General features: G+C 72.2%; 59 protein-coding genes and 1 riboswitch (2 of these 60 only partly in view). Of the genes, 30 read left to right on the plus strand and 29 right to left on the minus strand.

What is annotated here, in order from left to right:
- Both PSD17_RS25460 and PSD17_RS25465 read right to left on the minus strand, forming a co-directional pair.
- Positions 1-186: the beginning of a VOC family protein gene (locus tag PSD17_RS25460; RefSeq protein WP_339124874.1), read on the minus strand. 348 nt of this gene lie to the left of the window's left edge; the window shows 186 of its 534 coding nt (coding positions 1-186); its start codon is at positions 184-186; the stop codon falls past the left edge of the window.
- Positions 187-190: 4 nt separating this feature from the next.
- Complete coding sequence (locus PSD17_RS25465) at positions 191-1,537, minus strand: Rieske 2Fe-2S domain-containing protein (protein WP_013673588.1); 1,347 nt, start codon at positions 1,535-1,537, stop codon at positions 191-193.
- 219 nt (positions 1,538-1,756) lie between these two features.
- Between PSD17_RS25465 and PSD17_RS25470 the strand changes: the two genes are divergently transcribed.
- Complete coding sequence (locus PSD17_RS25470; protein ID WP_013673589.1) at positions 1,757-2,692, plus strand: LysR family transcriptional regulator; 936 nt, start codon at positions 1,757-1,759, stop codon at positions 2,690-2,692.
- A gap of 36 nt (positions 2,693-2,728) precedes the next feature.
- Here PSD17_RS25470 and PSD17_RS25475 read toward each other — a convergent pair whose 3' ends face one another.
- A complete protein-coding gene (locus tag PSD17_RS25475; protein ID WP_339124876.1) occupies positions 2,729-4,057 on the minus strand; it encodes a TetR/AcrR family transcriptional regulator in 1,329 nt (442 codons plus the stop codon).
- Between the two features lie 344 nt (positions 4,058-4,401).
- Here PSD17_RS25475 and PSD17_RS25480 point away from each other — a divergent pair, with 344 nt between their 5' ends.
- From PSD17_RS25480 to PSD17_RS25525, 10 genes are all read left to right on the plus strand, one after another.
- The gene (locus tag PSD17_RS25480) at positions 4,402-5,379 is read left to right on the plus strand and encodes an ABC transporter permease (protein ID WP_339124877.1); all 978 of its coding nucleotides are present in this window, start codon (positions 4,402-4,404) and stop codon (positions 5,377-5,379) included.
- 51 nt (positions 5,380-5,430) lie between these two features.
- Entirely contained in the window at positions 5,431-6,684 is a 1,254-nt protein-coding gene (locus PSD17_RS25485; protein WP_339124878.1) for a substrate-binding domain-containing protein, read from the plus strand.
- A gap of 12 nt (positions 6,685-6,696) precedes the next feature.
- Positions 6,697-9,315, plus strand: coding sequence for an ATP-binding cassette domain-containing protein (locus PSD17_RS25490; RefSeq protein ID WP_339124879.1), 2,619 nt, complete (start codon positions 6,697-6,699; stop codon positions 9,313-9,315).
- Positions 9,316-9,512: 197 nt separating this feature from the next.
- A complete protein-coding gene (locus PSD17_RS25495; protein WP_339124880.1) occupies positions 9,513-10,337 on the plus strand; it encodes an enoyl-CoA hydratase-related protein in 825 nt (274 codons plus the stop codon).
- Between the two features lie 43 nt (positions 10,338-10,380).
- Positions 10,381-11,199 carry an SDR family NAD(P)-dependent oxidoreductase gene (locus PSD17_RS25500; protein WP_339124881.1) on the plus strand — a complete coding sequence of 273 codons (819 nt, stop codon included), beginning with the start codon at positions 10,381-10,383 and terminating at the stop codon, positions 11,197-11,199.
- Between the two features lie 25 nt (positions 11,200-11,224).
- Positions 11,225-13,255, plus strand: coding sequence for a hydantoinase/oxoprolinase family protein (locus tag PSD17_RS25505; protein ID WP_339124882.1), 2,031 nt, complete (start codon positions 11,225-11,227; stop codon positions 13,253-13,255).
- A gap of 1 nt (position 13,256) precedes the next feature.
- On the plus strand, positions 13,257-15,140 hold the full coding sequence (locus PSD17_RS25510; protein WP_339124883.1) for a hydantoinase B/oxoprolinase family protein: 1,884 nt from the start codon (positions 13,257-13,259) through the stop codon (positions 15,138-15,140).
- Positions 15,140-15,343, plus strand: a complete 204-nt coding sequence (locus tag PSD17_RS25515) for a hypothetical protein (RefSeq protein ID WP_339124884.1) — start codon at positions 15,140-15,142, stop codon at positions 15,341-15,343. Before PSD17_RS25510 ends, PSD17_RS25515 begins: the two co-directional genes overlap by 1 nt.
- Positions 15,344-15,478: 135 nt before the next feature.
- Complete coding sequence (locus tag PSD17_RS25520) at positions 15,479-16,996, plus strand: AMP-binding protein (RefSeq protein ID WP_339124885.1); 1,518 nt, start codon at positions 15,479-15,481, stop codon at positions 16,994-16,996.
- Complete coding sequence (locus tag PSD17_RS25525) at positions 16,993-17,769, plus strand: enoyl-CoA hydratase-related protein (protein WP_339124887.1); 777 nt, start codon at positions 16,993-16,995, stop codon at positions 17,767-17,769. Before PSD17_RS25520 ends, PSD17_RS25525 begins: the two co-directional genes overlap by 4 nt.
- 78 nt (positions 17,770-17,847) lie before the next feature.
- Here the strand turns inward: PSD17_RS25525 and PSD17_RS25530 are convergent, their stop codons facing one another.
- The 3 genes from PSD17_RS25530 to PSD17_RS25540 form a co-directional block, all read right to left on the minus strand.
- Complete coding sequence (locus PSD17_RS25530) at positions 17,848-19,485, minus strand: ABC transporter substrate-binding protein (RefSeq protein WP_339124888.1); 1,638 nt, start codon at positions 19,483-19,485, stop codon at positions 17,848-17,850.
- Positions 19,486-19,846: 361 nt separating this feature from the next.
- Positions 19,847-20,725 (minus strand): phosphoribulokinase, encoded by an 879-nt coding sequence (locus tag PSD17_RS25535; protein ID WP_103382920.1) that lies wholly within the window; start codon positions 20,723-20,725, stop codon positions 19,847-19,849.
- Positions 20,726-20,738: 13 nt separating this feature from the next.
- Positions 20,739-21,812: a class 1 fructose-bisphosphatase gene (locus tag PSD17_RS25540; protein ID WP_339124890.1), complete on the minus strand. Its 1,074-nt coding sequence runs from the start codon at positions 21,810-21,812 to the stop codon at positions 20,739-20,741.
- A 234-nt stretch (positions 21,813-22,046) separates the two neighbouring features.
- Here PSD17_RS25540 and PSD17_RS25545 point away from each other — a divergent pair, with 234 nt between their 5' ends.
- Complete coding sequence (locus PSD17_RS25545) at positions 22,047-23,303, plus strand: amidase (RefSeq protein ID WP_339124891.1); 1,257 nt, start codon at positions 22,047-22,049, stop codon at positions 23,301-23,303.
- Positions 23,304-23,380: 77 nt separating this feature from the next.
- Here the strand turns inward: PSD17_RS25545 and PSD17_RS25550 are convergent, their stop codons facing one another.
- The 4 genes from PSD17_RS25550 to PSD17_RS25565 all read right to left on the minus strand — a co-directional run bounded on the left by PSD17_RS25550 (position 23,381) and on the right by PSD17_RS25565 (position 25,781).
- Entirely contained in the window at positions 23,381-24,028 is a 648-nt protein-coding gene (locus PSD17_RS25550) for an acetate uptake transporter family protein (protein WP_013673594.1), read from the minus strand.
- Positions 24,029-24,218: 190 nt separating this feature from the next.
- The gene (locus PSD17_RS25555; protein ID WP_013673595.1) at positions 24,219-24,644 is read right to left on the minus strand and encodes a Fur family transcriptional regulator; all 426 of its coding nucleotides are present in this window, start codon (positions 24,642-24,644) and stop codon (positions 24,219-24,221) included.
- A complete protein-coding gene (locus tag PSD17_RS25560; protein ID WP_013673596.1) occupies positions 24,617-25,057 on the minus strand; it encodes a Dps family protein in 441 nt (146 codons plus the stop codon). Before PSD17_RS25560 ends, PSD17_RS25555 begins: the two co-directional genes overlap by 28 nt.
- Before the next feature lie 109 nt (positions 25,058-25,166).
- Positions 25,167-25,781, minus strand: coding sequence for a TetR/AcrR family transcriptional regulator (locus PSD17_RS25565; RefSeq protein WP_013673597.1), 615 nt, complete (start codon positions 25,779-25,781; stop codon positions 25,167-25,169).
- A gap of 73 nt (positions 25,782-25,854) precedes the next feature.
- Here PSD17_RS25565 and PSD17_RS25570 point away from each other — a divergent pair, with 73 nt between their 5' ends.
- Positions 25,855-27,102, plus strand: a complete 1,248-nt coding sequence (locus PSD17_RS25570) for an MFS transporter (RefSeq protein ID WP_339124892.1) — start codon at positions 25,855-25,857, stop codon at positions 27,100-27,102.
- 22 nt (positions 27,103-27,124) lie between these two features.
- Entirely contained in the window at positions 27,125-27,388 is a 264-nt protein-coding gene (locus PSD17_RS25575; RefSeq protein ID WP_233899338.1) for a DUF167 domain-containing protein, read from the plus strand.
- Positions 27,389-27,406: 18 nt separating this feature from the next.
- On the opposite strand, the gene PSD17_RS25580 is transcribed toward PSD17_RS25575, so the two are convergent.
- From PSD17_RS25580 to PSD17_RS25590, 3 genes are all read right to left on the minus strand, one after another.
- The gene (locus tag PSD17_RS25580) at positions 27,407-28,201 is read right to left on the minus strand and encodes an isocitrate lyase/PEP mutase family protein (RefSeq protein WP_339124893.1); all 795 of its coding nucleotides are present in this window, start codon (positions 28,199-28,201) and stop codon (positions 27,407-27,409) included.
- Positions 28,202-28,335: 134 nt separating this feature from the next.
- A complete protein-coding gene (locus PSD17_RS25585) occupies positions 28,336-28,869 on the minus strand; it encodes a hypothetical protein (RefSeq protein WP_339124894.1) in 534 nt (177 codons plus the stop codon).
- A 245-nt stretch (positions 28,870-29,114) separates the two neighbouring features.
- Positions 29,115-29,654, minus strand: coding sequence for a hypothetical protein (locus PSD17_RS25590; RefSeq protein ID WP_132975286.1), 540 nt, complete (start codon positions 29,652-29,654; stop codon positions 29,115-29,117).
- A 300-nt stretch (positions 29,655-29,954) separates the two neighbouring features.
- Between PSD17_RS25590 and PSD17_RS25595 the strand changes: the two genes are divergently transcribed.
- From PSD17_RS25595 to PSD17_RS25605, 3 genes are read left to right on the plus strand one after another with little or no spacing between them, the layout of a single operon-like run.
- Positions 29,955-30,815 carry a heavy metal-binding domain-containing protein gene (locus PSD17_RS25595; protein ID WP_339124896.1) on the plus strand — a complete coding sequence of 287 codons (861 nt, stop codon included), beginning with the start codon at positions 29,955-29,957 and terminating at the stop codon, positions 30,813-30,815.
- 41 nt (positions 30,816-30,856) lie between these two features.
- The gene (locus PSD17_RS25600; protein ID WP_013673604.1) at positions 30,857-31,690 is read left to right on the plus strand and encodes a heavy metal-binding domain-containing protein; all 834 of its coding nucleotides are present in this window, start codon (positions 30,857-30,859) and stop codon (positions 31,688-31,690) included.
- Positions 31,691-31,701: 11 nt separating this feature from the next.
- A complete protein-coding gene (locus PSD17_RS25605) occupies positions 31,702-32,139 on the plus strand; it encodes a hypothetical protein (protein ID WP_339124898.1) in 438 nt (145 codons plus the stop codon).
- Positions 32,140-32,151: 12 nt separating this feature from the next.
- Here PSD17_RS25605 and PSD17_RS25610 read toward each other — a convergent pair whose 3' ends face one another.
- On the minus strand, positions 32,152-33,117 hold the full coding sequence (locus tag PSD17_RS25610) for an AraC family transcriptional regulator (protein WP_103382416.1): 966 nt from the start codon (positions 33,115-33,117) through the stop codon (positions 32,152-32,154).
- Positions 33,118-33,510: 393 nt separating this feature from the next.
- On the opposite strand from PSD17_RS25610, the gene PSD17_RS25615 reads away from it, so the two are divergent.
- From PSD17_RS25615 to PSD17_RS25670, 12 genes are all read left to right on the plus strand, one after another.
- A complete protein-coding gene (locus PSD17_RS25615) occupies positions 33,511-34,533 on the plus strand; it encodes a DJ-1/PfpI family protein (protein WP_339124900.1) in 1,023 nt (340 codons plus the stop codon).
- Position 34,534: 1 nt separating this feature from the next.
- On the plus strand, positions 34,535-34,966 hold the full coding sequence (locus PSD17_RS25620) for an ester cyclase (RefSeq protein ID WP_339124902.1): 432 nt from the start codon (positions 34,535-34,537) through the stop codon (positions 34,964-34,966).
- A gap of 12 nt (positions 34,967-34,978) precedes the next feature.
- Positions 34,979-35,479, plus strand: a complete 501-nt coding sequence (locus tag PSD17_RS25625) for a nuclear transport factor 2 family protein (RefSeq protein ID WP_339124904.1) — start codon at positions 34,979-34,981, stop codon at positions 35,477-35,479.
- A 16-nt stretch (positions 35,480-35,495) separates the two neighbouring features.
- Positions 35,496-37,022, plus strand: a complete 1,527-nt coding sequence (locus PSD17_RS25630) for a toluene monooxygenase (protein ID WP_103382412.1) — start codon at positions 35,496-35,498, stop codon at positions 37,020-37,022.
- Complete coding sequence (locus PSD17_RS25635) at positions 37,019-37,300, plus strand: toluene-4-monooxygenase system B family protein (RefSeq protein ID WP_103382411.1); 282 nt, start codon at positions 37,019-37,021, stop codon at positions 37,298-37,300. Before PSD17_RS25630 ends, PSD17_RS25635 begins: the two co-directional genes overlap by 4 nt.
- 14 nt (positions 37,301-37,314) lie before the next feature.
- Positions 37,315-37,632, plus strand: a complete 318-nt coding sequence (locus PSD17_RS25640; RefSeq protein WP_103382410.1) for an MmoB/DmpM family protein — start codon at positions 37,315-37,317, stop codon at positions 37,630-37,632.
- On the plus strand, positions 37,629-38,636 hold the full coding sequence (locus tag PSD17_RS25645) for a toluene hydroxylase (protein ID WP_013673613.1): 1,008 nt from the start codon (positions 37,629-37,631) through the stop codon (positions 38,634-38,636). Before PSD17_RS25640 ends, PSD17_RS25645 begins: the two co-directional genes overlap by 4 nt.
- Positions 38,637-38,725: 89 nt before the next feature.
- Entirely contained in the window at positions 38,726-39,073 is a 348-nt protein-coding gene (locus PSD17_RS25650; protein WP_339124910.1) for a Rieske 2Fe-2S domain-containing protein, read from the plus strand.
- A 27-nt stretch (positions 39,074-39,100) separates the two neighbouring features.
- Positions 39,101-40,309 (plus strand): NAD(P)/FAD-dependent oxidoreductase, encoded by a 1,209-nt coding sequence (locus PSD17_RS25655; protein ID WP_339124912.1) that lies wholly within the window; start codon positions 39,101-39,103, stop codon positions 40,307-40,309.
- The gene (locus PSD17_RS25660; protein ID WP_041759381.1) at positions 40,309-40,683 is read left to right on the plus strand and encodes a large ribosomal subunit protein uL22; all 375 of its coding nucleotides are present in this window, start codon (positions 40,309-40,311) and stop codon (positions 40,681-40,683) included. Before PSD17_RS25655 ends, PSD17_RS25660 begins: the two co-directional genes overlap by 1 nt.
- Positions 40,684-40,713: 30 nt before the next feature.
- The gene (locus PSD17_RS25665) at positions 40,714-41,043 is read left to right on the plus strand and encodes a metal-sulfur cluster assembly factor (protein ID WP_339124914.1); all 330 of its coding nucleotides are present in this window, start codon (positions 40,714-40,716) and stop codon (positions 41,041-41,043) included.
- An 11-nt stretch (positions 41,044-41,054) separates the two neighbouring features.
- Positions 41,055-41,351: a putative quinol monooxygenase gene (locus tag PSD17_RS25670; protein WP_013673618.1), complete on the plus strand. Its 297-nt coding sequence runs from the start codon at positions 41,055-41,057 to the stop codon at positions 41,349-41,351.
- 9 nt (positions 41,352-41,360) lie between these two features.
- Here the strand turns inward: PSD17_RS25670 and PSD17_RS25675 are convergent, their stop codons facing one another.
- The 4 genes from PSD17_RS25675 to PSD17_RS25690 all read right to left on the minus strand — a co-directional run bounded on the left by PSD17_RS25675 (position 41,361) and on the right by PSD17_RS25690 (position 45,081).
- Positions 41,361-41,597: a helix-turn-helix domain-containing protein gene (locus PSD17_RS25675; RefSeq protein WP_041759382.1), complete on the minus strand. Its 237-nt coding sequence runs from the start codon at positions 41,595-41,597 to the stop codon at positions 41,361-41,363.
- On the minus strand, positions 41,598-42,077 hold the full coding sequence (locus PSD17_RS25680; protein ID WP_013673620.1) for a DUF2975 domain-containing protein: 480 nt from the start codon (positions 42,075-42,077) through the stop codon (positions 41,598-41,600).
- A 54-nt stretch (positions 42,078-42,131) separates the two neighbouring features.
- Entirely contained in the window at positions 42,132-43,283 is a 1,152-nt protein-coding gene (locus PSD17_RS25685; RefSeq protein WP_339124919.1) for a 5-aminoimidazole-4-carboxamide ribonucleotide transformylase, read from the minus strand.
- Positions 43,284-43,313: 30 nt separating this feature from the next.
- Positions 43,314-43,401: riboswitch (ZMP/ZTP riboswitch) on the minus strand.
- A 12-nt stretch (positions 43,402-43,413) separates the two neighbouring features.
- Positions 43,414-45,081, minus strand: coding sequence for an FAD-binding dehydrogenase (locus PSD17_RS25690; RefSeq protein WP_339124921.1), 1,668 nt, complete (start codon positions 45,079-45,081; stop codon positions 43,414-43,416).
- Between the two features lie 193 nt (positions 45,082-45,274).
- Here PSD17_RS25690 and PSD17_RS25695 point away from each other — a divergent pair, with 193 nt between their 5' ends.
- Complete coding sequence (locus PSD17_RS25695) at positions 45,275-47,011, plus strand: thiamine pyrophosphate-binding protein (protein ID WP_339124922.1); 1,737 nt, start codon at positions 45,275-45,277, stop codon at positions 47,009-47,011.
- Positions 47,012-47,119: 108 nt separating this feature from the next.
- Here the strand turns inward: PSD17_RS25695 and PSD17_RS25700 are convergent, their stop codons facing one another.
- The 11 genes from PSD17_RS25700 to PSD17_RS25750 form a co-directional block, all read right to left on the minus strand.
- Positions 47,120-47,536 (minus strand): nitrile hydratase accessory protein, encoded by a 417-nt coding sequence (locus PSD17_RS25700; RefSeq protein WP_339124924.1) that lies wholly within the window; start codon positions 47,534-47,536, stop codon positions 47,120-47,122.
- Positions 47,533-48,162, minus strand: a complete 630-nt coding sequence (nthA, locus tag PSD17_RS25705; RefSeq protein WP_013673625.1) for a nitrile hydratase subunit alpha — start codon at positions 48,160-48,162, stop codon at positions 47,533-47,535. Before nthA ends, PSD17_RS25700 begins: the two co-directional genes overlap by 4 nt.
- Positions 48,159-48,863 (minus strand): nitrile hydratase subunit beta, encoded by a 705-nt coding sequence (gene nthB / locus PSD17_RS25710; RefSeq protein ID WP_339124926.1) that lies wholly within the window; start codon positions 48,861-48,863, stop codon positions 48,159-48,161. The genes nthA and nthB overlap by 4 nt, the downstream gene beginning before the upstream one ends.
- Positions 48,860-50,407, minus strand: coding sequence for an amidase (locus PSD17_RS25715; RefSeq protein ID WP_103382402.1), 1,548 nt, complete (start codon positions 50,405-50,407; stop codon positions 48,860-48,862). Before PSD17_RS25715 ends, nthB begins: the two co-directional genes overlap by 4 nt.
- Positions 50,408-50,529: 122 nt before the next feature.
- Positions 50,530-50,919 carry a DUF6401 family natural product biosynthesis protein gene (locus PSD17_RS25720; RefSeq protein WP_013673628.1) on the minus strand — a complete coding sequence of 130 codons (390 nt, stop codon included), beginning with the start codon at positions 50,917-50,919 and terminating at the stop codon, positions 50,530-50,532.
- A gap of 185 nt (positions 50,920-51,104) precedes the next feature.
- Entirely contained in the window at positions 51,105-52,364 is a 1,260-nt protein-coding gene (locus PSD17_RS25725) for a VOC family protein (RefSeq protein ID WP_339124930.1), read from the minus strand.
- The gene (locus PSD17_RS25730) at positions 52,361-52,903 is read right to left on the minus strand and encodes an RNA polymerase sigma factor (protein WP_103382401.1); all 543 of its coding nucleotides are present in this window, start codon (positions 52,901-52,903) and stop codon (positions 52,361-52,363) included. Before PSD17_RS25730 ends, PSD17_RS25725 begins: the two co-directional genes overlap by 4 nt.
- A gap of 57 nt (positions 52,904-52,960) precedes the next feature.
- Positions 52,961-54,013, minus strand: coding sequence for an alpha/beta hydrolase (locus tag PSD17_RS25735; protein ID WP_339124931.1), 1,053 nt, complete (start codon positions 54,011-54,013; stop codon positions 52,961-52,963).
- A gap of 165 nt (positions 54,014-54,178) precedes the next feature.
- Positions 54,179-54,862 carry an SDR family NAD(P)-dependent oxidoreductase gene (locus PSD17_RS25740; protein ID WP_339124932.1) on the minus strand — a complete coding sequence of 228 codons (684 nt, stop codon included), beginning with the start codon at positions 54,860-54,862 and terminating at the stop codon, positions 54,179-54,181.
- Positions 54,859-55,701 carry an SDR family NAD(P)-dependent oxidoreductase gene (locus tag PSD17_RS25745; protein ID WP_013673633.1) on the minus strand — a complete coding sequence of 281 codons (843 nt, stop codon included), beginning with the start codon at positions 55,699-55,701 and terminating at the stop codon, positions 54,859-54,861. The genes PSD17_RS25740 and PSD17_RS25745 overlap by 4 nt, the downstream gene beginning before the upstream one ends.
- Before the next feature lie 28 nt (positions 55,702-55,729).
- A protein-coding gene (locus tag PSD17_RS25750; RefSeq protein WP_013673634.1) for a (2Fe-2S)-binding protein crosses the window boundary here: on the minus strand, positions 55,730-56,178 show its 3' portion. Its footprint extends 55 nt past the window's final position; only the last 449 of its 504 coding nucleotides appear in the window; the start codon falls outside the window, past its right edge — the gene reads right to left on this strand; its stop codon occupies positions 55,730-55,732.

Below are 56,178 nucleotides of genomic sequence, written 5' to 3' on the forward strand. Positions count from 1 at the left end.
CGCGCCGTCGCCGATGGCGAACAACCCGATGTCGTGGTCGTTCGTCGAGTCGGGGGCCTGCATGAAGGCCGCCCGGCCGGGTCGTTCCATGACGACCCGGAAGCCGAGCAGATCCCGGTAGAACGCCACGCTGCGGTCCACGTCCCGGACGTAGAGGACGGCGTGGTTGAGCCGGCTGATTCCCACGCCGTCAGTCGCCCGCGACCGGGAGGTGTCGCAGCGAGTCGAGCGCCTCACGGACGGCCGGGTCGTCGTCGGTGCCGAGGTAGCGCCAGTCCTCGCCCTCCTCGAGGATCTTGTCGGCCGCACGGATCGTCGTGAAGTCGTGTCCGGGACCGGCCAGCGCGGGTGGCGGCGTGCCGTCGGCCTCGAGCGCCCTCGCCGCGCCGAGCAGGATGCGGCGCATCCGGATGACGGCCTTGTCGAGCTGGCCGAGCTGCTCGCTGCTGCGGTCGTAGATCTTGCCCATCGACTCGGTGACCATCAGGTCCTGGCTGACGAAGTCGGCCACGCCGCTGAAGGTCTCGGTGCGCTGGACGTCGCGGTCGAGCTTGTAGTCGTTGTCGGCGGTGTACTCGCGCGGGGTGATGCCCCCGACCCGGCGGGTGAACGGCGTCTCGAACGGGCTGAAGTCGTGCAGCGGCGCGCCGCCGTGGCCCTGCGGGTTCGCCTGGACCTGGGCGTCGAAGTTGTAGCGCCAGCAGCTGTGGTCGTCGATCGGGACGACCATGAGGTGGCGGGTGTTGTACGGGATCGCGGCGATGATCGTCGAGTACGGCGCGATGTACTCCGTGATGCGCACGTTGGTGTGGCCGTTGGGCGTGGTCCGCAGGCCTCCGTAGCGGAAGCCGTACCAGGTGTTCTCGACCTCGATGCGCGGCGCCTGGTCGTGGGTCCAGAACTTCCACGTCGCCTTGTTCGACGGGTAGCCCGGCTTGTCGGTGCCGTCGTCGGAGAACTCACCCGCGGCGAAGAACCCGTGCAGCCAGGAGATGTGGGCGGTGTCGAGGTTGCCCTCCATCGTCTGGATCCAGTTGCAGTCCGCGTAGAGCTTGGTGGCCAGCGTCTTCTCGGCCGGTAGCGTCTCGGTGCCGAAGTCGCGGAACGGGGTCATGGTGTCGGCCGGGCCCATGTAGGTCCACACGATCCCGCCCGACTCGTGGACCGGGTAGGCCTTCGCGCGCACGCGGTCCTTGAACGAGCTCTCCGGCGGCTCGCTGGGCATGTCGACGCAACGGCCGTCCGCGTCGAACTTCCAGCCGTGGTACGGGCAGCGCAGCCCGCACTCCTCGTTGCGGCCGAAGAACAGCGAGGCACCACGGTGCGGGCAGTTCTCCTGGATGAGGCCGACCTTGCCGGTGGTGTCCCGGAACGCCACCAGCTTCTCGCCGAGCAGCGTCACCCGCAGCGGTGGGCAGTCGGGCTCCGGCAGTTCCTCGCTGAGCGCGGCGGGGGTCCAGTAGCGGCGCAGCACCTCGCCCATCGGGGTCCCCGGCCCGACCCGGCACAGGGTCTCGTTGTCCGCGTGCGACAGCATCGTCGGCCCTCCTCGTCACGAACCCGGGCACAGCCGTGCTCCGGGCACGACGGTGTTGGTCCCGGAGTGGGTGATCACTGATGAACGGCGGGAGAGTCCGCCGGATCACGTGATCGACGTTATCCGAGCGGTTCACGGCACGGAAACAACGTCTTCGTCTAGCCCGCCATAAGCACGGCGAATACCGTCGGCCCGTTCGCGCCGTGGTGTGATGGGCCGGTGACGTCCTCGTCGTCGAGGCTCGCGCGCCTCGATCTCAACCTGCTGGTGGTACTGCGCGAGCTGCTGCGCGAGCGCAACGTGACCCGGGCCGCGGCGCGCGTCGGGGTCTCGCAGCCGGCGGCGAGCGCGGCGCTGGGCCGCCTGCGCCGGCACTTCGACGACGAGCTGCTCGTCCGCCGCGGCGCGGGCTACGAGCTGTCCGCGCTGGCCCACCAGCTCGTCGACCAGGTCGAGACGGTGTGCGACGGCATCGACCGGCTGCTGTCGACGGGCGCCGACTTCGATCCGGCGACGTCGCACCACGAGTTCACGATCGTCATGTCCGACTACGCGATCGCCGTGATGGGGGAGCGGCTCGCCGCCGAGGCGCACGCCAGGGCACCGCACGTGCGGCTCAACGTCGTGCTCGTCCGCGAGGCGCTGGCGGCCGGTATCGACCGCACGATCCGGGCCGTCGACGCCGTCGTGTCCTCGGCGACAGGACGGTTCCGGCAGCCGGAGATCCGCTCGACGCTGCTGTTCCGCGACCGCTGGGTGGTGGTCGTCGGCCGCGACACCGTCGTCGGCGACCCGCTCACCCTGCACGACCTGCGCGACGCCACCTGGGTCGTGCCGTACCACCGGGACTCGGAGTTCCCGTCCGTGGTGCCGGTGAGCGGACAGCTCGCCGCCCTCGGACTGCGCCCGACGGTGACGGTGCGCGTCGACAGCTACGTGGCGGTGCCGTTCCTGGTGGCATCGTCCGGGCACGTCGCGCTGATGCAGGAGACGATGGCCCGGACCATGCAGGAGCGGCTCGGTCTGCGGATCCTCGATCCGCCCGCCCCGTTGGAGCCGTTCGTCGAGCGACTGTGGTGGCACGAGCGGCTGACGACCGACCCGGCCCATCGCTGGTTCCGCCGGATCGTCGAACGCGCCGCCCGCGCCCTCTGAAGGCTCGTAGGCGACTTCTCTGCGACGGGTTCGGTGTCACGGCGCGATTCCGAGCGTCGCCCGGACCACCGTCCTGAGTTCCTGCTCGAAGGACTCATTCGCCTGTAGCCTGCGATTACGCACACAGTCGTCGATCACCGTTCTGGCGACGTTCACCAATACCGCGGCGCGCTGCGCATCCAGCTCCGGACGGGCCGCCACGAGCCATCGCTGCCATTCCGCCAGGTGCTCCGACTGCGTCCGCTGCAGTCGCTCCCGGGCGTCCTGCGGCAGGAAGAGCCGCTCGGTCAGGGACAGCGCGACGAGGTCCGGGAACTGGGCCGCGAGACCCACGTAGCCGTCGACCAGGCCGTCGATCACCTTCTCGGACCGCGGTTCCTGCTCGAGGGTGCGCAGGGTCTCGAGGGCGCGCCACTCGCTCAGCCGGGTGATGGCCGCCACCAGGATCTCGGCCTTGTTGTCGAAGTACCGGTAGAGGGCCGGCCCGACGACGCCGATCTCGCCCCCGATGTCGTCGATGCTGACGCCGGCATACCCGTGCCGGCGGAAGGCGCTCGCCGCGGCCGCGATCAGCTGCTCCCGCCGGGACCCGGGAGTCCGCCGGACCGCCCCGGCGCGCGGGTGGGGGGAGCGCTCGGCGGGCTCGGCCACGACGACCCGGTGCGCGGCGCCTACCAGCTCCTCGACGAGCTGCGCACGCGGCATCGTCGACTCGAAGTACGCCGCGCTGCTGCTGATGCTGCCGATGGTCCACGCGCGGAGCAGCGCGGTGTCGTCGTCGAGATCGGACCGCTCCGGCGCGATGAACAGCGGGATGTACTGGTTCGCGAGCATCTTGGTGCGTTCGCGGACCAGGGTGAAGTCCTCGCCCGTGAGGTGCCGCGCCTCGCGCTGCCACAGCACCGACAGCCGCCGGTTGTCGAGGCTGACCTCGACCAACGCCCTGAGCCGTTCCGGGACGGGCGTTGTGGCGGAGTCCGTCGACAGCCGCTCGACCACCTGGATGACGGGCATCTGCTCGCCCAGCACGACGTGCGCCAGTAGCGCCTGCTTGTTCTCGTAATGCCGGTAGATGGCGCGCGGGGTGATCCCCGCGGATTCCGCGATGTCCTCCATCTTCACGGACTGATATCCGCGCTCGGCGAAGAGCTCGCTGGCGATGGCGGCGATCTGGGAACCACGATCGCGCGGTCGTCGGGCGGGCGAGTCACCTCGTGCGGCGGCGGATCTCACGGATTCTCGCCCACGAGCATCGAATTCTCCTCGACGCGGTCGGGATCGCGCGTGGTGCGCGCAATCGTATCGAAGCGTGCGCGGCCGCCGCCCTCGGCACTTCGCCTCCGGCCCGACTCGCCGATGCGGCACGCGCTGTCCGCGAAGATACCACGTCGGTGGTGGCCGCTGTGACCGCCCGACGACCTGGACGGAGACAGTGAGCGGTGGACGACATGGAGAATGGGCGGTTCAGAGATGAGTACGGATTACCTCAACAGACCTGATCGCTGTAACAGTGCGGGTCAAAGGCTTGTCTACCGACGTCGGAAGGATCTGGAGCGTTAGGATCTCTTGACCTCGTCGCGCCTGGTGTGTCAGTGTCTGGCGCTGCAGGCGGGCCCATTGCCCGTTAGTGGCCAAGTACATGTGGCTGAGGCGAAGGTGCCGGAGGTGTCGTGAACCGCTCTCGCCGAATCACGCCGGACGGAACGGCCGTGCGTCACGTCATCCGGCCGACCGCGACGCACGTCGTCACGGGTGCGGTGGTGCTGCTGGTGGTCGTCTCCCAGCTCGCCGTCACCGGGGGCTTCTTCTCGCAGGGGTCGCTCTCGACCCTGACCCCCCTGATCGGCATCCTGACGCTCGTCGCCGTGGGCCAGGCCTTCGTGATCAGCACGGGCGGCGTCGACCTCAGCCTGCCCGGGACGATGACGTGGGTCGGCGCGATCGTTCTCGAGCACTCCGGCGGTGCCGACGAGGGGCTGCCCGGGGCCCTGCTCCTCTGCGTCGGCGTGTGCGTCCTGGTCGGCCTCGTGAACGGGGTGCTGGTCGAGGGGCTGGGCCTGAACTCGCTGGTGGTCACGCTGGCGGTCGGCCAGCTCGTGCTCGGGTGCGCCCAGCTCTACCGGGGCGCGGTGTCACCGGTGCAGAAGGTGCCGGGCAGCCTCGCCGCGTGGGCGACCGCCGGCGTCGGCGGGATCAGTGCCATCCTGCTGGCCTCGGTCGCGCTGGCCGTGCTCACGACGTTCTTCCTGCATCGTGTCGTCGCCGGCCGCCGCCTCGTCGCCGCCGGCACCGCCGAGCGGGCGGCATCGCTGACGGGCATCCGGGCGCCGCTATACCGGTCCGCCGCCTATGTGATCGCCGCGCTCGTGTACGGCGTCGGCGGGGTCCTGGCGGCCGGTCGGACGGGCACCCCGGACCTGACGCTGGGTGAGCCGTACCTGTTGACCAGCGTGGTCGCGGTCGTGCTCGGCGGGGCCGCGCTGGCCGGCGGACGCGTGAGCCCCATGGCCACGCTGATGGGCGCCGTCTTCATCACGGTGCTGGATTTCGACCTGCGGGTGCTGGGCCTGTCCGCGGGCGCCCGACTCATCGCCCAGGGTGCCGTACTGGTGCTCGGGCTGGCCATGGTCAACGTCGTCCGCCACCGGGCGGAGCTCGGCCGCGCGCTGCGCCGGCTCGCCGCCTGATCGCGGGCCCTGCCCGAAGTCGCAGTTGCCGAAGGAGGACGGATGTCATTCATGAGAAGGTCCGCCGAACATGGGCGAGGGCTCGGCCGCTCGTTCGCGATCCGCGCCGCTGCGGCGGTCCTCGTCGCGGTCACCGCCGGATGCGGGGCCGCGCACCCCGGCAGCCCGACGGGGCCGGTGCCCGCGGATGCCGGGTCCGCGGGCGAGGTCGCCGTGTCGGAGGCCGACCTGCAGAAGACCGTGGACCAGGCACTGAGCACGGGCGACGTGGCAGCGTCGACGCTGCCGCCGCTGATGCGGGACGCGCTCGCACGGGCGAGCCACCCGCTCACGAGTGCCCAGATCGACAAGGCGTACGAGTGCTGGAAGGCGACGTCCTGCACGCTCGGTGACGGGCCGCTCACCCTCGCGCAGGCCGATCCGTTCGGCGGCAACACCTGGCGCCAGTTCACGAAGATGAACGTGATCCTGCAGGCGCTCACCCATCCCGAGATCGGCAGGTACGTCTACACCGATGCGAACCTCGATCTGGCGACGTACCAGGCCAACCTGCGGACGCTGACCGCGCAGGGTGCCGACGTGATCGTCACCATCAACGAGTTCGGCCCGGCCGCCTACGCGGCGCTCACCGCGGCCCAGCGGCAGGGCGTCGTCGTCACGACCTATCTGGGAGCGATGGACGACGCCCCGCCCACCGCATACACGACGCGCGTGCAGTACGACCTCTGCGCAACCGGGCGGGCGATGGCGGAGACCGCGCGCAAGGCCACCGCGACGCCGGGTCCGGTCGCCTACTTCGACGGCCTGGCCGGTAATCCGCAGGACGCGAAGGTGAAGAGCTGCGTCGCGGACACGGGCGCGGAGACCTCGTTCACCGAGGCGACCGACTACACGGCGGCCGGCACGCAGCGGGCCGCGTCCGCGCTGATCGCCTCCGGTAAGCCGGCGACGGCGATCCTCTACAGCTACGCGAACACGGTGCCGAGCATCGTGAACGCCTACCGGGAAGCCGGCAAGGAGGTCCCGGCGATCATCAGCCTGACCCAGAGCAACGCGGCCGTCTGCCAGCGGGCGGAGCACCCCTACCCGCTGTACCTCACGAACTCGGCCAACTGGGCCGCGCGGATCTCGGTCGACGCGGGCGTCCGGGCCGCCGGCGGGGCGAAGGTGGCGGACTCGGTCGTCTTCCCGTTGCCGTTCTTCGAGGTCACCGACAGCGACTGCGACACGAGCAAGCCGGCGGAGTACCCGGGTCCCGCGCTGGTGCCCGACGCGCTCACCGCGAAGATGCTCGCGGCCAGGTAGGGGACCGACGACATGGCGGAGCGAACAGTCCCCCTCGGCGGCACCCGGCCGGGCCCGGCCACCGTGCCGGCGGGGTCCGCGCTGCGGGTGAGCGACCTGGCGAAGCGATACGGTCCCGTCACCGCGCTGGAGTCGGTGAGCCTCGAGCTGGCCCCCGGCGAGGTCCATGCCCTCGTCGGGGAGAACGGATCGGGCAAGTCGACGCTGGTCGGCATCGTCAGCGGCGTCGTCGCGCCCGACGCCGGCAGCGTCGAGATCAGCGGCACCGCCTGCCGCCGGCACACGCCCTGGGAGTCGCAGCGCCACGGCGCGCTCACGGTGTTCCAGGACGGGTCGGTGATCCCCGAGCTCACCGTGGCGCAGAACCTGTTCCTGGGCACGCCGCCGGCAGGCAGGCCACCGTACCGGCGCGTGACCGGATGGGCGGGCGAGCGGCTGGCGGCGTTCGGTCTCGGGCACCTCGCGCCGGAGCGCCCGGCCTCCGGGCTCTCCGCCGCCGACCGCCAGCTCTTCGACATCTGCCGCGCGCTGATGGCGCGGCCGGCCGTGCTGCTGCTCGACGAGGCCACGTCCGCGCTCGACGCGGCGGGGGTCGACGTCGCGCTCGACCTGATGCGCGACGCCGCCGCCGACGGGTGTGCGGTCCTGCTGGTCACCCACCGCCTCTCGGAGGTCTTCCGCGTCGCGGACCGGATCTCGGTGCTGCGCGACGGGCGGTTCCGCGGCACCTACGAACCGGCGGCCGTCGACCAGGCGGCGCTGGTGGAGCTGATGGCCGGCCGCAGTGTCGACATCGAATTCCCCGCGCGGTCGGGACAGGTCGGCGGGGTCGTCCTCGACGCCACCGGGCTGAGCGGGCCCGGGTACGGCCCGATCGACCTGCGGCTGCGCCGCGGCGAGATCGTCGGGATCGCCGGTGCGGCCGGCAACGGCCAGCTGCAGCTGCTCGAGGGTCTCGCCGCGCTCGGCGCGACCGCAGGCGGTCTCGCCGTCGACGGCAGTCCCGTGCCGACGGGTCGCGCCGCCTGGTCGGCGGGCGTGGCCTACCTGTCCTCCGACCGCCGCGCCGCGTCGCTGCACCAGAACCTGCCGATCCGCGAGAACCTCGTCCTCGGTGTGCTGGGTCGGATTTCCCGGGCCGGGATCGTCACCCGGCGCCGCGAGGATCGGCAGGTACGGGAGAGCGTCGAACGGTTCGGCGTCCGCCTCGGGTCGCCGGAGGACCCGATGTCGTCGCTGTCGGGCGGTAACCAGCAGAAGGTCGCCATCGCCAAGGTGCTCGAGACCCGGCCCCGGGTGCTGCTCGTCGACGAGCCGACCCAGGGCGTCGACGTCCGCTCCCGCCTGGACATCTACCGGATGCTGCGCAGGGGTGCCGACGACGGGCTCGCGGTGGCGGTCGTCTCCTCGGACGCCGCGGAGCTGGCCGGGCTCTGTGACCGCGTGCTCGTCCTGTCCCGGGGCCGGGTCGTCGCGGAGCTCGACGGCGAGCACGCGTCGGAGACTCGGATCGTGCACGCGTTCACCGCGCACACGGCCGGTCCGGACCGCTCCGTCACCGCACCGGAGCCGGCGGGGCCCGCGCCGCGCGGGACGACAGTGCGCGCGGCGCTGCGCCGGCACCCGGACGCGGTGCGACTCGGGCTGCTGGCGACGGTCCTGCTCGTCCTCGGCGCCTGGGCGCAGAGCCAGGAGAGCACCTTCCTCACCACGGCCGGCATCTACAACGTGCTCCTGCTGGCGGCGCCGCTCGCCGCCGTCGCGACCGCCCAGTTCGTCGTCATGTACATCGGCGGGATCGACATCTCGGTCGTCGGCACGATGAGCGTGACGGTCTGCGTCCTCTCCTTCGTGGCGCAGAGCACCTCGGCGGGCGGACCGCTCCTCGCGCTGGCGACCGGGATCGGTGTCGGCGTGCTCGTCGGGATCGGCAACTCGGTGCTGATCGAGCGGCTGCGTGTACCGCCGGTGATCGCGACGATCGCGACGCTGGGCCTGCTGCAGGGGGTCGCCCTGACCCTGCGACCGACGCCGGACGGCGTCATCGACGCCGGGCTGACCGACGTGCTGACGATGCCCCTCTGGGTCTTCCCGCTGCCGCTGCTGGCGCTGTGCCTGTCGGTGCTCGTCGCGGACCGGCTGCTGCGCTCGACCGGGACGGGGCTGCGGCTGCGGACGGTCGGGCTCGACGCCCGGTTCGCCTACCGGCTCGGGGTCCGGGCCCCACGGTTGCGCCGGCTCGGCTACGTGCTCTGTGCCGTGCTCGCCGGGCTGGCCGGTGTGGTCCTCGCGGGCCAGGTCGGGGTCGGCGACCCCACGGTGGGCGACTCGTACGTGCTGCTCGCGATCGCCGCGCCGATCATCGGTGGCGCGAGCCTGCTCGGCGGTCGCGGCACGTTCCTCGGTTGCGTGCTCGGCTCGGTGCTGCTCGCGCTCGGCCTGACGCTGCCGACCACCCTCGGCCTCGGTGAAGGCTGGAACGTGATCCTCACCGGTGGGCTGACGCTGTTCGCGCTCGCCGTCCACGGCCGCCGGATCCGGGCCCGGTCCGGCCGGCGCCCGCGCGGCGCCGCCCGCCGTGGCGTGCCTGGCGGAAGCGGAGAGGCAGGTGGCGGCGGCGGACTCAGGTAGGAACAGGAGTTAGTGGTGATTGACAAGAAAGCAATAGCAGTCGTAAAGTCCCGGTGCCGACGGGTGCAGAGCGCATCACATGCTCGCTCTCATCATGAGTTGTCATGGACATTGCCCTGGACGTCCACCTCATCCGCCGGCGGTCCCTGCCGGCCGGTCCTCTTCGGACTCGGGCTGCGAGACAGGAGTACATCGAAATGAGCGAGGCCACCTCCCTGCGGGCGACGGGCGACGGGCTCGAACCCGACACCCGGGAGTTCCGCCACCTCGAGGTCGACGACCGGGGGGCCATCGCGGTCGTGTCCTTCGCCCGGCCACCGGTGAACGCGGTGGACACCGAGATGTGCCTGGAGATCCGGGCGCTGTTCAGCCGCGTCGACGAGTTCCTCCCGCAGGTGCGCGTCCTGGTCCTCCGCGGCAAGGGCTCGCACTTCTGCGCCGGGCACGACTTCAGGGAGTTCGCGAGCCTCACCCCGCAGAACTCCCCGGGCCGGCAGAAGCTCGTGCGGGAGACGTTCGCGGCCGTCTACGACTGCCCGGTGCCGGTCATCGCCGCGGTGCACGGCGTCGCGGTGGGCACCGGGGTCGCGCTGGCGGCGTGCTGCGACACCATCGTCTGCGGCGAGAGTGCGCGCCTGGGCGTGCCCGAGGTCGGGGTCGGCGTCATGGGGGGTGCGCGGCACATGCGGCGCCTGGTCCCCGAGCACCTGATGCGCACGCTGTACTTCACCGCCGGACACGCCTCCGCCGCTGAGCTCCTCCCGTACGGCGGCATCCATGCGGTGGTGCCGGACGAGCAGCTGCTGGACACCACACTCGAGCTCGCCGAGCGGATGGCGGTCCACAGCCGGGCCGTGCTGAGGCACGCCAAGGAGTCCCTGAACACGATCGAGTTCATGGACCTCAAGAGCGGCTACGAGGCCGAGCAACGGGTCACCACCCGGCTCACCGCGCACCCCGACTCGCAGGAGGCGCGCACCGCCGCGTTCGAACGGCGCACGCCCGAGTACTCACATTCCTGAGCGCGACGGCGGTCGACGTCGCCACGCACCCGAAGGGGAACCCATGGCTGTCATCTCGACGGCACATCCCAACCACAACCCGGATCCGGTCACGATCCGAGGCCGCAGGCTCGCCGGAAAGACGATCTTCATCACGGGCGCCTCGGCGGGCATCGGCGAGGCCGCGGCGCGTCGGTTCGCGGCCGAGGGCGCGAGCGTCGCGGTCGGGGCGCGGCGCACGGATCGGCTCGAACGGCTCGTCGACGAGCTGACCGCCGAGGGCGGCGAGGCGCTCGCGGTCGGCCTCGACGTCACCGACGAGGCCTCGGTCGCCCGGGCCGTGCAGACCACCGTCGACCGGTTCGGCCGGCTCGACGGAGCGCTCAACAACGCAGCCCTCTCGGGGGCGGGCAACCCGATCGTCGAGACCGACAGCGCCTACGTGCGCCAGGTCTTCGACGTGAACCTGATGGGCGTCTACTTCAGCCTGAAGTACGAGATCCCTGCGATGCTCGCGTCCGGTGGCGGCTCGATCGTGAACGTCAGCTCGGTCGGCGGGATCATCGGGATGCCGAACATCTCCGAGTACATCACCTCGAAATGGGGTGTCATCGGGATGACGAAGAGCGTCGCCCTCGAGTACGGCGGCGCCGGCGTCCGCGTCAACGCGATCGCGCCGGGCAGCACCAAGACCGACATGTACGACTCCTGGCTGCCCACCCCGGAGGCGCAGGCCGCGGTCGCCGCCTACTCGCCCATGAACCAGATCGCCCTGCCCGACGACATGGCGCGGGTCGCCCTGTTCCTGCTCTCCGAGGAGAGCCGGTGGACCAACGGCACGGTGATCGCCGCCGACGGTGGCCAGCACGTCGGTTGTTTCTGACACCGCCAATCGAGAGGAGAGAGCAGTGCCCCTGCGCATCGGCATCGACACCGGCGGCACCTTCACCGACCTGGTGGTCGCCGACGGCGACCGCGTGCACGCCGCCGTCAAATCGCTCACCACCCACGGGGACCTGCCGCGCGGAACACTGAACGCGCTGGCCAAGGCCGGGGTCGACGGCGGAGAGGTGGAGCGCGTCGTCCACGGCACCACGGTCGCACTGAACGCGATCCTGACCCGGCGCGGCGCCGAGGTCGGCCTCGTCACCACCATGGGTTATCGAGATCTTCTCGACATGGGACGCGCGTGGCGGCCCTGGGAGGACGCCCTCATCGACCCACGATGGCGGCGCCCGCACGAGCTGCGGCCGATCATCGAGCGGCATCGGCGTCGGACGGTGCCCGAGCGGGTCCGCGCCGACGGCGAGACCGTCGTCGCGCTCGACGAGGACCACCTCCTCGCGGAGGTCGAGAAGCTGGTCGCGGACGGCTGCGAGAGCATCGCGATCTGCTTCATGCACTCCTACAAGCACCCCGGGCACGAGCAGCGTGCGGCAGCGCTCGTCCGCGAGCGCTTCCCGCAGCTGAGCGTCAGCACGTCGGCGGACATCGCGCCGTTCCCCCGCGAGTACAGCCGGTTCTGCACCTGCGTGCTCAACGCCTACGCGCAGCCGCTCATGGACACGTACACGGCCGAGCTGGAGGCGCGCCTGAAGGAGTCCGGGTACACCGCGCCACTGATGTTCATGACGAACGACGGTGGCCTGATCGCGCCGGAGCAGGCCACCGCGCGGCCGGTCACGACGCTCAACAGCGGACCCGTCGGCGGGGTCATGGGCGCCGAGATGTACGCGCGCCGACTGGGGATCCCCAACCTCGTCGGCTTCGACATGGGTGGTACGAGCACCGACGTCGCGGTGGTCGCCGACGGTCGGGCGTCGACGGAACGCGAGCTGGAGCTCGAGCACGACCTGATCGCGGGCATCCCGGTGCTGGAGATCCACAGCATCGGCGCGGGCGGCGGCAGCATCGCGTCGCTCGACGCGGCCGGCGGACTCAACGTCGGACCCGAGAGCGCCGGCAGCAACCCCGGCCCCGCATGCTACGGACACGGCGGCACGCTGCCGACCGTCACGGACGCGTTCCTGCTGCTCGGCATGCTGGATCCGAAGGTGGCGCTCGGCGGCGAGATCCCACCCGACGTCGACGCCGCCGAGCGCGCCTACGCCGCGCTCGGCGACCAGCTGGGTACCACGGCGGGCGACCTGGCCAAGGCCGTCACCGAGGTCGCGATCCACAACATGGCCGAGGCCGTGCGGCAGCTCACCGTCTACCGCGGCTCCGACCCCCGGGAGTTCGCGCTGCTCGCCTACGGCGCGGCCGGACCGTTGGTGGCGACCCAGGTCGCCCGGACCCTGCACATGCCGCGCGTCGTCATCCCCGCGCTCGCAGGCGTCTTCTCGGCGTTCGGCCTGCTCGGGGCGAAGGTCTTCGAGGAGGAGGTGATCCCCGTCATGCAGACCGCCACCGACGAGCTCGCGGCCGAGGTGTTCGGGCGGCTGCGGGAGGCCGGTGCGCGGCTGGGCACGTCCGCCGGGCTCGCGGACGTCCACCTCGAGTTCCGCCTCGACGGGATGTACGCCGGGCAGCGGAGCGAACTGGAAGCGCTCGTCGACCCGACGCACGCGGACCCGCTCGCGCACATCCGGGAGATGTTCGACGCGGCGCACCGCAGGCAGTTCGGCTACACCCTTCCGGCGGACGTCTTCATCTCGACCGTGCGCGTCCGGGCCGTCGAGGCGGCGGCACACGAGGTGCTCCCGACCGAGCTCTCGGCCAGGGAGGAGGGACGGCCGAAGGGCGCCCGCGACATCGTCATCGGCGGCGACCCCCACGAGGCGGTGCCCGTGTACGAGGTGGCCGCGCTGGCCCCCGGCCAGCGGATCGCCGGCCCGGCGGTCGTCGAGGCGTCCAGCTACACCGCAGTCATCGGCGACGGCGACGTCGCCGAGATCAACTCCGTCGGCGACATCCTGGTCGACGTTCGGGAGGCCTGACATGACCGTCCAGCAGGAGAGCACGCGCACGACCGCGGCGCTCAGCGCCCAGGAGGTGCAGGCCCGCTACGGCATCGACCTGACGGCCGCCGAGGTGCTGCGGCACGCGCTGCGCTACATCGCGCTGCAGATGCAGCAGAAGGTCAACGCCGCCGCGCTGAGCCCGCTGCTCAGCGAGATGAACGACTTCGGCATCGGGCTGCTGGCGCCGCGCGACGAGGCCCGCGACCTGGACTTCGACGCGATCGCGATGTCGACGGGTGCGCCGGCGCACTTCGTCATCAACCAGTACTACGCGCGCACGGCGATCGAGCACTGGGGCGCGGAGAACTTCGAGCCCGGCGACGTCGTGATCTACAACGACCCGTACCGCGGCGGCAGCCACGTCAACGACATCGGTGCCGTCATGCCGATCTTCCACGACGGCCGGCTGCTGGGGTTCGCGGCCAGCATCACCCACTGGCTCGACATCGGCGGCCCGATCCCGACCGGCTTCGGGCCGGGTCTGCAGCGCGACGTCTTCGCCGAGGGCATCCGGCTGTCGCCACGGCTGCTGTACAAGCGGGGTGAGCTGGTCGAGGAGACCGTCGAGCTGTTCACGGTGCAGACCCGCATCCCGGAGATGAGCGCGAACGACCTGCAGGTGATCAAGGCCGCGCTGCAGGTCGGGGTGGACATGGTCGGGCACTACGTCGAGCGCTACGGGGTCGACGCCTACCTCGGTGCCGTCGAGTACACCCTCGACTACTCGGAGCGGGCGGTCCGCCAGGCGCTGCTCGAGATCCCCGACGGCACGTACGAGGCCGAGGACCACCTCGACAACGACTCCGCGGGCGAGCCGATGCTGCTGAAGTGCACGGTCCGCAAGTACGGGTCCGAAATCGAGATCGACTTCTCCGGCTCGGCGCGCGAGGACTGGAACGGGTACGCCTGCCAGTGGTCGGACACCGTCTCGGCCGCTCACCTGGGCCTGCAGGCGATCTTCCTCGACTCGGTGCCGCCGAACGCCGGGGCGTACAGGCCGGTGCACGTCGTGGCGCCGCCCGGGTCCTGCTTCCACGCGCTCCCACCGATGTCCACCAACTCCGGGCACCTGTTCTTCCTCGTCAAGAGCACGACGCTGGTGAAGATGGCGCTGTCGAAGGCGCACCCGAGGTTCGCCGTCGGCGAGAACTACGACGACATCTGCATCATCAGCTTCTCCGGCGTCGACAACCGGTCGGCGACGCCGAGCCCGTTCGTCTTCATCCGCTTCCCGCTGGGTCCCTTCGGCGGGCACGCGCTCGGGGACGGCTGCTCGTACATGCCGATCGAGGAGGGCAACGCCGTCGAGACCTCGATCGAGTTCGAGGAGGAGGCCTTCCCGCTGCTGTTCCTCGAACGGGAGTTCGTCACCGACACCGCCGGAGCGGGAAAGCACCGGGGCGGACCGGCCACACGGGTCCTGCTCGCGCCGCTCGTCGACGCCGAGAGCACCTACCAGCTCGAACAGTGCCGGTTCCCGACCAAGGGCGAGTTCGGCGGCGGTGGCGGCAGCATGGCGAGCATCCGGCTCCACGAGGGCGGGCTCGCTCGCTGGTCGAGGGGCGAGGAGCTCGCCGAGCCGCAGGTCGTCGCCGGGTTCGCCGACCCGGCCGACGGGTCACCCGCCGACCCGGACGACGAGCGCGCCGAGTTCCGCATCAGCAAGCTCGCCGGTGTCCGGTTCGCCGCGGGCGACGTCGTGGCGTTCCAGGTCGCCGGCGCCGGCGGGTACGGCCCGGCCGACCAGCGCGACCCGGAGGCCGTGCGCCGCGACGTCCGCAACGAGATCGTCTCCGCGGCGGCGGCGAACCGGCTCTACGGCGTGGACCTCGGCGGACCGACCAGCGAGGGAGAGGCCTGATGTTCCCCCAGCCCACCGAACCGACAGTGGCCGAACCGTTGGAGGCCGTCGACTCCGACTGCCCGACGTGTGGTGCGGCCGCTGTCTTCGCCTACCGGGTCGTCGACTACCGCGGCTGGCTGCGGGTGACGAAGTGCCGCAGTTGCCTGCACGTCCTCGACAGTCGCCGGATCCGGCCGCCGTCCCGATCCGGGGTCGCCTGATGGCCGTGAGATCGACACCGTCGCGGGCCGAGGCCGAGCGCTACCGGAGGGCCGGCCTGTGGACCGACGAGCTGATCGACGGGTTCGTCGCCGTGCGGGCGGCGGACCCGGGCGACGGCCGCCCTGCCCGCCGTCGTGGACGGCCCCCGCACCGTCACCTACGGGGAGCTCGAGCAGCAGGTGCGTGCCGTCGCCGCGGCGCTGCACGGGATGGGCGTCGGCAGGGGCGACGTCGTCTCCTGGCAGCTGCCGAACTGGTGGGAGGCCGTGCCCCTGCACCACGCGATCCTGCGGCTGGGAGCGGTCAGCAACCCCGTCGTCCCGATCCACCGGCGGCGTGAGGTCGAGTTCGTGCTCCGTCAGGCGGAGACCAAGGTCTTCGTGCACCCGGGGGAGTTCCGCGGCTTCGACCACCAGCAGATGGTGGCCGAGCTGGCGCCCACGCTGCCCGCGCTGGCGCACACCGTCGTCGTGCGGGGCACGGCCGGGACCGGTCCCGCGTTCGAGGACCTGCTGCGCCCCGCCGGTGCGCCCGAGGTCGAGCGGGCGGCAACCGACCCGGCCGTCCTGATGTACACCTCGGGCACCACGTCGGACCCCAAGGGCGTCGTCCATCCGCACGCGACGCTGGTGCGGGAGAACCGCGGGTGCATCGCGAGCTGGGGCCTGACCGCGGCGGACCGGATCTTCATGCCGTCGCCGCTCACCCATGTCACGGGCCTGCTCTACGGGGTGCAGCTGCCGGCGATGCTCGGCTGCCCGGTCGTCCTGCAGGACGTCTGGGAGTCGACGGAGGCATTGCGGCTGATCGAGCGGCACCGCTGCACCTTCACGACGGCGGCAACGCCGTTCGTCCACGGCCTGACGCACAGCGCGGAGCTCCACCGGCGCGACGTCTCGTCGCTGCGGTGGGTCAACATCGGCGGCGGGGACGTGCCACCCGGCCTGGTGCGCGAGGCCGAGGCCCGTCTCGGCGCGACCGTCGCGCGCGGCTACGGATCGACCGAGTACCCCACCGCGACGCAGGGCTGGACCGACGACCCGCTCGACCGGCGCGCCGAGACCGACGGCCGGCCCGTGGAGGGCACCGAACTGAGGATCGTCGACGACCACGGGGCCGAGCTGCCGCCGGGGGAGCGCGGCGAGCTGCTCGTGCGCGGACCCGAGCGGTTCACCGGCTACCTGGTACCGCCGGCGGGGGAGGCGGTCTTCGACGCCGACGGCTGGTTCGCCACCGGCGACCTGGCCCGCATCGACGCCGCCGGGCAGCTGACCATAGAGGGCCGCAAGAAGGACATCGTCCTGCGCGGCGGCGAGAACATCAGCGTCAAGGAGGTGGAGGACCAGCTCTACGCGCACCCGAAGATCGCCGAGGTCGCGATCGTGGCCATGCCGGACCCGGTCATGATCGAGCGGGCGTGCGCCTTCGTCGTCCCCGCGGGCGACGAACCGCCGACGCTGCCCGAGCTCACCGAGTACCTCCTCGAGCACGGCTTCGCCGTCCAGAAGGTGCCCGAGCGGCTCGAGCAGGTCGCGCAGTTGCCCAAGAACCTCGCCGGAAAGGTCCAGAAGTTCGTGCTGCGGGAGCGCATCGCGACGCTGCTCGCGACCGAGCGGCAGAACGCCGCACCGGACGCGGCAGGCGTGCGATGACGGCCTCCGACACGGTCCTGGCGCAGCGCCACGGCGGCGTGCTGCTGCTGACCCTCAACCGGCCCTCGCGGCTCAACGCCTGGAACGCCGAGCTCGAGAGGCGGTATCTGGAGCTGCTGGCCGGCGCCGAGGCGGACCCGGATGTGCGCGCGATCGTCCTCACCGGCGCCGGGCGCGGCTTCTGCGCCGGCGCGGACCTCGACGAGCTGAGGGGCGTCGACACGCTGGACCCGGCGGACCTCGACGGGCGCCGCCTGGTGCTGCCGACACTGCGCACGCCGTTGATCGCGGCGATCAACGGCGCGGCCGCCGGGCTCGGGCTCGTGGTCGCACTGTCGGCCGACGTCCGGTTCTGCGTGCCGGAGGCGAAGCTGACCACCGCGTTCGCGCGGCGCGGGCTCATCGCGGAGTACGGGGTCGCCTGGGTGCTGCCGAGGCTCGTCGGCACCAGCCGTGCACTGGACCTGTTGCTGTCCGGTCGCGTGGTGCGCGGCGAGGAGGCGGCCCGGATCGGCCTCGTCGACCACCTGGCGACGCCCGCGACGCTGGTCGACGCCGCCCTCGCCTACGCCGCCGACCTGGCCGAGAACTGCTCGCCCACCTCGATGGCGATCATGAAGGACCAGGTGCGGGCGGCCCTCGACGAGCCGTTCGACGTGTCGCTCGACCGCTCCGACGTGCTGATGCGGGAGGCCTTCCGGCGCACCGACGTGAAGGAGGGGGTGGCCGCCCACCTCGAGAAGCGGGCCCCGCGGTTCGCGCCGCTCCCGTAGCCCCCGGGGGGAAGCGCGATGGGCGGGCCGCCGGGTGCGGCGGCCCGCCCATCTCACGGGGACTACGACTCACGGGGACTAGGACTTCCAGGTACCGCCCCAGAACAGCTCACTGGACAGGTACCGCGACACGCCCTTGACGTTCGGGCGCGCGATGGCGGCCTTGGCCGCCTGGGACAGCCAGACCACCGGCAGGTCCTGGGTGATCAGCTCCTGCGCCTTCTTGTACGCGGCGATCTGGGTGGCCGGGTCGGTCGAGGCGGCCGCCTCGTCGAGGGCCGCGTCGACCTGCGGGTTCGAGTACTTCCCGTAGTTGTTGATGCCGCCCGTGTGGAACTGGTTGGTCATGAACGGGAACGGGTTCTCGTAGGGCCCGCTGATCCAGGTCGCCGTGCCGAACTGGGTGCCTTGGATGATCGGGCCGATGAACGTCGAGATGTCGTCGAACTGCAGCTTGACGTTCACGCCGATGGCCGCCCACTGCGCCTGCAGGAACTGGCCGAGCTGGTGGTCGTCGGGGGAGTTGCCCGTGTTGTAGGTGAAGTCGGGATTCCCGCCGCCGGCCTTGTAGGCGTCGATCAGCTGCTTCGCCTTCGCCGGGTCGTACTTCGGGTAGGCGTCCGCGGCGGCCTGGCTGAAGTACTGCGAGTCCGGGGCGAACGGGGTGGTCGTCAGCAGGCCGACGTTGTTGTACTGCGTCGCGTTGAGCGCCTTCGGGTCGATCGCCATGACCAGCGCCTGGCGCACGCTCTTGTCGTCGAAGGGCTTCTTGGTCAGGTTGTAGTAGAGGTACTGGCCGTCGCCGCCCGGGCCGTAGTAGGTCACCAGGTCCTTGTTCATCGACGCCTGGCGCAGCTCGCTGAAGAAGCCGCCGATGTCGAGGTCGACGTCACCGTTCTGGACCGACGCGTAGCGCGCGTCCGTGTCGGAGATGGGCCGGAACTGGATGGCGTCGAGGTAGGGCTTGCCCTTGTCCCAGTAGTTGTCGAACTTCTTGACGTCGATCTTGTTGTTCGGGATCCAGTCGACGAACTGGAACGGACCGGCGCCGACGGGGTTGCGGCCGTAGTCGGCGCCCTCCTTCTGCACGGCCGTCGGCGAGGCGATGCTGCCGAGGTTGCCGGAGCTGAAGGGCAGCGCGAACGACGTCGGGAACGTCGCCGTCGGCCGCTTCAGCACGAAGGTGATCGTCAGCGGGTCGGTCGCGGTCATCGTCTGGATCGGCTCGGTGTAGAGCTTGCCGAGCGCGGCCGGGGTGTCCATCTGCCGCTTGACGTTGAAGATCACGGCGTCGGCGTTGAACGGCGTGCCGTCCTGGAAGGTGACGCCGGGCCGGAGCTTCATGACCCAGGTCTTGCCCCCGTCGGGGGTGTCCATCGACTGCGCGAGGTAGGGCTGGGGGTTGCCCTTGCTGTCCATCTTCAGCAGCGAGTCGTAGACCGCCGACGCCATCAGGTTCGAGCCGATCACGGGGTCGAACGACCGGGCCTCGGTGTACATGCCGACGATCAGCGTGCCGCCGGGCTTGGGGGTGCCCTCCTCGGCCGGGTCCCCGCCGAACGGTTTCGACGAGTCCAGATGGTCCGGGTTGGCGGCCGCCGACGTGGCGCCCCCGTTGGACCCGCAGGCCGTCCCGACGAGCACGATCGCGGCCAGTGCCGCGATCGCCGCGGCTATCCGCTTGTGTCGGGAGCCCCGTTCGGAGCCTGTTCGCATGGCTCGATCCACCTCTCTCGAAACTGCCCATACGGCGGTGTGCTGGACAGACCCCGGCGGCCGCGGACGGCGCGTCGGGGTCACGACAGAGGCAGATTCACGGCGTGCGGAGGCGCCCGACGTGCCCGTGCCGGGGAATACTGCAGCGGTGCCGGCGTGCCGCCAGAGGGGGTGACGGCGCGTGGTCCCCGGAACCGCGCGGGGAAGCATAGCGGGTTGACAAGATTGTTAACAATAATGGACGCAAAAAGTCCGGGGTCGGGATCCCGGGTCACCGGCACAGGGGCCGCAGACGCCGACCGCCCCGCCCGGGAGCCGGGCGGGGCGATCGTGACGTGACGACGCGCGCAGGAGTGTCGGGTCAGCTCGCGAGTTGGGTGCGGCGCTCCATGAGCCGCCAGACCATCGGGGTGAAGATCAGCTGCATGGCGAGGTCGAACTTCCCCCCGGGGCAGACGATCGTGTTCGCCCGGGACATGAACGAGTCGTGCAGCATCGACAGCAGGTAGGAGAAGTCGATCCCGCGCGGGTCGGCGAAGCGGATGATCAGCATCGACTCGTCTGCCGTCGGGATCGTGCGGGCGATGAACGGGTTCGACGTGTCGACCATGGGGACCCGCTGGAAGTTCACGTGCGTGCGCGAGAACTGCGGGCAGATGTGGTTCACGTAGTCCGGCATCCGGCGCAGGATCGTGTCGGTGACGGCCTCGGTGGAGTAGCCACGCTGGGTCTTGTCCCGGTGCAGCTTCTGGATCCACTCGAGGTTGATCACCGGCACGACGCCGATCAGCAGGTCCGGGTGCTGTGCGACGTCGACCTTGTCGGTGACGACCGCGCCGTGCAGTCCCTCGTAGAAGAGCAGGTCGGAGTCGCCGGGCAGGTCCGTCCACGGCGTGAAGGTGCCCGGCGGCTGGTCGAACGGCGCCGCCTCCTCCTCGTCGTGCAGGTACTTGCGGACCTTTCCGCGCCCGGTCTCGCCGTAGGTGCGGAACAGCTCCTCCAGCTCCTCGAAGAGGTTCGACTCGGGGCCGAAGTGGCTGAAGCTGTGGTCGCCGCGGGCGTGCGCGTCCGCCATGCGGACCTTCATCTCCGCCCGGTCGAACCGGTGGAAGCTGTCGCCCTCGACCGCGGCCGCGTTGATGTGCTCCCGCCGGAAGATCTGCTGGAAGGCCCGCATGACCGAGGTCGTGCCGGCGCCCGAGGCACCGGTGACCGCGATGATCGGATGCTTGGTCGACATGCCCGTCTCCGTCTCAGTTCGCGGCGCGGAACAGCCCGCGCGTGCCGTACAGCGGGGTGTCGACCCCGCTGTCGACGTTCTCGACGTGGTACTTCGCGATGCGCTCGACCTCCTCGACGGCGCCGAAGACGAGCGGGATGCGCTGGTGCAGGGCGGTCGGGCTGACGTCGAGGATGCGTTCGCGGCCCGTGTGGGCCGCGCCGCCCGCCTGCTCGACGACGAACGCGACGGGGTTGGCCTCGTAGAGCAGCCGCAGCCGGCCGGGCCTGGCCGGGTCCTTGGCGTCGCGCGGGTAGAGGAAGACGCCGCCGCGGGTGAGGATCCGGTGCGTCTCGGCCACCAGCGAGGCCACCCACCGCATGTTGAAGTCCTTGCCGCGGGGCCCGGACCTGCCCGCCAGGCACTCGTCGACGTAGCGGCGCACCGCGGGCTCCCAGAACCGCCGGTTCGACGCGTTGATCGCGAACTCCTGCGTCGTCTCCGGGATGCGGATGGCCTCGCGGGTGAGGATGAACTCGCCGAGCCGGGGGTCGAGGGTGAACCCGTGCGTGCCGCGGCCGGTCGTCAGCACGAGCATCGTCGACGGGCCGTAGATGGCGTAGCCCGCCGCGACCTGCGTGCTGCCCGGCTGCAGGAACGCCTCCGGTCCGGGCGTCTCGCCCGTGCCCTCGGGCGCCCGCAGGATCGAGAAGATGCTCCCGACCGAGACGTTGACGTCGATGTTCGACGAGCCGTCCAACGGGTCGAAGACCAGCAGGTACTTGCCCCGCGGGTACTCCGCGGGGATCCCGTAGGGGTCGTCGAGCTCCTCGGAGGCCATGCCGGCGACCTGGCCGCCCCACTCGGTGGCGCGCAGGAAGATGTCGTTGGCCAGCACGTCGAGCTTCTGCTGCGTCTCGCCCTGGACGTTCAGGGTGCCCTCGGCGCCGAGCACGCCCTCCAGCGCGCCGTGCGCCACCCGGCCCGCGATGGCCTTGCAGGCGATCGCGACATCGAGGATCAGCGAGTTGAGGTCACCGACGGCGCCGGGGTGTCGGCGCCGCTCGGCGTCGAGGAACCGGGCGAGCGTAGTGCGGTCGGCGAGCATGGCGTTTCTCCCCGCAGCCGGGCGAACAGGACGTCAGGGCCCGGCCGGGGGCACCCGCGCCCCGGCCGGGTCCGCGTTCCGAGCGTGCCGTGCGCCGTGCCACGGCCCATCCCCCCGCCAGGTGGCCGCCCGGGGGGTGAATGTCGCACTGAGGCGAGACCGGCGCCGGGCGGTCGGCGCGTGCGGGCCCGTGCGCAACGGACCCGCACGCGCGCGGGCGTAGGGTCGGCAGCCGTGACCGCCTCGCTGACCCAGACGGCCCGTGACCTCGCAAGCGGATCGACGACCGCGACCCGGCTGGTCGAGGAGGCACTCGAACGGCTCGCCGCCACCGAACCGGACGTCCACGCGTGGGTGACGGTCGCCGCCGACACCGCTCGCGAGCAGGCCCGGGCCCTCGACGCCGGACCGCACCGGGGCCCGCTGCACGGGGTGCCGTTCGGGGTGAAGGACATCATCGACGTCGCGGGCCTGCCGACGGAGTGCGGCTCGCCGCTGCGCGCAGGTGCGGTCGCGGCGGCCGACGCCTGGGTCGTGCAGCGGCTGCGGGCGGCCGGTGCCGTCGTCCTCGGCAAGACCGTGACGACGGAGTTCGCCTACTTCGAGCCCGGACCGACGCGCAACCCGCGCGACCTCTCGCGCACGCCGGGCGGCTCGTCGAGCGGGTCGGCGGCGGCCGTCGCGGCGGGCGTCGTCCCGCTCGCGCTGGGCACGCAGACGGCGGGGTCGGTGATCCGGCCCGCCGCGTTCTGCGGCGTCGCGTCGTACGTGCCCCCGGTCGGGGCGCTGTCCTACGCGGGCGTGCACCCCATGTGCCCGTCGCTGGACACCGTCGGTTTCTTCGCACCGGCCGTCGCCGACCTCGCGCTCGTGCGGACGGCGGTCGACGGGCGGGCCGACGTCCCCGTCGCCCGGACCGACGCCCCGACGCTGCTGCTCCTGCGCGGCGACGAGCTGGGTCCGGTCGAGCCGGAGATGGCGGCGGCGCTGGAGTCGGCCGCGACCGCGCTGACGGCCGCGGGTGCGCGCCTCACCGAGCTCACGACGCCGCTCTCCCCGCTCATCGACGACCACCTGACGGTCATGGAGCACGAGGCGGCCATCTCGATGCGCGAGGACCTCACCGCGCATCCCGACGAGCTGAGCGACATCCTGCGCACGATGCTGGAGAAGGGAACGACGGTCGGCGGCGCCGCGCACGACGCCGCGCTCGCCCGGGCGGCCGCGCAGCGCGACCTGCTGCTGGGGCTGCTCGGCGACGCCGACGCGATCCTGCTGCCGGCTGCGCCAGGACCGGCCCCGGTGGGCCTCGGCGCGACCGGGAACCCCGCGATGTCACGGCCGTTCCAGCTCATGAACATGCCCGCCGTCGCTGTGCCGGGGCTCGCGACGACGGGCGGGTTGCCGCTGGGTGTCCAGCTCGTCGGGCATCCTCGGCGGGAGGACGACCTGCTGGCGACGGCGGCGTGGGTGGAGACCCGGCTCGGCTGAGCCCGGCCCGCCCTCCGAGGACGGTGGTCACGGGTGCGGGCCCCGGATCACGGGACCCGCACCCGGGCACGGGGGTGTTACTTGACGACGGGCGCGCCCATGGGGAGCGCGCGTCCGCCCAGTTCCTGGTTCATGGCGTCGTAGAAGATGTAGACGCCGATCAGGCAGAAGACGAACACGGCGATGCCGCCGCCGGTGAGCATCGCGGTGGAGCCGCCGAGCACGCCGGCGAGCACGAGCGCGACCGCGATGTCGACGACGACGAACAGCAGGGTGAAGGCGAGCGGCAGACGCATCGTCGCGAGCGTGACGACGACGAGCACCACCAGCCACGAGATCAGGAACGTGGCCTGGACGGCCTGGACCTGGGTCGCGGCGGCCGTGGCGTCGGAGGAGACCCCGAACCAGCCGTTGACCAGGCCCATCACCAGGAAGCCGAAGCTCATCCAGAAGACGCCGAACATCCCGAAGATGCCGGCGACGGCGCTCTGACCGATCCGGGCGGCCCACAGACCCGAGGCCAGCACCCCGATCCCGGATGCGAAGAAGACGGCCGCGATGAGGCCGCCCGGCAGGGCCGTCGGCAGGTAGCCGACGAGCCAGAGTCCGAGGGTGATCGAGCCGACCAGGAAGGTCGGCAGGGCGAGCAGGGACGGGTTGCCGGCCGGCGGTGCGGCCGCGGGTGCTTCGACGGCGGCGGCCTGCGCCTCGTTCTCGACTGTCATGACCAAGCTCCTCGTTGAGTTCGGTACTGCAGACTGGACGAACCTGGCAGCGAGCCACGGTGGGGACACCCTGGTCGCGGTACCTCCTGGTCGGGCGGATGGGTCGGGAGTACAGGTCCGACCGGTCGAATGGTGACCGCTCCGAAGGCTGCCGGATGTCTCGAACTGAGACGGTGACCGAGTCGTGACCTCAGGAGTGGGTCAGGCAGTCGGCGCAGGTCCCGCGAAAGATGACCTGGGCCTCGTCGACGACGCCGATGTCGCCGGAGGGGGTGAGGCACGGTTTCCCGGCGGCGCACGGCACGTCGGTCACGCGGTGGCAGACCTTGCACACGAAGTGGTGGTGCCACTCGCCCGCGACCTCGTAGAGAACGGCGCCGGGGCCGGCGTCCGCGGTGAGCGCCAGTCCCGCCCCGACCAGCGAGGCCAGGACGTTGTAGACGCTCGACCGCGGGATCCGCCGGCCCCGGGTGGAGAGCAGGTCGTACACCTCGTCGGCGGTGCGGTGGCCACCGAGGTCCTCGAGCGCGCCCAGGACCTCGGTGCGCGGGCCGGTGGCCCGCAGTCCGCCGTCGCGGAGTCTCCTGCTCAGGCCTGCTGCGCGTCGAACATCCACCGCTGCTTCTCCAGTCCCGCGACGATGCCGATGAGCAGGTCCTGGGTGACCGGGTCGAGCTCGTCGAGCGTGTCGATGCGCCGGCGCATGCGCTCGACGACGGTCCCGAGCACCGCCACGACGTGCGCGACGACCTCGGTGTCGGCGACGCGGCCGCCGACGACGTCGGCCAGCGGGCTCTCCTTGGCGACGGTCCCCACCCGTCCGTCGGGCGCGTAGCCCAGTGCGACGGCACGCTCGGCGACGGCGTCGGCCGCGGCACGCACCTCGTCGGTCAGCCCGTCGAGCTGCTCGTGCAGGGGCAGGAAATGCCGGCCGGTGACGTTCCAGTGCAGCTGCTTGGCCTGCAGCGACAGGTCGGTGAGCTCCACCAGCGTGTCCTGCAGGTCGGTTCCGATCCGTTCGACGTCCACGAGATCCTCCTCGACGCGTCAGTTCTTTTCTGGACAGGTTCCAGTTTAGCCGTTTATTGGAACCAGTCCAGAAAAGCGGCTGTGGTCTCGCTCTCGCGGGACGGCGCGGTCAGGCCGGCCGGGGCAGCAGCGTGTCGACGAGGCTGCGGGCCCAGTCCGGGGTGCCGGGCGCGGGCGTGAACAGCGCCCGGTAGTAGACCGGCGCGAGCAGGGCGTCGAGCGCCCGCTCGACCGTCGGCGCCGCGCCACCCCGCGAGCGTTCGCGGTCGAGCATCGAGGCGAGCTGCTCCTGGCGCTCGGTCGTGCACGCGCACCCGCCCTCGGTGCCGCTGCTCAGCGCCGCCCGGATGATCGCGATCGAGTCGGGGTCGGTCAGGTCGGTCGCGAGGTCGGCCGTCCACTGCTCCAGGTCGCCGCGCAGCGACCCGGTGTCCGGCACGACGAGGTCGCCGCTGAAGCGGCTCGCCGCGACGGCGGCGAGCAGCTCGCCGAGGGTCCCCCAGCGCCGGTAGACCGTCGTCGGGTGGACGCCTGCACGCGCGGCGATCGCGGGCATCGTGAGGTGCTCGGCCGGGCCTTCCGTCAGCAGCTCCGCGACGGCGCGGTGCACGGCGGCGCGGACCCGGGCCGACCGCCCGCCGGGCCGCGGCCGCGGGACCGTCCCGGCGTCGGGGTCGTCGGTGGCACGGGCGTGCGGTGTGGTCCCCGTCCTGGTCTCGCTCACGAGGGCATTATTGCAGCGATCGTTGCGTTCGGGTTACCGTCCTAACGCAACGAACTTTGCAACCGGGAGAACGATGTCCTCCATCGACGTTTCCGTCGGGCCGCCGGCGACGACGGCTCGGCTGTCGCAGGCCGGGACGTTCGCGGTCGTGGCCGCGCTCGTGGTCCTGTTCATGGCGGCCGCAGGCGCGCCCACCCCCCTCTACGTCGTCTACCAGAAGAACTGGGGCTTCTCGGCGACGACGCTCACCGTCGTGTTCGCCGTCTACGTCGCGGGGCTGCTCGCATCGTTGCTGGTCGTCGGCGGGCTCTCCGACCACGTCGGCCGCCGTCCGGTGCTCGCCGCGGCCATCGCGCTCGAGGCCACGTCGTTCGTGCTGTTCCTCGTCGCGGGCGGCGTGCCGATGCTGCTGGTGGCGCGGGTCCTGCAGGGGCTCGCGACCGGCGCCGCGATCACGACGCTCTCGGCGGCACTCGTCGACAGCGTCCCGGCGCACCGGCCCGGACGCGCCGGCGTCGTCAACAGCGTCGCGCCGGTGAGCGGTCTCGCCGTCGGCGCCCTGGGTGCCGGCGCGCTCGTCGAGTACGCGCCCGCGCCGACGCACCTCGTCTACGCGGTGTTCCTGGCCCTGTTCGTGCTCGGCGGCATCGCGGTGGCGGCCATGCCGGAGACCTCGGCCCGGCGGTCCGGCGCCGTCGGCTCGTTGCGCCCGGCGCTCGCCGTGCCCGCCCGGATCCGCATCGAGGTCCTCGCGCTCGTGCCGATCCTGCTGGCCAGCTGGTCGCTGGGCGGGCTGTTCTTCTCGCTCGGCCCCTCGGTGGCCGCCGACGTCCTCGGCCTGCACAACCACCTCGTCGGCGGGCTCGTCGTCGGGCTGCTGTGCGTGCCGGGGGCACTGACGTCGCTGCTGCTGCGCAGCTGGCCGGTCGAGCGGCTCGTCGTCGTCGCCGCGCTGCTGCTCGCCGTCGGGACGGCGTCGGCCGTCGTCGGCGTCGACGCGGGGCCGGCCGTCCTGGGCGTGGTGGGCACCGTCGTCGCGGGCATCGGCTTCGGCGCGGCCGCACTGGGGACCTTCGGCACCTATGCGCGGATCGCCGCCCCGCATGAGCGCGGGGCCCTTTTCGCCGTCGCCTACACCATCTCCTACCTGGCCTTCAGCGTGCCGGCCGTGGCCGCCGGCCTCGCGACGACCGCCGTCGGGCTGCGGCCGACGACCGTCGGCTACGGCATCGTCGTCGTCGCGCTGGGGATCGTCGCGCTGGTGGCGCAGTGGCTGGTCGCCGCCCGGCGACGCGCGGCGGCCCGGCCCGCGCTCTCGTGAGCGCCGGGCCCAGAATGTGGGCGTGACGACGTTGAGGCTGACGATCCGCGTCCGGCCGGGGGCATCGCGGACCTCGGTCGGCGGGGCGTACGCCGACGCGCTCGTCGTGCGGGTCAACGAACGCGCCGTCGACGGCGCCGCCACCGCGGCGGCGCTGCGGGCGGTCGCCGGCGCCTTCGGGGTGCCGCGCGGCGCGGTGCGGCTCGTCAGCGGTGCCACCTCGCGCACCAAGATCCTCGACGTCGAGGGCGGCGACCCGGAGCGGCTGCGCGAGCTGCTCGGCTGAGCGCGGCCGGGCGGCCCCTCAGTCGAACGCCCGGGCGGCGGCGGCCCGGCCGGCGTCCGCCCCGGCGAAGAACGACGTGTCGCCCGCGAGCAGCGCGGTCCCGGCGGCGACCAGGGCGCCGGCCGCCGCGTAGAAGAACGTGCCGCCGACCGAGATCCGGGCGACGCCGGCGTCGGCCAGCTCGGCCACCGACGGCCCGCCGTCGCGCAGCAGGACGTTCACCGGCCGGTCGACGTTGCGCACCACGGTCTCGACGTCGGCGGTCCGGGCCAGGCCCGGCGCGTAGAGGACGTCCGCGCCCGCGTCCTGGTAGGCCTGCAGCCGGGCGATCGTGTCGGCGAGGTCGTCGACGCCGTGCAGGAGGTTCTCGCACCGGGCGGTGAGCACGAGCGTCGCGCCGTCGCGGTGGGCCGCCTCGGCCGCGGCCGCGACCCGCTCGACCGCGGCATCGCGTGCGTAGATCGGGTCCGCGTCGTCGCCGGTGTAGTCCTCGATCGAGGCGCCCGCGAGTCCCGCGCCGCGGGCGGCCACGATCGTCGCGGCCACCTCGTCGGCGGAGTGGCCGAACCCGTTCTCCAGGTCGGCGGAGACGGGCAGCGGCGTCGCGGCGACGACGGCGGCCGCGTGGGCGATCGCCTCGTCGCGGGTGACGCGTCCGTCGCGGCGGCCGAGCGTCCCGGCGAAGCCGCTGCTCGTCGTCGCGAGGGCCTGGAATCCGAGCGACGCGAGCAGGCGGGCGGATCCGGCGTCCCAGGGGTTGGGGATCAGCAGCGGGGTGTCGCCGTGGTGCAGGTCCAGGAACGCGGAGGCCATGCGGCCCACGCTATCCCGCCGGTGCCGACCACGAGTTCCTCGTCCGGTGCCGCGGGTCCGTGGCCGGCTGCGGACGTCGCGGACGCGGGAGGGCCGGGCGGTGGTCCGCCCGGCCCTCCTCGGATGTCCTGCCGTCAGTGCTGCGCGTTGACCAGTTCGAGTCCGTTCGCGGCCTCCAGGACCGTGGAACCGGGCGTCGGGTTGATCGACGACTGCCCGTTCGGGAGGGTGATCACGGTCTTGCCGTTGGGGGTGCCGTCGTCGTACCAGGCCAGGGTCGCGGTGAAGTCGCCCTGCTCACCGGTGTTCTGGTCGATGACGCGGAACGTGAGCGTGCCCTGCGTGGCCGTCTTGCCCGCGACGTTCAGGGCGAACGGGATGTTCAGGTCGTCGGCGACCAGGACCTGACCGACCTTCGGCACGGCGGCCCAGGTGTTGTCGGCGTTCGTCGGGTCGGAGATGCCGGTGAGGACGAGCTGGTAGTGGGTGCTGGCGTCGGACACGAGGTAGGTGACGTTCTGCCGGGCCCCGACCTGCGAGGCGACGGCGGCCCGGGACACGGCGGCGGGGGTGTCGGTGGGGGTGGCGGCGGAGGCGACGCCGGCGCCGAGGCCGCCGAGGGCGGCGGCGGTCAGGACGACGGCGACGGACTTGGTCACGATGTTCATGGCGGGCTCCTTGGTCTGTGTTGTCGGGGCATCGGTCTCGGTGTGGGGCCGGTGTCCGTCGGGGGCGTTTCCCTGACCCGAGAAGCGTCTCTCCGGGCGGGGTCGCGGACCGTCGGGCGAGTGGTCGGTGCGGGGGTCGAGGTCGGGCTCCACCGATCGGCGGACGTGCCGGCCGGCCCGACGGAGCCGACGGCGAAAGGGCCGGACGGAGATCCGTCCGGCCCTGTCGTGTGCGTGGGTGGTGGTCAGGCGTCGACGACGGACAGGTAGTTGGGGCCGAGGTTGATCTTGACGTCCGACGGCGGGTTGACCGGGTTGGCGCCGACCCAGGTGCTCGGTCCGGTCTTGACGATCTGCGCGCCCAGCTTGCTGCCGTTGTCGAGCCAGGCGACGGTGGCGTCGAAGTAGCCGACCTTCCCGGTGTTCTTGTCCACGAGGTAGAAGTGCAGTGTGCCCTGCTCGGCGGTCTTGCCGGTGGTGTTCAGGTCGACGTTTGCGCTGCCGCCGGCCGGGCTGAGCAGCTCGCCCGCGGGCGGCCGGCCCTCCCAGGTCGCGTTGGTGTTGTCGGGGTCGGACGTGCCGAGGAGCTCCAGGATGTAGTGGCTGGTGCCGTTCACGAACTGGAACTCGGACTGCGTGTCGCCGAGCTTCTGCTGGCCGACGGCGGCCTGGGACACGGCGGCGGGGGTGTCGGTGGGGGTGGCGGCGGAGGCGACGCCGGCGCCGAGGCCGCCGAGGGCGGCGGCGGTCAGGACGACGGCGACGGACTTGGTCACGATGTTCATGGCGGGCTCCTTGGTCTGTGTTGTCGGGGCATCGGTCTCGGTGTGGGGCCGGTGTCCGTCGGGGGCGTTTCCCTGACCCGAGAAGCGTCTCTCCGGGCGGGGTCGCGGACCGTCGGGCGGACGGCCGGTGCGGGGGCCGACGCCGGGCACCGTCGATCGGTGGACGACGGCGTGGTCCGACCCGCGGTGCAGCCGGTCCGGTGCGGATTTCCGGGCATCGGGGACGAGGCCGGGCGAACCGCGCCGTGACGTGGGGCGATCCACCCCATCGGGCACACGGTCACGGCTACTGTCGGGCGTGTGGCCGAGTGGGACGGGCAGGGGCTGCCGCCGGTCGCCGCCGAACGCGTGCGCCGCGCCGCGGCAGGCGGGGCGTGGACGTCGCTGCTCACGGCACCGGCCGCCGCTGCGCTCGAGGTCGCCGGGTTCGACCCCGTCGGCGAGGTCATGGGCAGCATGGTGCAGCGCATGGGCTGGCAGGGTTACCGCGGCTGCGGCGGGTACGGCTGGGGCGGGGTTCCGACGACGATCACGTCGTCGGACGGCAACCGCTTCTCCGGGTTCGCGCCCTACGTGCAGGCGCTCTACACCGGCCACGGCACGGCGATCGGCCGGCTGGTCGCCGAGGCCGCGGCGATCGGCGCGGACGGGGTCGTCGGCGTGCGGCTCGCACAGGAGCCGATGTTCGGCACCGCCCACGAGTTCACGGCGATCGGGACCGCGGTCCGCGCCCGGTCCCGCACCCGCCCCGGTCGGATCTTCACGACGGTACTGCCGGCCCCGGACGTCACCGCGCTGCTGCAGGCCGGGTGGGTGCCCGTGCAGATCGTCTACGGCATCTCCGTCGCGCTGCGTCACGACGACTGGGCCACCCGCTCCCAGGCGTCGTGGGGTGCGGGGAACGTCGAGGTCAGCGGGTACACCGACCTGATCGGCACCACCCGTGCCGACGCGCGGCGGCTGCTGCGCGACGCCGTCCGCCGCACCGGTGCCGACGGCGCGGTCCTCGACGACATGACGCTGTCGGTGTGGTCGGTCGAGCCGGCGGAGAACCATCGCGACCACGTCGCCGAGGCGACCGTCTTCGGCACCGCACTCGGCCGCTTCCACGCCGGGGCGGCGGCGCCCACCCGGACACTCACCTACCTGCCGCTGCGCTGACCAGCGCCGAGCAGGTCCGCAGCACCGATCTGGAGGACCGCGTGACCGCCGACCCGACCGAGCTGGGCATCCCCGAGGACGCCATGCGGCGGCTCGCCGAGATGCGCCCCGGGCAGGCGACGAGCCTGTTCACCTCGGACCTCTCGGTCAACGAGTTCCTGCTGGTCCGCGAGGCCGGTTTCCGCCCGTTGGGGCTGGTGCTCGGGTCGAGCATCTACCACGTCGGCTTCCAGATGGGCCGGTGGAACAGGAACCAGGAGCTGACGGTGCTCTCCCAGGCGATGTACCACGCCCGGGAGCTGGCGATGACCCGCATGGAGGCCGAGGCCGACCAGCTCGGCGCGGACGGCATCGTCGGCGTCCGGCTGGACATCGAGTTCAAGGAGTTCGGCTCCGACCTCGCGGAGTTCATCGCCGTCGGCACCGCGGTGAAGGCCGACGCGCCCACGACGCCGGACGGCTACGGCTGGCGGAACAACCGGAACCAGCCGTTCACCTCCGACCTGTCGGGCCAGGACTTCTGGACGCTCGTGCAGGCCGGGTACGCGCCGCTGGGCATGGTGATGGGGTCGTGCGTGTACCACGTCGCCCACCAGCGGTTCTGGCAGGCGATGGGCAACATCGGGCAGAACGTCGAGCTCCCGCAGTTCACCGAGGCGCTCTACGACGCCCGCGAGCTCGCGATGAGCCGCATGCAGGCCGAGGCCGAGCAGCTGCACGCCGAGGGCATCGTCGGGGTGCAGCTGCGCTCGCACGGACACCGCTGGGGCGGCCACACGACGGAGTTCTTCGCGATCGGCACCGCCGTGCGGCCGCTGCGTGCCGACCACACGATCGCCACCCCGCAACTCGTGCTCCCGCTGACGGACCGGTAGAACCTGTGTCCGTGACGGAACCGGGCGGGGGACCGAGCGGGCTCGGCCCGATGGGCGACGTTCAGCTGCTCGCGGCGATGCTGCGCAGTGACCGCGCCGACGTGGCGTCCTACGCGCGGTTGCTCGCGGGCGCGCTGGCCGGTGCGCTGCCCGCCGGCATGGTCGAGGTCGAGCACCGGCGCGGGCTGACCGACCGGATGGCCGGGCGCGAAGGACGTCCCGTCGCGGTGCTGGTCCACGGCCAGGACCGCGACCTCGAGCTGCGCGAAGGTGCCCGCGGCGCGGTGGAGGGCGAGATCCGGCAGGTCGTGCGGGGGGTGGTGATCAGCCGCCGGGCCGTCGGGGTGGACCTGTGGCTGGAGGCGCTTGCCGTCGACCTCACCCGCATCGCGGCCCGCGACGCCGCCGCGCGGGAGGCGCTGGGCCGGTTGCTGCGGCCCGGGCCGTAGGCCGGCGTCGCCTCACTCCGGCGACGTCGAGCGCGTGATGTTGAACGCGACGCTGTTGCGTTGCGACTCGGCATAGGCCCGCGGCGTGACCCCGAAGTGTCGTTTGAACTCGTTGATGAAGTGGGACAGGCTCGTGTACCCGACGCGGCGCGACGTCTCGCTGGCGGTCAGGTGCTCCTCGACGAGCAGGACGCGCGCGCGGTCGAGCCGCATCCGCTTGAAGAACTGGTAGGGCGACATGCCCGTGACGTCGCGGAACATGTGGGCGAAGGCCGACGGGCTCATCGACACGTGCTCGGCGAGCTCGGCGACCGTCACGGGCTCGTCGATCCGGGAGTCGAGGTAGCTGATGACGTCGGACACGGGATTGCGGTCGATCTCGGCCGCGGCCGCGGCGATGAGCCGCTCGCACTGCTCGGCCTGCAGGATCCGGTAGACGACCTCCTGCAGGTAGATCGGGGCGAGTACCCGACGGTCGGAGCCGCGCCCGACGGCCTTGACGAACCGCAGCGCGGCACCGAGAAGGTTCTGGTCCAGCGGCGAGACCCGCGCCGGCTCGGGCCGCTCCGGTCCGGCCCCGCGGAACACGGTGGTGGACCGGTCGAGCATGTCGGCGGAGATGCGACGCACGATGGTCGGGTCGATCTGCAGGACCAGCGACAGGAAGGGCTTCTCGACGCTCGCCTCGAGAATCTCCGCCTGGAAGCGCATGGTGCGGTTGAGGATCAGATAGCTGAACGGGTCGTAGTGGTAGGCGGCACCGTCGACGGTGACGCACTTGCGGCCCTGCACGACGATGCACAGCGACAACGAGCTCACGTCGTCCCACTGGGGAGCCGCGGGCTCGACGAACCGGTAGAACGTCAGGCCCGGCCAGTCGCACGGGTTCGGGCCGATCGCGGACGTCCGCTCGGCGAACGTGGCGATGAGGTCTCCCGCGCTGAGCCGTTCCTCGGGAGACAGCTCGAAAGTCGTCATCCCTGCCTCCCGCCGTCGGGTTGCTCCGGACAGAGCAAACCATCAGCGGTGGGCGCTGCGCCAGCGGCCTGCGCCGTCCGGGCCCGCAACTCGTCGCGGATCGAGTGTCCGCCGGTACCGACGATTCCGGAATTCGTTGTCCCGCTTCCCCTGCTAAGCGATCGCTTATTGTCGTATTGCGCTCCGCAGTGTCGCCGGACAGTGGCGGATCCCGCCCGTGCGACGCGGTCGTCGCCGGATCGACACAGCTCAACGAGTCCGTCGGTCGTCGGCGGCGAGCATGCAGGATCACGCAGATCCGCCGCAGGAACGCAACTAACGGACCCGGCGCGCGGTCCGTAGGGTTTCGCGTCACCGACACGCTGCCCACCAATGAGGCTCGGGAGCAGGTTCATGTCACCACGATTGTTGTTCCTCGTTTCCAGTGCCCGGGAAATCGTTCTTGCCGACGGCAGGGCGCACGTCACCGGGTACTTCGCCGACGAGGCACTGACCCCCTACCGCAGGTTCGCCGACGCGGGTGTCGAGGTCGTCGTCGCGACCCCGGACGGTCGACCGCCACTCGCCGATCCATATGGGCTCGAGCCGTTCTTCCACTACGTCGACGAGGACCAGGACTTCCTCGGCACGGTCGTCCGTTCGTTCCACCACGACGTCGACGACATCCGGGTCACTCTGCATCACCTGACCGAGCTGGACCTCGCCGCGTCGCGCCGGATCTTCCTCGCCCTCACCGAGGCCGGGCTCCCCGCCGACGAGGCACGCGCCCGGGTCAACCGCGCAGCGAAGATCGCCTGGCAACGGGACCGCCGGCTGGGCCCGGTGCTCGTCGAGGAGGGGCTTGCCGCGCCGCTCGGTCCCGAGCGGATCGGCGCGCTGGTCGCCGACACCGAGGCGGCCGCGCGGGCCGAGGCCGCCGACATCGCCGCGGCGCTCGCCGAGCTGCCGGACTTCCGCGCGCCTGCCGACCTGTCCGCGATGACCGACGCGGAGCTGGCGGGGTTCGACGCCGTGTTCGTCCCCGGTGGCCACGGCCCGATGGTCGACCTGGCCGACAACCCCGATGTCGGCCGGTTGCTCGGGATCCTCCAGGAGAAACACGCCACCGTCGCCGCACTCTGTCACGGACCGGCCGCGTTGCTGGCGGCGGGCGGTCGCGACGACGGGCAATGGCTGTTCGAGGGATACCGGCTGACGTGCTTCACCGACGAGGAGGAGGACCAGACCAGGCCGGGTTCGGTCGGGATGCCCTGGGTGGTCGACACCGCTCTGAAGAACTGCGGCGCCGTGCTCGACGACGCGCCGGCGGCCTGGACATCCCACGTCGTCGTCGACCGCAACCTCGTGACCGGCCAGAACCCGATGTCGGCCGATGCTGTCGCCGACGCCGTCCTCAAGTCGTTGGAGGTGCTCTGAGATGGCGGCGGACGCGGGTGCGGTGGTGGCGGCCTTCCTCTCCGCTGTCGCCGACCACGACCTCGACGGGGCGTTCGCGCTGGTCGCCGACGACGCCGACGTGCGCCTACCGGCCGCCGGGGTGAACGGGGACGCCGCCGCGGCGCGCGGGTTCCTGCACGCCACCCTCACCGCGTTCCCGGACCTCACGGTACGGGCCCGGCGCACCGTCGTGGCCGGGGACGGCACCGTCGTCGTCGAGCTGACGTTGGAAGGCACCCAGGCGGGGGACTACCTCGGCGTCGTGAACCAGGAGAAGCACCTCGACGTCGACGAGGGCTGGTTGTTCCGGGTGCGCGACGGGCGGATCACCGCGATCCACGGCTACTGGTGTCAGAACCAGGTGTACCGCCGGCTGGCGGTCAGACGCCTCGACCAACCGGCCATCGTCTGAGGGAGCCACGACATGACGCTGGACACGACACCCGATGTGACCGGGTCCGACGCGACGAACGCGACCTCCGGACGGACCCCTGGTGTGGTGGTGACCGCTTTCTTCGACGCCTACCGCCGCCACGACGTCGACGGCATGGTCGACCTCTGCAGCGACAACGCGGAGTTCAGCTACGTCCCGTTCGAGGCGTGGGGCAAGCAGCGGGTGCTGCGCGGTGACGGCAAGGTCCGCACCATCGGCAAGGCGATCTGGGCGGGCCTGATCCACGCCTTCCCCGATCTCACCGTCGACGTGCACGCGATCGCCGAGAGCGCGACGGGCGACGTCGTCGCCGAGGTGACGATCGGCGGCACCCAGGCCCTGCCGTGGGGCGCCATCGCCAACCGTGGCCGGCACTACGACGAGCCCCACCTGTTCGTCTTCAGGGTCGCCGACGGGGCCGTCGACGGCATCACGGCCTACTGGGACGGCGCCGGGATCAGCCGCCAGCTCGGCCATCTCGAGGTGGACTGAGCGGAAAGGGACAACGATGACGTTGCTCAAGCGCGAGGAATGGCAGCACCTCGTCCGGGACGTCGACTGGACGTACTCCTACGTCGACGACGAGGCGGTGTACCCGGAATGGCTGTCCGGGACCGGGAAGGTGCCGCGTGCGGCCTGGCGGACCTGGGAGGAGGACTACAAGGTCTCCTATCCCGAGTACGTCTCCACCCAGCGGGAGAAGGAGACCGCCGCGTACGCGGTGAAGGCGGCGCTGCAGCGGTCGAACGCCTTCGACGAGCTGTCCGAGGGCTGGAAGTCCTCGACGAAGATGCACTACGGCGGCGTCGCGCTCGTCGAGTTCGAGGCCGTCCTCGGCGAGCTCAAGATGGCGCGGTTCGGGTTGAACCCGGCGTGGCGCAACATGGCCGCCTTCGGCGCGCTCGACGAGATCCGGCACGCCCAGATCACGATGTTCTTCGGTCACGAGTTCGTCGGGCGTGATCCGCAGTACGACTGGACCCAGAAGATGTTCCACACCAACGACTGGGTCGCCATCTCGCTGCGCTCGCTGTTCGACTCGATGATGGTGACCAACAACGTGGTGGACCTGGCCATCCAACTGCCGCTCACGTTCGAGACAGGGTTCACGAACCTCCAGTTCGTGGCGCTGTCAGCGGACGCGCTGGAGTCCGGGGACGTCAACTTCGCCAATATGATCAGCTCGATCCAGACCGACGAGGCACGGCACGCTCAGCAGGGCGGCCCGACGCTGGAGATCCTGGTCGAGCACGACCCCGTTCGTGCCCAGTGGGTGATCGACAAGGCGTTCTGGGGGTCGGCCCGTGCGTTCGCGGCGTTGACCGGCCCGGCCATGGACTACTACACCCCCGTCGAGCACCGGAAGCAGTCCTACCGGGAGTTCATGGAGGAATGGATCATCGACCAGTTCATCCGGACGATCGAGGACTACGGGCTGCGCCGGCCCTGGTTCTGGGACGAGTTCATGAAGGGACTCGACACCTGGCACCACGCGCTGCACATGGGCCTGTGGTTCTGGCGGCCGACGATCTGGTGGCGTCCGACCGCCGCGGTGACCAAGGCCGACCGCGAGTGGCTGCAGGAGAAGTACCCCAACTGGGAAACCGTCTACGGCGACAAGTGGGACGTGATCATCGACGCGGTCAACGCCGGCAACGTCGAGGCGACGCTGCCGGAGACCCTGCCCTGGCTCTGCAGCCTGTGCCACCTGCCCTGCTGCAACGCCACCCTCGGCCGCGACGGCAGATGGCGGGTCCGTGACCACTCGCTCACCCACAACGGGGTCACCTATCACTTCTGCACCAACGGCTGCCGCCAGATCTGGTGGAAGGACAAGGACACCCTCAACAGCCCCACGGTGATCGACCGGTTCCTGGCCGGGGAGATCCAACCGATGGACGTCGGCGGGATCCTCAACTACATGGGGCTGACCCCGGACGTGATGGGTGACGACCCCGACTACGCCTGGGCGGCCGAGTACCGCGACCGCGTCACGACGACGCCGCTACAGGTGGCGGGAGGTGCGCAGGCATGAGCGAGTCCGTCACGGACGCCGCCGCCGAGCCTCAGCTCGTCCCGGTGAACGCCATCTTCCACACCGACTTCGTGCAGATCCTCGTGCCCGTGACGACCGCGGACACCATCGCCGAGGTCGCCGAGAAGGTCGCCTACCACGTGGAGGGCCGCCGGGTGCGCAAGCAGGACGCGCCCAAGGTCGTCTTCCACGGTGGGCGACGGCTCGACCCGCGGCTCACCGTGGCCGGCGCGGGCATCGGACCGCTCGACCACGTCCGTGTCGAGTACGACGTCTGAAGGGGGCGACCGACATGAACAACGCGGTGGGCCCGGTGTTCCGGATGGGCGATGAGGTCGAGCTCGTCGTCGCGGCCATCGAGGACGACAACCCGGACACCGAGATCGAGGTGACCGACCGTGGCGCCTACGTCCGGGTCGAGGCGTCGGACCGGTTGCGCGTCACACAGGAGTCGCTGCGTCGCCACCTCGGCCCGACCTTCGAGATCCGGCAACTGCAGACGATGCTCTCCGCGTTCAGCGGCCGCATCTCGACCACGAGCGAGGAGATCGTGTGGGAGTGGGGCGCGGGCCGTCGGGAGCGGCTCGCGCGGACAGGAGGCGAAGCATGAGCGGCGGTCCACGCAGGCGGCGGACCTGGAGCGCGTTCGGCGACGTGCGGCGGATGCCCAGCGACTACGAGGTGATGACCCACGACGCCAACTGGACCCTGCGGCCCAACCGGAAGGCGGCGTTCGAGCAGAACCCGTCGTCCCCGGCCAACCTCTGGTTCCACACCTACCGCGACGCCTCTCCGCTCCGGGTCGCCGAGTGGAACAAGTACCGCGACCCGGACCAGCTGGTCTATCGCACCTACGTCACGATGCAGTCCGACGCCGAGACCCGACTGGCCGGGGTCCTGGAGGAGTACGCCGCCGCCGGGGCGACCGAGGCGCTGTCCCCGGCGTGGGTGCGCACCCTCGCGACCGTGTTCACCCCGACGCGGTTCCCGCTGCACGCCCTGCAGCAGATCGAGGCCTACGTCGGCCATCTGGCTCCGACCTCCTACATCACGACCGCCGCCGCCTTCTCGACGGCGGACCTGCTGCGCCGGGTGACCGCCGTCGCCTACCGGACCCGCGAGCTGGAGCTCACCCGACCCGGGAGCGGTGCGGGACAGCAGGAGCGGCAGATCTGGGAGACGGAGCCGGGATGGCAGGGCGTGCGCCGGCTGGTCGAGACGGCCCTGGTCGCCTACGACTGGGGCGAGGCGCACACCGCGCTCAACCTGGTGATCCTCCCGACGCTTGACGCGGTGCTGCTCGACGGGTTCCGGGAGCTCGCGCGGGACAACGGCGACGAGCTCACCTGGTTACTGCTGGGCAACCTGGCCGAGGACGCCCGGCGGCGCGATCGGTGGGCGGGCGAGGTTGCGGCGTTCGCCGTGCGTGAGCGGCCCGAGAACGCCGACGTGTTGCGACGCTGGATCGACCGCTGGTCGCCGCGGGCCGACGACGCGGTCGCCGAGCTGGCGACGTTGCTGGAGACGCTTCCGGACCGGCCGTGCCCCGGGGGCGAGCTCCTCGGCGCGGCACGGGCCGCCCGACAGCAGTTGCTGGACGGAGCGGGCCTCTAGGGCCCGCCCCGGGACCGATCCATCGCGGTGTCGACGGCCGTCGCATCCGGCCGCCGCACCGCTCCGCGAGAGGACGTGACGTGGGTGCCGTGCCTGAGACGACCGCGGAGGGGTCCGCGACCGACAGCGTGGGCTCCTGGGCGAGAGCCCTCGACCTCGACGAGCTGTGGGAGGGCGAGATGACGGCCGTCACCGTCGGCGCGACCAGCGTGCTGCTGGTCAACGTCGACGGGCAGGTCCGCGCCTACGTCAATCGCTGCCCGCACCAGGAGTGGGCCCTCGACGAGGGCGACCTCGACGGCCGGACCCTCACGTGCAGCCGACACCTGTGGGAGTTCGACGTGCTCTCCGGCGAGGGCATCAACCCCGACAACTGCCGGCTCACGGGGTTGGACTGCCGCGTCGAGGACGGGGCGGTCCTCGTCCGGACGGGCTGAGTGATGCGCCGGGAAAGGATCGTGCTCGTGGGCGCGGGGCGGGCAGCGGCCGCCGCGGCGGCCACGTTGCGCCGGGAGGGCTTCGACGGCGATCTCGTCGTCGTCGGCGACGAGCCGCACCCGCCGTACCGGCGGCCCCCGCTGTCCAAGGCGTGGGACGGCGCGGCGCCGTGCGTCGACGACCTGCTGGTTCGCGACGCCGAGTGGTACGGCACGAACGCGGTCGAGCTGATCACCGGCACCCGCGCCGTCGCGCTGGACTGTGCGAGCCGGCAGCTGACGCTCGCCGACGGAGCCCGGCTCGGCTACGACCGGCTCCTGCTGGCGACGGGTGGCCGGCCCCGGCGCCTGCCCGGCGTGCGCGGCGACCGCATCCATCATCTGCGCACCGTCGCGGACGCCGCGGCGTTGCGCGAGCAGCTCGCCGGCGACGGCCCGCTGGTCGTGCTCGGCGGTGGGTTCCTGGGCTGTGAGGTCGCTGCCGCGGCCCGCGCGTCGGGCGTCGAGGTCACGATCGTGGAGATGGCACCGACCCTGTTGTCCCGGGCGATGAGCCCCGAGCTCGGTGACCTCTTCGCCGCGCTGCACAGGTCGCGGGGGGTGACGGTGCTGACCGGTGAGCGGGTCGACTCGGTGGTCCAGGCCGGCGACCAGGTCGTCGTGCGCACCTGCGCCCAGGTGCTCGAGTGCGCGGCGCTGCTGGTCGCGATCGGGATCTCGCGGTCCACCGAGCTCCTGGCGGGCACCCCGGTGGCCTGTGACGACGGCGTGCTCGTCGACGAGTTCGCCGCCACGTCGGTTCCCGGCGTGTACGCGGCGGGCGACGTGGCCGCCGCACACCATCCGCGGTACGGCAGGCGGGTGCGCGTCGAGCACGACGACAACGCCGTCCGGCAGGCGACCGTCGCCGCCCGCAACATGCTCGGTGCCCGCGACGTCTACGACGACCCGCACTGGTTCTGGTCCGACCAGTTCGAGCACAACCTGCAGATGGTCGGCTCGCCCGAGGGACACGACCGGTCCGTCGTCCGCGGCTCCCCCGGGGAGGGCGCGTTCTCGGTCTTCCACCTGCGGGGCGACCGGCTGGTCTCCGTGCTCGCGTTCGACCGCGGCCGCGACGTCGTCACCGGGCGCAAGCTCGTCGCCGCCGGGGCCACCGTCGCGGCCGAGCAGCTCGAGGACGACGCGGTCGACCTGCGCCGGCTGTTGCGCCGGCAGGGGGGAGGGCCATCGTGATGGAGGTCGAGCACACCACGGGCCGGGTGACGGCCCGGTCCACACAGGCCCGGGTCGCCGCGGACGTCGCGCGACGCGCCCTCGACCGGGTCGAGGGCATGGCCGCGACCGACGCGGTGCAGTCGCTGACCTTCTCCGCCGGCCACCTCTGCGAACCCGTCGCCCGCCTCATCGACGCCGCCCTCGCGCACGCCACCCGGGTACTGCACGTGCCCGCGGCGCTGTGCGTCGTCGAGTCGGGCGAGGTCGGGGAAGGGGAGACGGTGGTCCGGGTGCGACGCCAGGCCCACGGGCTGGCCACCTGGATCACCACCCGCACGACGTCGATCACGGTCGTGCTGAGCGTCCCGATACTGCACTCGGTCAGCGCCTGAGCAGCCCGTACTCGTATCGAGGAGGAACGAATGGACGAGCCGCCGGTGGGGCTGCCCTCCACCGAGAGGGTCACCGAACTCCTGCACGAGGTCATCGACCCGGATCTCGGGGTGAACGTCGTCGACCTCGGGTTCGTGCGCGACGTCGCCGTCGAGGGACCGGTCGTCCGCCTCGTCATGACACTCACGTCGCCCGCGTGCCCACTCACGGGCGTCATGGAGGACCAGATCCGGGCGGCGCTCGTGGCCGGTCCCGTCCGCGACGTCCGCGTCGAGTGGGTCTGGTCGCCGGCCTGGACGCCGGACCTGATCACCCCCGACGGCCGCGAACAACTGCAGGCCATCGGTTTCCGACTCTGAGAGGAGAGACGATGGCATTCGTCGTCGCCGCGACCTGGCGGGCCGTGCCGGGCGCGGAGGAGCGCATCGCGAAGATCATCGAGCTCCTCACCCCGCTGTCGCGCGCCGAGGAGAAGGTGCTGTTCTTCCAGGGCCAGGTGGACCCGGACGAGCCCGGTACCTTCCTGCTCTACGAGCAGTACGCCGACGCGTCGGGCTACGCCGACCACCGCGACACGCCGCACTTCCGGCAGTACGTGCTGGGTGAGGCGATCCCGCAGCTGGCGTCGCGGGAGGTACGGACCTTCCACACGATCGACCCGCGCTGACGTCGCCGCTCAGCCTCGCGCCGGGGTGTCGGCCGGCTCGTCCTCGTCGACGAACTCCAGCAGGTCGCCTGGCTGGCAGTCCAGCACCCGGCACATGGCCTCCAGCGTCGAGAAGCGCACGGCCTTGGCGCGCCCGTTCTTCAGGACGGCCACATTGGCCGGGGTGAGCCCGACCCGCTCGGCGAACTCCCCGACGCTCATCTTCCGCCGGGCCAGCTCGACGTCGATGCGCACGACGATGGCCACTCAGATCACCGCGTCGAGGTCAGTACGCAGTGTCGTGGCCTGGCGCAGCAGCGCGCGCAGCACGAGCACCAGCAGCCCGACGACGGTGACGCCCGTCGTCAGCAGGAGCAGCAGCATGGGCATGCCCGGGTCGTCGGCCTGGGTGAGGACGAAGACGTCCACGGCGACGAGCACGACCCAGCCCGCGCCGATCGCCGCGACGATCACGTCGACCCAGCGCATCGAGCTCTCGCTGAAGATCCGGTCCTGCTTCACCCGGGTGAGCAGCTGCCACGTCGCGACGATCACGACCTGCACGCACAGCAGCCAGAACACCGTCACCGCCGTCGCGGGCCAGCGCAGCGGGGCGTCGTGCGGGTTCTGCTCGGCCATGTACCGGAACTGCCCCGGCAGCGAGAGCGTCTGGAACACCAGTAGTACCCCGAAGAGGACCACGAGGAACACCCGGAGCGCGGGGATCGCTCGACGTTCGATCGTCATGCAGTGAGTCTCGACAAGCATCTATCGAATGTCAATAGATCGACTCGGCGTGCGTCAGTGGTGGAACAGCCGTGGCACGTCCGCGACGCGCGTGACGCGGTGCTCGCGGCAGGCCACGACGACGTCGGGCGAGCGCGTCGACCCGCCCGGTTCGGCGAGGTGCCGCACCCCGTGCCGGACCGCCTCGTCGACGTTGTCGCGGAAGGGGATCGCGCCGTCGGAGACGAACGCGACGTCGTCGAGGCGGCCGAGCCACGACGACCGTTCCCGCGGGGTCAGGAGCGTGACACCGCGGGTCACCGCCGAGAGCAGAGCGGTCTCCTGGGCGTCGAGATCACCCTCGACGACCCGCAGCCGCCAGTTCGTCCGCTCGGTGCGCGAGACACCCTCGACGAACGTCATGGACCGCACGGCCGGGTGCCGGCGCAGCCACCACTTGTCGGCCTTGGCGCCCGCGATGCGCGTGCAGTCGATGCGCGACTGCTGGCCCGCGCCGATCCCGATCGCCATCCCGCCACGCAGGTAGCCGACGGAGTTGGACTGCGTGTAGCGCATGGCGTGCAGCCCCAGCAGCAGGTCGGTGACCGCCTGCGGGGCGAGCGCGGGCGCGGCGCGGGTGAGCAGGTCGGCGGTCAGCGGGGCGTCGTCACGGGGCTGGACCAGGCGCAGTCCACCGACCTCGCGCACCTCCTGCGCAGGCGGCACGACGGCCGGGTCGGCCTCCAGCACGACGAACCGGCCGTCCTTCTTGGCGGCCAACGTCGCCACGGTCCCCGGCGCGTACCCGGGCGCGATGATGCCGTCGGAGGTCAGCCGGCGGACGAGGTCGGCCAGCTCGGCGTCGACCGGCTCGGAGACCGCGATCATGTCGCCGAACGACGCCCGCGGATCGGCGTCGCGGGCACGGACGTAGGCGCTGGTCAGTGAGCCGACGCTCGCCGCGTCGAGGCCGAACGTCTCGGCTGCGACGTCGTCGACCGGCCCGGCGAGCGCGACGCCCGCAGGCGATACGTGCTTGAACGACGCGCCGACCGGTGCCCCGCAGGACGCCGCGGCCTCGCGGACGAGGGCCCACGCGTTGACGGCGTCGAGCAGGTTGACCAGCGACGGTTCGCCCGACAGCACCCGAAGCGGGGGCCGGGCGGGATCGAGCGGCACGGCGCCGGCCGGCCGCTGGTGCGGGTTCATGCCGTGGCGCAGCAGCATGGCAGGTCCTCACGGTCGTACGGCGGGGGACCGGGGCACCCAGGCGGTCGACGCTCCGTGGACGTGCGCACGGTCGCTCCCCGGTGGTGCTCCACCTTCGCCGGTCGCGGCCGCCCCCCACCTTAGGCGATCACGCCGTGGCGACGGCCACCGCGCGCCCGGTCTGCCGTCCGGTGAACAGGCAGCCACCGAGGAACGTCCCCTCCAGCGAGCGGTAGCCGTGCACGCCCCCACCGCCGAACCCGGCGACCTCACCCGCCGCGTACAGCCCGGGGATCGGCTCACCGGCTGCGTCGAGGACGCATCCGGAGAGGTCGGTCTGCAGCCCGCCGAGCGTCTTGCGGGTGAGGATGTTGAGCCGCACCGCGATCAACGGTCCGTGCCTCGGGTCCAGGATCCGGTGCGGCGCCGCGACCCGCACCAGCCGGTCGCCGCGGTAGCGGCGCGCGCCGCGCAGGGCCGTGACCTGTAGATCCTTCGCGAACGGGTTGTCGATCTCGCGGTCGCGGGCGACGATCTGGCGCTCGAGCTCGGCCAGCGACACGAGCTTCTCACCGGTCAGCCGGTTCATCCCCGCGACGAGTTCCGGCAGCGTCCGCGCGACGACGAAGTCCTCCCCGCGCTCCATGAACGCCGCCACCGGCGCCGGCGCGCCGGAGCGGACCCGGCCCAGCGTCGCGCGGACGTCCTTCGCCGTGAGATCGGGGTTCTGCTCCGAGCCCGACAGCGCGAACTCCTTCTCGATGATCGTGCGCGTCAGCACGAACCAGGAGTGGTCGAAGCCGGTGTCGGAGATGGCCTTCAGCGTCGCCAGCGTGTCGAAGCCGGGGAACGCGGGTGCGGGGAAGCGGCGGCCGCGGGCGTCGAACCACATCGACGACGGTCCGGGCAGGATCCGGATGCCGTGCCGGTCCCAGATCGGATCCCAGTTGCGCAGGCCCTCCGTGTAGTGCCACATGCGGTCCCGGTTGACGACGCGCCCGCCCGCCGCCTCGGTGATCCCCAGCATCCGGCCGTCGACGTGCGCGGGCACCCCGACGACGACATCGCGCGGGGGCCGGCCCAGCCGCCGGGGCCAGTTCTCCCGCACCAGGTCGACGTTCCCGCCGATCCCGCCCGAGGTCACGACGACCGCCTGCGCGCTCAGCGCGAACTCCCCGGTCACGACGCGCGAGCTCGCGGTGCCGCGCGCGGCCGTCGACGGTTCGAGCACGGTGCCGCGCACGCCGTCGACCGTGCCGTCGGTGCTGGTCAGGGCGTCGACGCGGTGCCGGAACCGTAGCTCGACGCGTCCGGCGGCGGCGTGCTCGCGGACCCGTCGTTCGAAGGGGTCGACCAGCCCCGGCCCGGTGCCCCAGGTGACGTGGAAGCGCGGGACGGAGTTGCCGTGGCCGTCGGCCAGCCCGCCGCCGCGCTCGGCCCAGCCGACGACCGGGAACCAGCGCACACCCATGGCGTGCAACCACGCCCGCTTCTCGCCCGCGGCGAAGTCGACGTAGGCGCGGGCCCAGCGCAGCCCCCAGTGGTCCTCGCCCGCAGGGTCGTGCGGGTCCCGGTCGAACCCGGCGCTGCCGAGCCAGTCCTGCCAGGCCAGGTCGGCCGAGTCGCGGACGCCGAGGCGGCGCTGCTCCGGGGAGTCGACGAGGAAGAGCCCGCCGAACGACCAGTACGCCTGGCCGCCGAGTGCGGCGTCGGGCTCCTGGTCGAGCAGGATCACCCGCCGCCCGGCGTCGGCCAGCTCGGCGGCGGCGGCCAGCCCGGCCAGCCCCGCGCCGACCACGATGACGTCGGTGTCCACGGCGCCGAGGATGCCAGTCGGCGATCACCGGTCGCCGCGGGGCGCGCGTGGGACGGCGTTCTCGATCGTGGGCGTCGGTCCCCGGTGCGGGGTCCGGGCCGGAATCGGGCGAACGCGGTGCTATCGGGCTCGGCAGGGCGTCCCGGCGCTCGTAGTGTGGGGAACGGTATCCGCGCGGCGAGGGGAGCGGACGGTGCACGGAGGCGATCAGGTCGCCGATGTCCTCAGCGCGCAGGGTGTGCACGCGCTGTTCACGTTGTGCGGTGGCCACATCTCACCGATCCTCGTGGGTGCCAAGGCTCGTGGCATCCGGATCGTCGACACCCGGCACGAGGCGACGGCGGTCTTCGCCGCCGACGCCGTCGCCCGGCTCACCGGCCGGCCCGGCGTCGCGGCGGTCACGGCGGGGCCCGGGCTCACCAACACGGTCACGGCCGTGAAGAACGCGCAGCTCGCGCAGTCGCCGGTGGTGCTGCTGGGCGGCGCGGCACCGACGGTGCTGCAGGGCCGGGGGGCGTTGCAGGACATCGACCAGATGGCGCTGCTGCGCCCGCACGTCAAGTGGTCCTACGCCGTGCGCAGGGTGCGCGACATCGGTCCCGCCGTCGAGGAGGCGTTCCGGTCGGCACTGTCCGGGGTGCCGGGACCGGTGTTCGTCGAGCTGCCGATCGACCTGCTCTACGACGAGGTCGTCGTCCGGCAGTGGTACGGCGCCGCGCGCAGCGGGCGGTCGCTGGGGGAGCGCGCGGTGCAGACCTACCTCAAGGCGCGGGTCGCGCGGATGTTCAGCGGCGCCGGGCGCAACCGTCCCGGCCCGGCCGTCGACGTCCCCGCGCCCGTCCCGGCCCCGGACCGCGTCGCGGCGGCCGCCGCCGCGCTGGCGAAGGCGACCCGGCCGGTGATCCTCGTCGGGAGCCAGGCGATGGTCGCCCCCGGCGCGGCCGACCGGCTGGTCCCGGCCCTGGAGCGGATCGGCGCCCCGGTGTTCCTGTCCGGCACCGCGCGCGGGCTGCTGGGCGCCGACCATCCGTTGCAGGCCAGGCACAAGCGCCGGGAGAGCCTGAAGGCCGCGGACCTCGTCGTCCTCGCCGGCGTGCCCGCCGACTTCCGGCTCGACTACGGCAACCACGTCCGGCGTGGTGCCACGCTCGTCTCGGCCAACCGCAGCAGCGGCGACCTGCGTCGCAACCGGCGTCCCGACGTCGCGATCCTCGGTGACGCCGCGCTCGCCCTCGCCGGCGTCGCCGCCGCCCTGCCCGCCCGCGACGACGATGCCGCGCCGTCGCGCTGGCCCGAGTGGATGGACGTCGTACGCGGCCGCGACGCCGAGCGCGAGGCCGACATCGCGACGCAGGCCGAGGCCGGCACCGACGACGGCGTCGGCCCGGTGCGGATGTGCGTCGAGGTCGCGGCCGCGCTGCCGGCGGGCGCGATCATCGTGGGCGACGGCGGCGACATCGTGGCGACCGCGTCGTACGTGCTGCGCCCCGACGGCCCGCTGCGCTGGCTCGACCCGGGGGTGTTCGGCACGCTCGGCGTCGGGGCCGGGTTCGCGCTCGGCGCCGCGACGGTGCACCCCGACGCGCCGCTGTGGATCGTGTTCGGCGACGGGTCGGTCGGCTACTCGCTCTCGGAGTTCGACACGTTCGTCCGGCACGGCATCGGCGTGGTCGCCGTCGTGGGGAACGACGCGTCGTGGTCGCAGATCGCGCGCGAGCAGGTGGAACTGCTGCGCGACGACGTCGCCACGGTGCTGGCCCCGACCCGTTACGACCAGGTCGCGGCCGGGTTCGGCGCCGTCGGACTGCACGTCGACGACGCCGCCGAGCTGCCCGCGGCGCTGGCCAAGGCGAAGGCCGCCGACGGTCCGGTGCTCGTCGACGTCCGGCTGGGGCGCAGCGACTTCCGGAAGGGCTCGATCTCGATGTGAGCCCGGTCGCGGCGGGTCTCCCCGGGCGAACGAACGGCACGGTCGCGCAACTCGGTTGCGCGACCGTGCCGTTCGTTCCGCGTCGGGAGGGGCGCGAGCGGAGCAGGGTCAGCGGGCCGGGTCCACCGCCACGGGCTCGTAGTGCGGCTCGTGGTGGTTGCGCGCCCTCGGGGTCGCGAGGACCTCGCGGGTGCGCTCGTCGAGCGCCGCCTCGGAGAGCACGCCGTTGCCGGCGAGCACGGTCTCCAGCGCGGTGAGCCAGTGCTCGTAGTACGACCACGGCGCCGCGTCGGGGTCGCCGCCCTCGGCCTCCCAACGCCGGATCGACTCGATGAGCGACAGCTGGAACTCCGACCACTCGTACTGTCCGTTGTGGTAGGCCGCGACGGCCATCGCGAAGGCCCGCAGCTCCCACAGCTCCGCGAACGGCTCCTCCCCGGGCCGCGAGGGCAGCTCGGCGACCAGCGCCTCGACGCGGCGGCGCGCGTCGCCGAGCTCCGTCGCGTCGGGCCGGAAGCCCGTCACGGCGCCGGCACCACGCCGGTGCCGATCATCGAGTCGCGGGTGACGAGGGCGGCGAGGGCCTGCTCGTCCATGCCCTCGGTGCCGGCCGGGCGCAGCGGGAGCACCCAGTACCGCATCTCCGACGACGAGTCCCACACCCGCACCTCGACCGACTCGGGCAGGTCGAGCCCGAAGTCCTCGCGCAGCACCTTGCGCGGTTCGCGGACGATGCGCGAGCGGTACTGCGGGCCCTTGTACCAGTTGGGCGGCAGTCCGAGCACCGGCCACGGGTAGCACGAGCACAGCGTGCAGACGATGACGTTGTGGACGGTGTCGGTGTTCTCGACGACGACCATGTCCTCGCCCTGCAGGCCGCCGATGCCCAGCTCCCGGCAGGTCGCGGTGCCGTCGCGCAGCAGCCGTTCGCGGAAGTCGGGGTCGGTCCACGCCTTGGCGACGACGGCCGCGCCCAGCTGCGGCCCGACCTCGTTCTCGTAGATCTCCGCGAGCCGGTCGACCGCCTCGGTCGTCATGATCCCCTTCTCGATCATGATGGCCTCGAGTGCCTTGACCCTGGCGGCGATCTCCTCCTGGGTGCGGACGGTCGGTTGGCGGACGGTCGGCGGACGGGTCGGCGTGGTGCTCATGCGGCGCTCCCTTCGGTGCCGGCGGCCGGGACGATGTAGGGCTCCCAGACGTCGAAGTAGACGTAGCCGTTCGGCTCGGCGGCCTCCTCGCCCCACAGTTCGGAGTTGGTGAACCGCACGGTGTAGACGTGCTCGGGGGCGTCCCCGCCCCCGTTCCCCGCGCTGTCGGGGTAGATGAACGTGCCGTGGGCCAGCACGATCTCGCCGGTCCTGCCGCGGATGTACCGGGCGCGGCGGGTGTGCCCCAGCGGGCTGGAGTCGAGCACCCTGACCCGGTCGCCGACGGCGTACGCCGCCTTCTTGTCCGACTCCCTGGCGGCCGACGCACCGGCCTTCACGACGCCGTCGACGAACGCCATGAGGTCGGGGTCGGAGCGCTGCGGCAGCGGCGCGTCGGGGTTCTCGAGGTAGTACCTGGTGCGCTCCTCGATGTCGGCGGGATCGAGTACACCCTTCTCGACCCCGAAGTGCTCGACGGTGTGCGCCCAGTGTTCGTAGTAGGGCGAGAGCAGGTAGATCGCGGGGTGCATCTGCTCGATGCCGAACCGGAACTGGTCGACGCCGAAGAACCCGGCCCGGAACGGCATCGAGAACATGCCGAACGCGGCCTTCTCCCACTCCGCGTGGAAGACCGGTTCCTCCTCCTCGACGGGGACCGGGCCCAGGCCGTCGGTGCCCCCGAGGTCGTGCACGCCGTTCATGCCTGGCTCCCCGTGGTCGCGGCCGTGGGGGCCGGGAAACCCCCGACGGCCTGCTCGAACGTGTGGGCGACGCGCAGCGGTGTGGCGTCCTCGAACATCCGGCCGATGATCATCATCCCGACCGGCAGGCCCCCGGACAGCCCGGCGGGCACGGACGTCGCCGGGTGGCCGGTGACGTCGGTGACGCAGGTGTTGCCGATCATCTCCAGTGCCCGGGTGATGATCTCCTCGCGCGGCGCGTCGGGGCCGGGGATGGTCGAGGCCGTCATCGGCAGCGTCGGCATGACGAGGACGTCGTAGCGCTGCAGCGCCTCGTCGTAGGCCCGGCGCAGGTCGACCGCGAGGTTGCGGGCCATCGCGTAGTGCCTGCCGTGCTCGGAGGCGAGGCCGTAGCCGCCGGCGAGCAGCACGAACTTGACGGTCTCGGAGAACTCGTCGGGCCGGGCGCGCCACTGCCTGCCGTAGTGCGCGATGAGCTCCGGGTCGTACTCGCCCTGCCAGTTCATGCCGTAGCCGTTGGCCTCGACCATCTGCGCGGCCGCGCCCTCGGTGGCGATGACGTCCCAGATACGGGCGCCGTGCAGGTGCCACGGCACGGAGACGTCCTCGGCGTCCAGGCCGGCCTCGCGCAGGATGTCGACGGCGGCGCGGACGGTCGCGTCGACACCCGGGTCGGAGTTGGCGTGGCCGAAGCCCTCGGTGACGACGCCCACGCGCAGCCCGGCCGCGGACCGGGCGAGCGCGCCGGAGTAGTCGTCGGTGACCAGGCCCGCGGGCTGGCGCGGGTCGAGCCCGTCGGGACCGGCGATGACGTCGAGGACCAGCGCGGCGTCGGCGACGGTGCGCGTCATCGGTCCGAGATGGTCGATGGTCTGTTCGATCGGGAACGCGCCGGTGTAGGGCACGAGCCCGTGCGTCGGCTTGTGCCCGACGATCCCGCTGTAGGCGGCCGGGATGCGCACCGACCCGCCCTGGTCGCCGCCCGTCGCGAGGTCGACGACGCCGCTCGCGACGAGCGCCGCGCTGCCGCTGGACGACCCGCCCGCCGACCGCGTCTCGTCCCACGGGTTGCGGACGGGGCCGGTGCGGGAGGTGTGCGACCCGCCGGAGAAGCAGAGGTCCTCGCAGACGGCCTTGCCCGCGATCGTCGCGCCGGCGGCGAGCAACCGGGTGACGATCGTGGCGTCGCGCCTCGGGACGAAGCCCTCGACGGTCTTGGAGCCGTTCATCATCGGCACGCCCGCCACGGCGGTGTTGTCCTTGATCGCGACGGTGCGCCCGGCGAGCGGCCCGTCGGCGGCGCCCCGGATCTCGGTGGTGACGTACCAGGCGTTGTAGGGGTTGTCGGCGTCGTCGGGCCGCTGCCAGGACCGTTGCGGCACAGCGGGCGCGGTCGCGGAGTAGAGCTCCTCGACGGCGTCCCACGAGGCGAGCAGCCCGTGCACGAAGGGTTGGAACGAGTCGAGGTCGGCAGGGGAGAGGGAGAGACCGTATCGGGCGGCGGCCGCGGCCAGCGCCTTCTGGTCGGGAGGTGGTACCGCCATCGCAGACTCCTCGCGGTAGGGGTACCGAAGGAGCCTATGGACGTGATCAAAACGCGTCAACCTGTCGAGGCATATCGACGCATTTCGGCGTGGGCAGGCCACGACGTGCTGATCACGGTGGGTCAGGCCCGGCGGGCGACCTCGCGACCGAGATGGCAGATCGCGAGCAGCCGCAACGCGACCCAGTCGGCGTGCTCCCAGCGGCCGTCGGCGGGCACGGCGACCGACCCGCCGCCGCGGCACTGCTCGTCGACGAGGCCGCGCGCGTACGCGGCGAGGCGCACCGCGCGGTCGCGGGAGTCGACGCGGGTGAGCACCGCGGACCGGAAGCCCGGCCGGTCGTCGAGCATGTCGCGCACCGCGGCGACGTGCTGGTCGAGTGCGGCGCCGAGCCCGGGGGACCGGCGGGCGGCGGCCAGACCGGGGAGCCCGAACTGGTCGATCAGGCGTCGCAGCGTCCGGCGGGCGGACCACTCGGAGACCAACGAGCCGACGTCGCGCAACACTGGCACGTCGCGGATCGTAGCTTTCCGATCACCGGGCTGAGTGACGCCGGACGAGTGAAGAGATCGAAGGTCGTCACCGTGCGACGAACTCTCGCGTCGTCGGCGCCGCCGGGCCCGGTGGTCCGACGAACGGTCGGTACCGATCGGCCTGTGCGCGGCGAGGTAGGCCGCCCTCCGCGGGCCCGGCCGGCTCAGTACCGGACCAGCCAGAACGCCGCGCCCTGGTCGTCGGTGCAGCGGGCCGAGACGCCGTACCCGGCGTCGGCCGGGTCGTCGGCCGTGCCACCGGCCGCCCGCACCGCCGCGACGGCGCCCGCCACGTCCTCGACGACGAACATCGGCACGACCTGCGCCGCGTCGTGGCCGCCGTGCAGCCCGGTCATCGGCGATGTCTCGTCGCCGGACGCGCTGCGCACGTGCCAGCCGTCCGGCACCCGGCCCGGGCCGAAGCGCCACCCGAGCACGGTGCCGTAGAACGCCCGGGCCCGGCCCGCGTCGGGCACCTCGATCGTCAGGTAGGTGAGCGTCCCCGGCCGCGTCGTGTCGGGCCGGACGTTCTGGCGTCCCGCGGCGAACACCGCGAACGGCAGGCCCTGGTCGTCGGCGCACGTGGCGGTGCGACCCCAGGGCTCGTCGAGCGGTTCCTCGGCGCTGCCGCCCGCGGCCCGGACCAGCGCGACGGTCTCGTCGACGTCGTCGACGGCGTACGCGCACATCGTCGTGGCCGCGTCCTGCCCGCCGTACATCCCGAGCTCCTGGCCCACCCCGACGACCCGGCGGGCGTGGCCGTCGCGGGCGCCCTCGGTCGTCCAGCCCAGGACGGCGGCGTAGAACCGGTCGGCCGCGTCGACGTCGCGGCGCCACAGCGAGGCGTAGCCGACGTCACCGACCTGCAGCGCAGCGCCGGCGGCGGGTTCGCGGGAGACCATCCAGCGGTGCCCGGCCGGGTCGAGGACGACGCCCCCGCGCCCGTACGGGGAGTCGCCGACGGGCCGCTCCAGCCGCGCACCGAGTGTCACCGCGCGGTCGACGACGGCGTCCGGGTCCGACACCTCCAGCCGCATCGAGACGGTCGCCTCGCCGTCGCGCGGGGCGACGACCCCGAGCTCGGGGAACGGCTCGGCCAGCATCAGCACACTGTCGCCGATCGCGACCTCGGCGTGGCCGATCCGGCCGTCGGGCATGACGATCGGCTCACCGCGCCGGACGGCCCCGAACGCGTCGACGTAGAAGTCGACCGCGGCCGTGGCGTCGGGCACCGCGAGGTACGGGGTGACCGAGTGCAGGGCGAGTGCGGTGCCACGAGAGATCGTGCTGGTCATGGGCTCCTCCTGAGGGCCCGGCGCGGCGAGCACCGCCCGCTCGAGGCGGGCGCGCAGCCGCGCGGCGAAGGCCGGGTCGGGATCGACCGGCGTGACGGGTTCGCGGAGGGCGTCCAGCGGGTCGTTCATGCCGGATCGCCTCCCGTGCGTCGCAGATACGTGTGCCGGAACGCGGTGCGCGCCCTGGCCAGGACGGACTCGGTGGCCCGTCGGCTGCGGCCGAGCACGCCGGCTACCTCGCCGACGGGCAGGCCGTCGAGGTAGCGCAGGGTCAGCGCCGCGCGGTGCAGCGGGCTCTGCTCGTCCAGCACCTCGCGGGCGAGCAGGGCGTCGAGCTCGTCGTCCCACGGGTCGGTCCCGGCCTCGTGGTGGTCGGCGACGGCGCGCAGCCCGCGCTCCTCGCGGGCGAGCGCGCGCCAGTGGTCGGCGAGCTTGTGCCGGGCGATGCCGATCAGCCAGCCCGTCGTCGGATCCACGACGGGCCCGCCGGCGGTCGTGCGCCGGCACTCCTGCACCGCGGCCAGGAACGTCTCCGCGGTGAGGTCCTCGGCCAGTGCGCGGCGCCGACAGCGGGCGAGCAGATAGCCGTAGACCTCCGGTAGTGCGGTGTCGTACAACGCGAGCAGCGCGAGGCCCGGATCGGGCCGGACCTGCTCGTCGCGATGCACGTCCCTACCTCGTCCCGCGGCCGCGGTTCCCGTCGGGCTCTCACCCGGACGGACGAGTCAGCCGCGTTCCGCGGCGCCGACGAAGTCCCAGAAAACACCCGACCACAGCTCCGGCAGCTCGATGTGCGGGCTGTGCCCGGCGCCGGGGAGGATCTCGGTGCGGACGTGCCCGCCCGCTGCGGCGTAGCGCCCGAGCACCTCGCGGATCTGGGAGACCATCGGCTGCGAGGGGAAGACGTCGGCACCCGGCCAGCCGGGCACGTAGCCGAGCTCACCGAGGGTTCCGAGGTCCTGCATCGAGGCGTCGGCGACGACGGTGTCCTCGGCCCCGTGCGTCCACAGCACCGGCGGCTTCGGGTCGAGGTCGACCACGCGCGTCCAGTTGCAGTACTTCGGCGACAGGGCGTTGATGATCCCGGTGGTGCCGGGCGCGCTGCCGGGCCAGTTCGGGGACGCGACGGAGTCGCCGGGGTAGTTGTCGTCGCCGGTGACGGTCTTGAGCACCTCGGCGACGAGCAGGTCCTCGCGCGGCTCCGAGTGCGACTCCAGCCAGTAGCTGCCACGCATGACCGAGCGGATCGAGAACGGGCTCTCGGTGGTGTCGTCGCCCTCGGCGAGCCGGCGTACGACCTCGGGGTTGACGATGCCGCCGCCGGACCCGGCGAAGTCGGGGAAGCACGGCGTGCCGTCGGCGAGGACGCCGCCGAACCCGTAGGGCGACACCGGGTCGAGGAACGTCAGGGACGTGACGGGGTGCGCGCTCGCGAAGTCGACGATCGCGGCGCCCGCCGTCGACCAGCCGAGGAGGTGGACGGGCCGCTCGACGCGCAGCGCCCGCAGGAGGGCGGCGACGTCGTCGGCCCAGTCGGCGAGGCCGCGGGTCGCGTCGAGCGGGAGGCGCTCGGTGTCGCCGAAGCCGCGCATGTCCGGCGCGATGATCCGGTAGCCCTGCGGCGCGCCGGGGAAGAGGTGCTCGAAGAACCGGCCGGTCGAGAGGTTGCCGTGCAGCATGACGACGGGCACGCCCTCCTCCGGCCCGTACTCGACGAGGTGCACCTCCAGCCGGTCGGTCGGAACGACGACGGACCGCACCCCGGGGAGCAACTGCATGTGCCGCATCCTTTTGCCCCTGGAGACCCGGGTCAACCCCAGCGCGCCGGGCGGTCCGCGGTCCGGGTCTCCCGAGCTGCAGGAACGGCACTTTCCCGCAACCCGGTTGCGGAAAGTGCCGTTCCTGCAGGGGCGCAGGGGGCTGCGGCGCAGGGCCGCGCACCCTCAGCAGGCGCTCCAGGCCCCGTCGACGGGCAGGAGGACGCCGTTGACGTACCGGGCGGCGTCGGAGATCAGGTAGGCGGCGGCGCCCGCGATGTCGGAGACCTCGCCGTGCTCGCCTGCGGGGACCCGGTTCTCCAGCCAGCCGCGCTGCGCGGGGTCGCCGAGGCGGTCGGCGGTCATCGGGGTGGCGATGATGCCCGGGGCGATGGCGTTGACGCGGATGTTGGACGGTGCGAGCTCGACGGCGGCGGCCCGCACCAGGCCCGCGATGCCGGCCTTGGCCGCGACGTAGTGCGGCTGCCCGGCGACGGCGTGCGTGGCCGTGACGGACGCGATGGCGACGACGGCACCCGGCGTCCCCGCGGCCAGCCAGCGCCGGGCGCAGCCGCGGATGCCGAGGAACGTGCCGCGCACGTGCACGGTCATCATCCGGTCCCACTCCTCGACCTCGAGGTCGACGAGCGGCGCCCGGCTGCGGAACCCGGCACAGTTGACGAGCGCGTCGACGGGACCCGCTTCGTCGAGGACCCGGTCCCAGTCGCGCTCGTCGGCGGCGTCGAGCTCGAGGATGCCGTCGGCGGGCTTGAGGTCGGCCCCGACGACGTCCCAGCCCTGCCCGGCCAGCAACTCCGCGGTGCCCGCACCGATCCCCGATGCGGCCCCGGTGATGAGAACTCTGCTCACTTCGCTCCTTGTCCGGCGTCGACCCGCAGTACGGTGCCGGTGATCTGGTCGGCGTTGTCGGAGGCGAGGAACAGCACCGCGTCGGTGATGTGCCGGGCCTCCGTGCGCCACTTCTCGCCGGGCATGTTGCCTGCGGCGGAGAACATCTCGTACGCGGCGTCGGGGGTCATGTCGACCTCGCCCGCCAACCCCAGCACCATGCCGGAGCCGCGGCCCTCGCCGGGCTTGATCGTCGCCGGGGCGACGCAGTTGACGTTGATCCCGAACTCGGCCAGCTCGAACGCCCACGCCGTGGTGAGGCCCTCGATCGCATGCTTGGCCGCGACGTAGTGCGACAGCATCGCGTGTCCGGAACCGGTGACGCCGGAGGAGATGTTGACGATCTTCCCGGCCCGGCGGCCGATCATGTTGGGCACCACGAACTTCGCGGCGTACATGTGGCCCTTGACGATGGTGTCGATCACGGCGTCCATGACGTGCGGGCGCATGTCCTGGATGGAGTCCAGCGCCGCGACGCCCGCGTTGCAGACGAGCACGTCGATGCGGTTGTCGAAGAACCCCAGTGCCTTCGAGACCGCGGCCTCGACCTGGTCGACGTCGCGCAGGTCGCAGGGCAGCGCGATGGCACGGCCGCCGCGCGTCTCGACCTCCTCGACGGTCTCGAGGAGCATCGCCTCGGTCGCGAGCGGGTAGATGTCGTGGATCGGCTCGGTGATGTCGAGCGCGGCGACGTTGGCACCCGCCTCGGCGAACGCCCGGGCGTGGCTCGCACCCTGGCCCTTGCCCGCGCCGGTGATCAGGACGTTCTTGCCGTCGAGGCCGCGCAGCACTGCGGGCATCGGCACCTCCGTGTGGGTTGGTGAGAACTCAAGAGGTGGCGTGCCGGGCCGCGACCTCACCGGCACCGCCGTGCGAGGCCGCCCAGCGCACCGAGTCGACGATCATCGAGTAGCCGGTGCAGCGGCAGAGGTTGCCCTCGATGCCCTCGCGCACCTCGTCCTCGCCGGGGTCGGGGTTATCCAGCAGCAGACCGGTCGCGGCCATGACCATGCCCGGGGTGCAGTAGCCGCACTGCAGGCCGTGGCACTGCTGGAATCCTTGCTGCACGGGGGACATCTCGCCGTCGGCGGCGAGCCCCTCGACGGTGAGGACGTCGGCGCCGTCGGCGGCGACGGCCAGCACCGAGCAGGACTTCACGGTCCGTCCGTTCAGCAGCACCGTGCAGGCGCCGCAGTTGGAGGTGTCGCAGCCGACGTGGGTGCCGGTCAGCCCGCGCACGTCGCGCAGGTAGTGCACCAGCAGCAGCCGCGCCTCGA

Origin of the sequence: Pseudonocardia sp. D17 (genome assembly GCF_036984265.1) — a bacterium.
In the GTDB taxonomy this organism is placed as follows: Bacteria; Actinomycetota; Actinomycetes; order Mycobacteriales; family Pseudonocardiaceae; genus Pseudonocardia; species Pseudonocardia benzenivorans.

Coding starts and splice junctions, on each gene's coding strand:
- PSD17_RS25465 (WP_013673588.1), bottom strand. CDS start 1,537: ATGCTGTCGCACGCGGACAACGAGACCCTGTGCCGGGTCGGGCCGGGG.
- PSD17_RS25485 (WP_339124878.1), top strand. CDS start 5,431: ATGAGAAGGTCCGCCGAACATGGGCGAGGGCTCGGCCGCTCGTTCGCG.
- PSD17_RS25490 (WP_339124879.1), top strand. CDS start 6,697: ATGGCGGAGCGAACAGTCCCCCTCGGCGGCACCCGGCCGGGCCCGGCC.
- PSD17_RS25495 (WP_339124880.1), top strand. CDS start 9,513: ATGAGCGAGGCCACCTCCCTGCGGGCGACGGGCGACGGGCTCGAACCC.
- PSD17_RS25500 (WP_339124881.1), top strand. CDS start 10,381: ATGGCTGTCATCTCGACGGCACATCCCAACCACAACCCGGATCCGGTC.
- PSD17_RS25510 (WP_339124883.1), top strand. CDS start 13,257: ATGACCGTCCAGCAGGAGAGCACGCGCACGACCGCGGCGCTCAGCGCC.
- PSD17_RS25515 (WP_339124884.1), top strand. CDS start 15,140: ATGTTCCCCCAGCCCACCGAACCGACAGTGGCCGAACCGTTGGAGGCC.
- PSD17_RS25525 (WP_339124887.1), top strand. CDS start 16,993: ATGACGGCCTCCGACACGGTCCTGGCGCAGCGCCACGGCGGCGTGCTG.
- PSD17_RS25530 (WP_339124888.1), bottom strand. CDS start 19,485: ATGCGAACAGGCTCCGAACGGGGCTCCCGACACAAGCGGATAGCCGCG.
- PSD17_RS25535 (WP_103382920.1), bottom strand. CDS start 20,725: ATGTCGACCAAGCATCCGATCATCGCGGTCACCGGTGCCTCGGGCGCC.
- PSD17_RS25540 (WP_339124890.1), bottom strand. CDS start 21,812: ATGCTCGCCGACCGCACTACGCTCGCCCGGTTCCTCGACGCCGAGCGG.
- PSD17_RS25550 (WP_013673594.1), bottom strand. CDS start 24,028: ATGACAGTCGAGAACGAGGCGCAGGCCGCCGCCGTCGAAGCACCCGCG.
- PSD17_RS25570 (WP_339124892.1), top strand. CDS start 25,855: ATGTCCTCCATCGACGTTTCCGTCGGGCCGCCGGCGACGACGGCTCGG.
- PSD17_RS25580 (WP_339124893.1), bottom strand. CDS start 28,201: ATGGCCTCCGCGTTCCTGGACCTGCACCACGGCGACACCCCGCTGCTG.
- PSD17_RS25585 (WP_339124894.1), bottom strand. CDS start 28,869: ATGAACATCGTGACCAAGTCCGTCGCCGTCGTCCTGACCGCCGCCGCC.
- PSD17_RS25590 (WP_132975286.1), bottom strand. CDS start 29,654: ATGAACATCGTGACCAAGTCCGTCGCCGTCGTCCTGACCGCCGCCGCC.
- PSD17_RS25610 (WP_103382416.1), bottom strand. CDS start 33,117: ATGACGACTTTCGAGCTGTCTCCCGAGGAACGGCTCAGCGCGGGAGAC.
- PSD17_RS25615 (WP_339124900.1), top strand. CDS start 33,511: ATGTCACCACGATTGTTGTTCCTCGTTTCCAGTGCCCGGGAAATCGTT.
- PSD17_RS25620 (WP_339124902.1), top strand. CDS start 34,535: ATGGCGGCGGACGCGGGTGCGGTGGTGGCGGCCTTCCTCTCCGCTGTC.
- PSD17_RS25625 (WP_339124904.1), top strand. CDS start 34,979: ATGACGCTGGACACGACACCCGATGTGACCGGGTCCGACGCGACGAAC.
- PSD17_RS25630 (WP_103382412.1), top strand. CDS start 35,496: ATGACGTTGCTCAAGCGCGAGGAATGGCAGCACCTCGTCCGGGACGTC.
- PSD17_RS25635 (WP_103382411.1), top strand. CDS start 37,019: ATGAGCGAGTCCGTCACGGACGCCGCCGCCGAGCCTCAGCTCGTCCCG.
- PSD17_RS25640 (WP_103382410.1), top strand. CDS start 37,315: ATGAACAACGCGGTGGGCCCGGTGTTCCGGATGGGCGATGAGGTCGAG.
- PSD17_RS25645 (WP_013673613.1), top strand. CDS start 37,629: ATGAGCGGCGGTCCACGCAGGCGGCGGACCTGGAGCGCGTTCGGCGAC.
- PSD17_RS25660 (WP_041759381.1), top strand. CDS start 40,309: ATGGAGGTCGAGCACACCACGGGCCGGGTGACGGCCCGGTCCACACAG.
- PSD17_RS25665 (WP_339124914.1), top strand. CDS start 40,714: ATGGACGAGCCGCCGGTGGGGCTGCCCTCCACCGAGAGGGTCACCGAA.
- PSD17_RS25670 (WP_013673618.1), top strand. CDS start 41,055: ATGGCATTCGTCGTCGCCGCGACCTGGCGGGCCGTGCCGGGCGCGGAG.
- PSD17_RS25680 (WP_013673620.1), bottom strand. CDS start 42,077: ATGACGATCGAACGTCGAGCGATCCCCGCGCTCCGGGTGTTCCTCGTG.
- PSD17_RS25685 (WP_339124919.1), bottom strand. CDS start 43,283: ATGCTGCTGCGCCACGGCATGAACCCGCACCAGCGGCCGGCCGGCGCC.
- nthA (WP_013673625.1), bottom strand. CDS start 48,162: ATGAGCACCACGCCGACCCGTCCGCCGACCGTCCGCCAACCGACCGTC.
- nthB (WP_339124926.1), bottom strand. CDS start 48,863: ATGAACGGCGTGCACGACCTCGGGGGCACCGACGGCCTGGGCCCGGTC.
- PSD17_RS25715 (WP_103382402.1), bottom strand. CDS start 50,407: ATGGCGGTACCACCTCCCGACCAGAAGGCGCTGGCCGCGGCCGCCGCC.
- PSD17_RS25725 (WP_339124930.1), bottom strand. CDS start 52,364: ATGAACGACCCGCTGGACGCCCTCCGCGAACCCGTCACGCCGGTCGAT.
- PSD17_RS25735 (WP_339124931.1), bottom strand. CDS start 54,013: ATGCAGTTGCTCCCCGGGGTGCGGTCCGTCGTCGTTCCGACCGACCGG.
- PSD17_RS25745 (WP_013673633.1), bottom strand. CDS start 55,701: ATGCCCGCAGTGCTGCGCGGCCTCGACGGCAAGAACGTCCTGATCACC.